Below are 53,711 nucleotides of genomic sequence, written 5' to 3'. Positions count from 1 at the left end.
GGCACCCGGTCCGTCCAGGTCACAGCCACGTCATCGCCTCCTCAGCGTCTTGTCAGTGATCCGCCGACGAGGGCGAACGGGGCAGGGGGCTCAATCACCCCGAAGGTCGCGTGTCCGTGCCGGGCGAGCGTGACCGCCACCAGCGGCGGGATCGGTGCCCCGCTCTTCGGCCGCGACCACGCCCACGCCTCGGCCAGCGGCCGGGTCTGCACGCCGTCCACGGCCGTATCCAGAGGAGCCTGGCCGATGTGTCGGAACTCGCCGTTGGCGATGTCGTCCGCGAGCGCCCCGCACGCCTGCGCGTACTCGCGCGAGCCCACGAAGTGCAGCCGCCACTTCCCGGCCACTGGCTCCTTCTCCGACGTGAAGCCTTTCTCCAGCAACTTCTTCTCCAGCGACCCAGCTGGGCCCGCCGGGTCGATGACGAGCGCGACCGGGGTCGGCTCGATCGACTGGAACAGCTCGACGAGCCTTCCGATGACCCAGCCGGTCCCGGCCCGGTGCTCGATCACCTCGCCGTGCACCAGGCCGTCCGCCCGGCGTCCGCTGATCGCGATGCTCGCCAGCGACCGGTCCGGCGTGATGTCCACCGCCAGCGCCACCGACCCGGTACGCCTCGACTCCTCATCCAGGCACGCCGTCCAGTCGGCAGGCTTGATCGGGTTCTCGACAAGGAGCGGGTCATCCCACCAACCCATCCGCTCCCGGGCGTACTCGGCCGGCGGCAGCGCGCGCCGCTCGCCGCGCACGTAGGTCACCGTGATGCGACGCCCGATCGCCGGGTTGGCCGCTCGCACCAGCTGCATGTTGTCGCAGCCGCAGCCCTCGACGTCCAAGGCGTGCGTGCAGTCGGCGCCGTCCTTGCAGGCCTCCTTCGGTGGTGGCGCGCACCACTCGAAGTACGCCAGCTGCTCCTCACCGCCGGGCCGCCCGCGGTCCCGGATGCCGCGCAGGACAGATGATTCGACCTTCCCCGCCGACGAGGCGTACACCACCTGTGGGTCCGGGCGGGCCGCCAGCGTCGGGAACAGACTGCCCATGTGCGCGGGTTGGAGCGCGAACCCCTCGTCCAGGATCACCTTGTCGCCGGACAGGCCACGGCCGCCCGAGTTCGTCCTGGCTTTGAAAATCAGCCGTCTGTCCCCGAACAGCTCGATCGCCTCGTCACCGTTGCCGCGGTGTACGTCCTTGACCCGCCGGGCGAACGCCGGGGTGCCCATGATCAGCTCTTCCATGTCCCGGAACGCCTCCTGCGCCGTCCGGAACTCGTGCGCGCTCCAGACGACCAGCCGCTGATCCGTCAGGAACAGCCAGCCGATCGCGGCCTGCTTGAGCACGCCCGTCTTCAGGTTCTGCCGGCCCACGACGATGGCGTTCTCCAGCGCCACCGCCTTGTCGTCCTCGTTCACCGCGAACAGGGCGTCCAGGATGAGCTGCTGCTCAGGATCCGGCGCGAAGCCCGCCAGGTCGCACAGCTCGGCGACCTGCGGCCCGTAGGTGTCCACGTGCGGCGGCACCCACGAGTAGGTGGGCTCAACCAGCCCCGCGGCCACGCCGTTTCTGCTCACGCTGCCGCCTCACCTGGTCGATCGGATCGGCCTCCTGCTCGGCGCCCGCCAGCGCGACCGCCATGGAAGACCGCAGCTCCTTCGCCAGGGCCGCGAATCCGGACCCGGTGTCCGTCGGCCCTGCTTCGTCGATGCGCCGGGCCAGCGCGAGCACCACGCCGCCGGCCAGCGTGTCCGCGCGGCCGAACGACTCCAGCTCGGCGCGCGCCGAAGCCTCCAGCGGGCCGGGCTCCCGCTCACCGCTGGGCGGCCGGGGCGCGAGGCCGAACGCCACCACCGTGCTCGTGCCCTTGCGCGTGCCGCTACCGGCACCGCGCTGTGCCTGTACGCGGCACCCGTTCGAGCAGTACTTCGCGGTGCTCCGCTTCGCCTCGAATTGCTCTCCGCAGGCCTCACATTTCTTTCTCAATTCGACCCCCGGGAATACTTGACGTGGGCCCTGACCTGCGCAAACATTGACGCAGGCGAGCAGGAGCCCACCGGAAACCGGGATTCAGGCCAGCCGCCGAAATCGAAACCCACCGCCCTCCGAATCGGTTTTCCCGATTCGGAGGGCGGTTTGGCGTGTGCCGCTACGTCATTTTTCGGGGAGAGAAATCCTGATTGGGGGCGGGGTCAGGGTGCGACCATGATCACGTCAGGACCCCGCCCCCCTACCCAGGCCCTCGCCACGCTCGTCACCACGCCTCGGACGTCTTCAGGGTGCGTGACCTGCGACGTTGCGCGTTGCCGCGTCGCGCGCCCTCGGATCGGTTGCACGATGCGTGGGCCATGCCGCGGTAGCCGGTGCGGTCGGCGGTGTGGTCGAGGTCGAGCTTCTGGCCGGGCAGCATCACCAGCTGGCAGTGGACGCAGGGCTGTCCGTAGGCCTCGGCGAGCAGGGCTTTGCGGAGCTGCTGGTGCTCGTAGCCGTAGCCATCTGCGGTCGTGTTGCCTGTTCGTGCCATCGGTTCACCACCAACTGCGTGCTCGTGTCCTGTGTGGCTGTGGTGTGGGTGGATGTCGGGTCGGTGCTATGCCGGCGGCTCGGGTCCCAGGTTGGTGAGGAGCAGGTACCACGGGTAGGTGGGGCTGGCGTAGATGGTCTCGTTGCCTGCGCCCTGGTAGGCCAAGGCGATGGTGGCCTTCCCTGTCTCGTCGACTTCTCCGGCGCCGACGGTGATCTGCATCGTGCCGGGTACGCCGGGGAAGCTGGCGGCCTGGGGGTAGTAGGACGGGTGGCCTTCGCTGAGCGGGCTGGCTGAGTCGGTGCCGAAGTAGCGGCTGATCGAGCCAGCAGCGGTGAGGATCACGAGGTCGAGGAACGAGCCGCTGCCGTTCCGCATGAAGCTGGGGGCCGCTTGGATGCGGTCGCCGACGGCTGCTGTGATCGACCCGGCCAGTGTGGTGCTGCCGGAGGTGACGACCGTCCAGGAGCCGGAGGCCGCCAACGGTACGTCGCCGGGCGTGAGTCGCACGTCGTTGGTGCGGATCAGGGTGCCGGATGTTCCTGCCGGGCCCTGCGGTCCGACGTCGCCCTGGTCGCCCTTCGGTCCTTGCGGGCCTGTGTCGCCCTTGGCTCCTGCTGCGCCTGGCACGCCGTCGGCACCGGCCGGTCCCTGGGCGCCGGTTGCACCTGTGTCGCCCTTGGGTCCGGCTGGCCCGGCTGGTCCCTGAACGATGAGGTAGTTGCCGTTGTCGGCGGTGACCGGGGTGAGTTCGGCAATCTTCTGGGTGGGCGTGGCCTTGAGGAGCCGGACCGGGAAGGACACGGTGTCGGCGTCGTAGAAGCTGAGGGTCAGCTGGTAGGTGCCGCCGGAGGGGTTGATGCCGTCGGCGTCGTTGGCGACCACGGTGACGGTGACGTGGCCGGTGTTGTCGAAGTCGGCGCGGACCGGGCCTTGGACGGTCGTGCCGCTGTCGGCGTGGACGAGTTGGCCGGCGGTCGGCACGAGGCGGACGTGGCCGACCATCGGGGTTCCGTCGGGGTGGGTGTAGGTGCCGGTCAGGGTGACGGTGGCCATGCCGTCGGGCAGGGGCATCAGCACCTCCTACTGCGGCGGGTGGCGGTCAGAGGCGGCTGATGCCGTACACCATGGCGAGTCGGCTGTACTGGGCGCGCTCGCGGGTGGCGGCCGGTAGGTCGAGGGGTACGGGGCCGCAGGAGCCCTTGAGGCAGGTGCTGTGTCCTTCGGACACGATGTGGACGTGCTTGCCTTCGCGGGCGAGTTGGTGGGCGGCTTCGGTGGCGCTGCGGGGCGCCGTGATCGTGGTCGGCATGGCGCCTCCGGCTGATCTGTGTGGGAGGCGACGGCGCGGCCGGAGTGACTTCCCCGCGCACCCGCTTGCCGCGCCGTCGCCGGGCACGACGAAGCCCCGGCCGTGAGCGGTAGGCCGGGGCTTCGTGTGCGTTGTGGTGCCCGTGTGCGGGCATGGTTGTACAGGCGGATCGTCACACAGGGTCTGACCTGGGGTCAAGCAGCTTGGCGATCTGCGCGTTTCGCGGCGAGGGCGGCGACGTCGGCCGCGGCGTATTCGGGGTAGCGGTCGCTGCCGCCGACGCGGGTGAGCTGGCCGCGGTAGACGAGATTGCGGAGGGCTCCGGCGCTGATGCCGAGGGCCTGGCGGGTCTGTGCGGCGGTGAGGTGGCCGGGGCGGGCGTAGAGCTGCTGCATGACCCCATGGTGCCCGCTACGGGCGCCACTCAGCGCGGTAGCCGGGACGGTCGGCGTAGGACAGGGCGAGCAGCCGTAGCGTCCACTTCGTTGTGACCATCGGGGCAGGTACTTGACGGCCGTCCTCGTTACGAACCCACGGCTCGCCGTCGATCTCGCTCACCGGGCCCATCCACCGCAGGGCACACGAACCGCTGAACGTGTGGTCGCGGCGGCAGGCAGGCGAGCAGTCGGCGTTGGACGCATCCAGCAGCTGCCGCTTCGCGCCGACCTCACGCAGCACCCGTGCCGGATCGTGGCGGGCGACGTGCTGGCCCACGCTGTCGGCGTCTGCGTTCTCAGGGGTCACTGCCACAACGACGTCGTCCAGGTAGTCGACGACGGTGTACCGCTCGTAACTCGCCTGGGGCGGCCGGGCGGTCCAGACGTCCGACCACTCGTCCCAGCAAGCGGCTTGAGCGATCCGCTCGTCCTCGTCGAGCTGATCGCCGAGCCACTGCACCAGTTCGCCCATGGCGTCATCCTCTCGCGGTGGTGTCACCAGACCCGGCCGCTCCTGCACGGTGATCTTCTCTCCGTTCCAGACGAGGGTGTCACCGAGCCGGGCGACGACCGGCGGCTCGTCGCTGCGTTGGGCCATGACGCCGATGCTGCCGTTTGAGACGGTGCACCGGTAGCCGTGGCGTTCACACCAGCGGCCGGGGGCGTCCAAGGGCAGCATGCCGACGAGGTTGAGCCGATTCGGGTCGGTGGCTGCTCGGTTGCCGACCATGCGGCGGAAGAGGGCGGCAGACTGCTGGTGCTCCAAGATCTCGACCCCTCGGCGAAACGGCCGGGCAAGCGGATCGGCCTGCTGCTCATGCCAGGCGGCCAGCTGATCGAGGCGAGCAAAGGTGGGCTCACGTCTCATGGGCTCATCCCTTCGCCGGGCGTGGCCGTAGTGCGCGCTGCCAGTGGTCCACGAGTTCCTGCGCGGTCCACGATGCGGCGCGCAGGGCCGCGATGCCGAGCTTGAAGCGTTCGCTGTCCGACAGGGCGGGTGTCGGCTTCGCGTGGCGGTCGACCTGGTGCCGGGCGCGGTCGGCGCGCGGGTAGGGGCGGTGGCTCATGCAGTCATCCTCTCGCAGGGAGGGAGGCGCGGGCAGGGATCCACAGGCGCCTGTTTCCCGTTCCCCGCGCGTCCCGGATGGTGCCTCCCTTGCCTCCCTGAATGGGCGTTTCCGCAGGTCATGTACAGGGAGGCGGTTAGGGGAGGCGGGTGGGGAGAACTCCCTCAGTCGTCGCCGCCTCCCTGGTCGGTTTCGCGGTCGGCGAGGGCGTCCATGATGCGCTGACGGCTGACGTGCATCACGCCGCCCGTCTTGTACTCGCCGTGGCCGCAGTCGTCGAGGACGGCCTTGAGGTCGCGGAAGGACCAGCCGTCGTACTCGGCGGGGTTGAGGTCGGCGAGGCGGTGGAGGACGTCCTGGGTGCGCATGCGCGGTGCCTGTCCGAGGGCGGTAAGGATGTCGGCGAGGTGGTCGACGGGCTGGAACGCGGGCGCCTCGGGGGCGGCCGTGCCGTCGTACAGAGCCATGGCCCGTTCGACGACCGGGGTGACCTCGTCGATGTTCTTCTCGGGGTCGCGGGCGATGTAGTGGGCGCGGATGACCTCGAACGCCTTGTTGGTGAAACCGACGGTGACGGCGGTGCCGACGTCCTCGCCGGGGATGAGGGTGGTGGCGGTGATGCCGGCCTTGTGGCGGCCGGAGCCGAGCAGGCCGTCGTTGGCGACGTGGTCTCCGACCGCGAACGCCACCCGGTGGCTGGTGTTGCGGGTGACGTCGCGCGGGAGGCTGTCGGCGGTCGGGGAGACGGTGACCCAGACGAGGGTGATGGCGACCTTGCGGGCCTTCTTCATCACCTTGATGGCCAGTTCAGCGGCCTCTTTGCCGTACTCCTTGTGCATGAACAGCTCGTGGCACTCGTCGAAGACGACGACCTTCGGGCGCATCCGCGGGTCGCGGAGGGCGAGTTCGCGGGTGACCTTGGTGGCGTCGCCGCCGAGGTCCTCGAGGAGCTTGCCGCGTTCGGTGACTTCGTCGCGCAGGTTGCGCAGGGCGACCAGGGCGGCCTTGATGTCCTCGTCGTCGTCGCCCTTGACCAGGACGCGCAGGCGGGGCTTGAGCGGGTCGAAGTCGACGTTGTAGGCCATGCAGTAGACCTCGGCGATGACCAGGGGGTCGAGGATTGCGCCGAGGAGCAGGGCGACGACGATGGACGTCTTGCCGCTGCCCATGATGCCGCCGACCATCCAGTTCGCGGCCATGAGCTTGCCGATGATGCTGTCGCCGCGCTGGGAGACGGCGACGGGGACGCCCTTGAAGTAGTCGACGGTTCCTTCGGTGAGGAGCGGCCACGGGGGTACGGCGCCGGACAGGGAGCCCTGGTCGGCTACCCATAGGTCGAGGACGCCGGGCTGCTTGGGGGGTTCGGTGGGCCAGACCTCGACGGGCTTGCGCAGCAGGTTGTGGGCGAGGATGTTCTTCTTCTGGTTGATCATTTCGACGGTGACGCCCATGGGGAGCTGGAGCTGGGTGTGCCAGCCGTTTCCGGACCGGGTGGTGGGCTGTACCCATCGGGGTTGCCAGCCGTCCTTGATGGCCTTGTTCAGGGGGGCGATGCCGAGGTTGCCGAGGGCCTTGAGGATGGCGTTCTCGTCGGGGACGACGTCGCGCTGCTCGGGGTCTCCGGGCAGGGCCCAGGTGGGGGCGGTGTGCCGGTGGCGGCCGACGGCCCACACGCCGGTGAGGGCGATCCACGGGAGGGCGGTGAGGAGCGGGTTCCAGATGACGCCGGCGATGAACGCGACCCAGGCCACGAAGGCGATGGTGGCGCGGATCGGGGTGAGGACGTCGTGCGCGTCGTGGTTGGCCCAGGCGAGCATGATGCCGAGCATGAGCAGGACACCGGCCCCGCCTGCGGTGCCTGCGGCGATGGCCTTGGGTGCGTTGATGGCGAGCTGGAGGAGTTCCATGCGGCGCCGGTGGCGGGACTGGCGGTAGATGTAGGCGCGCTGTTCCCAGTCCCGGGCGATGTCCTGCTGTCCGGCGGCTTCGGCGGCGCGCATCATCCGTTCGTGGCGGGCGGTGGTGCGGGCGTCCCAGGCGCGGCGGGTGAGGATGCGGGTGCCGCCGATCAGGTAGGCGCCGTGGCGGACGACGAACCGGTAGCCGTCGTTCTCGCGGATCTCGACGACGGCGCGGCGCAGGTGGTCGATGCGCAGGCGGCGCCGGGGCCGGGCTGTGGCAGGACGCTCGGGGACGGCTGCGGGGGCGGGGGCGTCCTGCGCGTCCTGGGGTGTGTCCTGGGTGTCCTCGGGGGCGAACTTGAGCAGGGAGACCGCCGGCGCGGTGTGCCCGTTGACCCGCTCGGGGGCGGTGTCCGTCATGATGTTCTCTCCGGTTCGTGGCGTGCTGCGTTGCGGATCTGGGGCCCGGGGACGGCGGCTGCTGTGGAGGCTGGACGCCGTCCCCGGGGGCTCTACTTGTTCTTGGCGTCGCGTTCGCGGGCCTTGCGGTAGATGGCTTCGACCTCACGGTCCAGGCCGGGCTGATGGGTGATGCCGGCGGCGGCGCGCCGGATGCCCTTGAGTTCGAGGCGCACGATGGCGGCCCTCTCGCGCAGGGTCAGCTTCGGCTCGGCCATGGTCACTTCCCCTTGCGGGCGGCGCGGGCCTCGGCGATTTGCTGCCGCAGGGGCTTCTTCTCCTCAACGGTGACGTCGACCTGGCCGCGGTCGACGCCGGCCTTCAGGGAGACGGCCAGCTGCGCCTCACGCTCGACTCGGTCGGGGGTGTGGTCGTTGGCGCCGGTCACGGTGCCGTCGGCGACCGTCCTGCCGTCGATGCGGGCGGACCAGGCGTAGTTGCGGCCCATGTCAGGTGTCCTCTCGGGTTGCGGTGTAGGTGCTGCTGATGTCGCCGGTCTCGTCGGTGACGGTCTCGCCGGGGCTGACCGTGAACGTCTCGACCTGGATGCCGTCCTGCTGTGCGAGCTGGTCGGCGGGTGTGGTCATCTCGCCGTCGGCGTCGAAGCCGAAGATCAGGCCGCCCATCAGCGGTCCTGCTCCTTCAGTTCGTTGACCTTGTCGAGGTTCGCGTCGACCGCCTCGGCGTGACGGGCGGCCACGTCGTACCGGCCGGCCTGCTGCGCGGCCCTCTGTAGCGCCCGGCACTCGGCGGCGCCCTGCTCGTAGTTCTGGATCTGTTCCTGCTTGCTCTTCACCGCGTGGTCCTTCCTGGTGGCGGGCTCGGCTGGTCCGGCCCCACCGCCCGACAGACCTCCTCAGAGGAGGTCTGTGGGACGGACGGGCAGGTCAGCGGCCCTTCTGGAAGTCCTGCCAGATCGAGCGGAGGACCAGGGCGAGGATCGCCACAGCGACGGCGCCGATGGCGACGGCGACCGCGAACAGGGAGGCGACCAGGCCGCCGGCGATCCCGAGGCCGCCGATGGTGAGCCACTTCCGGCTGTCGAACTCGGTCTTGGCGGCCGGAGCCGGGGCGGGTGCCTGCTGCTGGGTGGCCTGCTGGGTGGCGAGGACGGCCGCGACGATCCGGGCGATGTCGGTGTCCGCCTCGGCGGCGCGGACGGCGGCCTCAGCCTTCTTCAGGGCGTCGTCGGTCATCGCGCCCACCTCCGCACCCGGGGCAGGAGCGTGCGGACCGCCACGGTGGCGGCGAGCACGGGCGGGGCGGCCTTGGCCGCGGCCGCCGCAAGAACGGCTGCGGCGAGGGTGATGACGGACGGGAAGGCGAGGAGCAGGACCCCGAGGAGGGCGCCGAAGAGGAGCGCGCGCATCAGGCGTACCCGCCTTCCATGTCGGTGTTGCGGGGCGTTGCGGGCGGCTCGGTCTCGGTCTTCTTCGCGGCCCGTGACAGGGCGGTGCGGATGTGGTTCTCGGGGACGATCAGCCGCCGGTGCTGCTCGAGGTGTCCGGCGATGTCGCGGGGCGAGGCGTCGTCGCCGAGGGCTGTTGCGGCCTCCTCGATCGCGCCCTGAAGGTTGAGCGCGGCCAGCTCTTTGACCTGGGGTGCAACAGCCGCATCAGGGCGGTCGACGGTGTACTCGGCGGGCTGCTGGCCGAGGACCAGGGCGACCGCGACCGGGTCGACGTTCACGCCGTAGGTGCTGAGGATCGCGGCCAGTTCGACCGCGTCCGCATCAGGTCGCGCGTCGGCCGCAACCCGGATCGCCTCGGTAGGGTCCATGCCCGCGAACCGGGCCCGTAGGACGTCGGTGGCGAACACGGTCTTGGAGACGGCCCGGTCCGGTGTTGCGGCTTCCAGGGTGGGTGTGGCAGCGCCGTACATGGTGGCGAGGGCCGCGTCGGCTCCGTCGCGGACGCGGACGCGCTGCACGTCAACCAGGCCGGCGCCGAGTTCGGTGTCGCCGACGCCCACGTACTTCGCGAGACGCCAGTAGCGGCGGACCGCGGACTTCTTCCGCCATCCGCCCGGGTGGCCGTCGGCCACGGCCCGCTGGTAGGCGAGCTGCCGGGCGACGTCCGCGTTGCGGCGGATCGTCTCGGCGTCGATGCCGGTGCGGTAGACGACGATCGAGCGGGCGATCAGGCCGAGTCCTTCGGCGGCGCCGGACATGGCGAGCGGGGTGACCGCGTACACGGCGGCCTCGCGGATGTCGGAGGCGATGGCGATGCCGATGAGGCTGGCGGTGAGGGGGGCGAGCCACATGCCGCCGCGGACCACGGCCGGGGAGGGCATGTTCAGCATGGTCCTGCCCAGCATGATCAGGGCGAGGATCAGGGTGAGACCCTCGCCGGCCGCGACGACACCGGCCGCGGTGGCCTGCCGGTGGAACGCGGCACCGGCGTTCGTGTAGGTGCCCCAGGCGCCGAAGGCGCCGACGACGACCATGGCGACGGCGGCCGCGCCGAGGACGACGGCCTGACCGCGGGTGAGTTCGCGGGTGCTCACTGGTCCCCCTCGCGGAACGTGGCGTAGTCGCCGGGCGGGTAGGCGAAGGTGGACAGGGCGCCCTCGGCGGCCACGGCGGCGGCGCCGAGGACGGCGATACCGGCGGCGGCCGCGGTGGAGTGGTCGGCGGCCACGTGCGCGGACACGGCGCAAAGCTGGGTGGCGCGTCGGGCGAGGGCGGGCGAGCCGTCGCTGTCGGTCACCTGGTCGGCGACGTAGTCCCGGAGCCGGTCACGGAAGCTCACTGGCCCTCACCCCGCTGGATCCAGGCGTAGGGGCGGGTGATGGCGGCTGCCTTGAAGACGCGGATCGCGGCGCCGGCCGGAGCGTCGGGGAGGCCGTACACGCGGCCGCCGTCGAGGGAGGCGAGGAGCCGGGCGGCGTGGTGTTCGCAGCCGTCGGCGCCCGCGTTGTGGCGGTCGAGGACGGTGACGACGGCGGGCCCGGTGCACAGGGTGGGGTCGTCGGGGTGAGCGGCGGGGCAGCGGGGCGCGGCCGGTACGGCGGCGGCCGGCGTGGCGGTGGGTTCGGCGCCGAGGGCGCGGAGCAGGAGGCGGAGGGCCTCGCGGACGGACGGCAGCTGGTCGCTGTCGAGGAGCTGCTGGCCGACGCGGATGGCGACCTCGAGGTCGGTCGGCTCGGCGGCCGGGACCGCGGATGCGACGGCGAAGGCAGCGTAGGAGGGGTTGGTGCGGGCGGCTGCGCGCTCGGCCTGGCCGATGAGGTAGTCCTCGTGGGCGAGGCGGTGCAGTTCAGCGACGCGTTCGGAACTTGCGGCCCGGGAAGGGCGCGCGAAATGATCGGCCATGCCGACTCCTGGCGTAATCAGGATGTTCGGTAGAGGGTCGGGCGGCGCGCGCGCCCTCGGGTGTTCCAGCACCCGGGGAGCTGTCGTCCGGCCCTCGCGGTCTATTCGGTTGTGTACTTCTTGATCGCGTTTGCGACGGCGGTCCAGCTGAGGTGCTGGTCCTTCGCCACGGCGTACACGCTGCCGAGTTCTTCGGCCCCTTCGTTCAGGGCGATCGCTCGTCGTCTGCGGGCTTCGTCCGCTTGGGTTTCGAGCTGTTCCAGCAGCTCATCCTCCGCACGGACGCGGTCCCGCCATGGGGGCGTTTCCACCTCTCCGAGGTTATCACACCCCCTGTTATATACAAGGGGGTCTGCGATAGTCATACGGGCTCCGGCTGGTAGTGCAGCAGCAGGAGCAGGTCCTGCTGCCCCTCGTACACGGTGTGGCAGACCCCGCACACCAGCCGGGATTCCCCGGCGAGGTGGGTGATGGTCGCCCCGCACACGGTGCCCGCCTCGTCGGTGATGCTGATGCACTGGCCTATGACCTTGCGGCGGGGCAGCGGGTCGCCGACGATGTGGCGGGCCTGCTGCTCCAGGGTCCACACCTCGCGGGCGAGGTCGCCGGCCGCCGGGTAGGCGTCGCTGATCCAGTCGAGCTGTGCGGCCAGCCACCGGCAGTCGTCGGCGAGGCTGCCGGGCGGCGGGGCGCCGCGGTGGGGCCAGCGGACGCGGCGCACGTCCTCGCGCCAGCTGCGCATCATCTCGGCGGCGCGCACCCAGTTGATGTTGTCGAGGACGTCTTCGTTGATGGGTGAGCGGGGGCCGGCGCTGCCCCGGGTGGGGATGATGTCGCCCCAGTTGGAGCGGCGGGGTACGAGGCATTCGCCGACCTCGGCGTACAGGGCGGGCAGTTCCTTCAGCCCGGCGGCGAGCTGGTCCCGGTGGCGGGTGCACAGGTGGCCGCGGGTCGTGTTGCCGCAGAGCGCGCAGGTCACTGGGTCACGCCTCCGGGGTGGGCTCGGTGCCATCCAGGGCGCGGATGGTGTCGCACGGCCAATCAGTGTCGTAGCCGACGCGCTGGCCGTGCGCGCAGTAGACGCACGTGGTGCCGTTGTTGGCCTTCCGGTGCAGCGCGCGCACCCGCTCAATGGCGGCCTCGGCGGTGCACGGCGCGGCCGTGTGCCCGACCTTGCCGAGCGCGCGGTGCAGGGCGCCAACGGTGACGGCGTAGTGATGCGGGTTGCCCTCAGGGTCGTTCGGGTCGGCGAGGCCCATGGGCGTGGCGTGTGCGTCGATGTCGAGGATGGCTGCCTTGAGGCGGTCCCGCTCGACGTACAGGGCGTCCAGCTGCTCGTCGGTGATGGTGCTGGCGGTAGGGCGGTCGTTCATGCTGCCAGGTCCCTCCGGATGTCTTGCTCGTTGGCGGGGGTGCCGTAGCCGGCCGGGAAGACGAGGGCGCGGCAGCAGGGGACGCAGCGGCGCCGGCCGAGGCGGCTGAAGAGGCCGGGCATCCACCAGCGGCGATGCAGTCCGCACACGGCCCGGGCCGGGATGTGGCGGCACTCGTCGATGGCGGTGCGCATCTCCTGGGCGGTCAACTCGTGCCCGCGGATGGCGTGTAGCCGGCGTTCCTTGCCGCTCACCAGCCACCAGCAGTGGCCGTTCTCGGGGATGGGGTGTGCGGTCATCAGGCGCCGCGGCTGTCGAGGTCGGCGATCCAAGCAGCGCAGACGGCGGCGACCTGGATCAGCTCGGCGCGCAGTGTGGCCGGGTCCTGCTCGGCAATGGCCTCGAAGACCTCTTCCAACAGGACGTGGCCCCACGTTCCCTCGCCGTCGGCAAACGCGTCCTGGCAGCGCTGGCGCCAGAAGTCGGCGTGCATGTTGCTGCCGTCGTAGCCGGTGCCGTCGGGGTGGTGCTGGTCGCCCCACTTGGCGAGCTGCGCTTGCCGCTCGGTGTCGACGTCCTCGGCGAACTGGCGGACGCCGGGGGTGGTGAAGAGGGTCGGGTAGCTCATCAGAGGAGTGCTCCTGTCGGTACGTCGGTGATGCGGCGGCTGGCCGGCTGCTCGTCGTCGTCCTGGTCGTCCCAGATGTCGAAGGCGAGCTGGGCGGTGACGCGGGCGGGGATGGCCTGGGGGTGGGGTCCGGCGGTGTGGGTGCCGACGATGCGGGGGCGGGGCGCCAGGAGGTCCGTGAGGCGCCGACGGCAGACCGGACCGAGGCGGAGCCGCTTGGACTCGTCGTCGCGCAGGAGACGCCCGCACGCCATGCACTTCGGGCCGCTCTCGGCCGCACCGTCCCCGGGGGTCACGCTGCTGCCTGGTCGGTCGGCGGGTGTTCCGGGCGGGGACGGCAGGGGATGCCGAGCCCGTCGGCCAGGTCTTCCCAGTGCCGGTCCTGTTCCTGCTTCGTCCACTGGCTGTGGATGGCGGGGGCGGGCCGGGTGGGGATTTCCTCCAGCAGGAGGCGTTCGAGGGCGTTCACGTCAGGGTCACCTCTGCTTCCTGGATGCGGCGCGGGTGGGCGGCGGCGCGGGCGATGCCGTTGTCGTGGCACGGAATGCCGGGCTGGACCTGGCATTCGGGGCAGCAGGCGGTGGTGACGGCCCACTTGCTGATGCGGCTGGCGTGGGGCTTGGTGAGGACGCGGCCGTTGACGGCGACCCGGCAGGACTGGTGTGCGCGGGCGTGGCACGGCTCGTGGGGACAGGGGATCGAGCGGGCGGGGTGCGCGCGGGCGCGGAAGGCGTGGCGGATGCTGGCGGGCATCGGGGCGCCCTGGTGGTGTCCCATCGGTCATCCCTGTGCCTTTCGTGGGTCGGTGAGGCAGGCGGCGTTGCGGTCGAAGAGACCGGCCTGGACGCCGAGTGGTCGGTTGGACCAGAGCACTTCGGTGCGGTCCTTGGCGGTCTTGGCGTTGCCGGTCATGGATGCCTGCTCGTACCGGTGCCAGCCCTCGTACAGCTCGTCGTAGAGCGGCGAGTGGTAGCCGGACAGGATGACTGCGGCGTGGCAGTCCGTGAGTGCGGCCGCGAGGGCGCGGTGTTCGTCGTCGGTCTTCATCTCGTGCTGGTACTGGCGTCCCCAGCCACGTGTGGATCCGAGGTAGGGCGGGTCGACGTAGAGCAGGACGCTGGGGTGGCTGCCGTATTTGGCGATGAGGTCGAGGGCGGGCAGGCATTCGAGGGACACGGCGTGCAGGCGTTCCGCAGCTGCGGCCATGCGGTCGACGTAGGCCTCGAGGTAGCCGGGCATCGATGTGGCGCTTCCGGCGGGGTGGACGTGGTGGCGCCATCCGGTGCGCCGGAGCATGCCGGAGCGTCCCTGGGTGAGGCGCACCCAGACGCGGCGGGCCACTTCGATTTCGTCTTCGCTGTCGAGCGGGCCGTAGGCGGCGACCTGTTCGGCGCGGCTGTGGGGCGTGAGCGCGCAGACGCGTATCAGGGCCTCGGGCTGGTTGCGGAGGACGCGCCAGAAGGTCATGAGGTGGCCGTCGAGGTCGTTGACGGTCTCCATCTGTGAGGGCCGCTTGGCCAGCAGGACGGACAGTCCGCCGGCGAAGGGCTCGACGTAGTGCTCGTGGTCGGGCAGCAGCGACACGATCCACGGAGCGACCGTCTGCTTGGACCCGAAGTACGGGACGGGCGGTTTCATGCGCTGCGCCTTCCGTGGTGGGCGATGGTGGTCGGCGGGGTGGGCTGGACGGCACGCCAGGCGTCGAGGACGCGCTTGGGGATCTGGCCGACGCGGGGGCAGTCGACGCCGTTGGCATCGGCCCAGGCGCGGACGGTGCGGGTGTCGTAGTCGCGGGTGACAGGGGCCCGCTTCTTCTTCGCGGGGGCAGGGGCCAGTTCGGCTTCGCGCGCTCGGAGTTCGGCGAGGCGCTTCTCCAGCTGCTGGGCCTCGGTGGTGATGGCGGTCAGTTCTTGGTCGGCGGCGTACCGGTTGCGGAGGCCGGCCAGGGCGGCGCGGGCTCGGGCGGCCTGGTCCTGGATGTCGGGGTCGAGGTGGGCGTCGCCCCAGGCGAGGAGCTTCCCGACGGGCAGCTGGTCAGGGTTGGCGGCCTGGGCGGCGTGCATGGTCGTGTTCATCGGTTCGTTGATCCCTTCGGCGGGGAGGTGGAGGCGGCCCTGGCGGGCGGCTTCGGGGCCGCCTTGGGCGTCGATCTCGTTGAGGAGAGCGCGGAGGGCGGCGATGGTCATGCGCTGTGCCGTTCGTGGTCGGCGTAGTAGGCGGCGCAGCCTTCGCAGAGGCCAGTGGCGCCGTAGGGCAGTGGGATGCCGCACTCGGGGTCGGCGCAGCGGGCGAGCGGCTCGCGGGCGAGGACGGCGGCGAGGGCCGCGTCGCGCGGCTTGGCCGCGTCACCTGCCTGACCCGTCGATGACTCGTCTTTCACGGCCTCGCGTGCGCGCTTCGGTGGCTGAGGTGAAAGGCCAGCCAGAGTGTGGTCGGGGAGTGGGTCCCTACCGGAGGTAGGGCTGTACTGGTAGACCCCCGCCGCGGACGCTGTCCGGAACGCGTCCACGGACGCTGTCCGGGGGCGTCCACGGACGCTGTCCGGATCCGGTCTGGGAGGTTCGGAACCCCCGCTGCGGACGCTGTCCGGAACGCGTCCACGGACGCTGTCCGGGGTGGTGTCCCCAGGGTTTTCCACAGCGTCCGTGGACGCTGTCCGGGTGACCTCGGCGATGCGTTCCGCCTTGGCCTTGGCGTGCGCCTTGCGCTGGCGGGTGTCCGTCATGTGATGGATGTGGCTGTCCCAGTCCAGGCCCTTGGACCCGAGCGGGAGCAGCAGCTGGTACATGGCCGACGCGTTCGGCCGGCGCTTGCGGGTGAGCACACCGACGCCCATGAGGACCTTCACGGCCCGGGTGACGGTCTCCTGCGAGCATCCGGCGAGCGTGGCCAGGGTGTCCCGGCCGGGGAAGGCGTTGGAGCCGTCGGCGTCCGCGTAGGTAGCGATCCACATCCCGACGGTGGCGACGCGCGCCACCTCGGGGATGCGCCGGCCGACGCGCAGGACCTCGGCCCGGAGGGCGTTGGTCCACGCGTTGCGGACGGACTGCACGCGGTCGTCGCTCACAGGGGTCTCTCAGTTCTCTCAAGCGCGGGTGAGGGCGCGGCGCTCGCGGGCTGCGTTGCGCAGCTGGCGGCGGTACAGGGCGGCTTCGCAGGGCGGGCAGAGCGGGATGTTGTGCCGCTCGTGGAGTTCGGCGCCGCGGGTGGTTCCGCAGTGGCCGGTCCACTCGGGACGCGCGGCCGGGTCGTCGATGGTGTCGTCGTCCCACACTCCGTGCGGCGCCCACCCGGCCCTCGTCGCCTTCTCCCGGGCCTGGCGGGCGTGGACGTGGGACACGCCGTGCAGGCCGGGACTGGCGAGCTGGTAACGGGTGTAGAAGGCGGCCACCGCGCGGGCGGTGCTGACGGTCACCGTGGCCGCGGTCGGTGTCAGCGCCAGCGCCAGCGCGCCCGGGGTCTCGCCGGTCTCGCGGGCGATACGGGCCAGCGGCCAGCCCGCCACAGCGAGCGCCTGCAGGCGGCGCCGGGTGCCGACGGCCGACACCATCAGCTCGTCGTCCTGGCGGCTCGTCATGACTGCTCCCCCTTGCGCTGGCCGCGCACGGCGGCGTCCAGCCGGGCGAGCGCGGCTTCCACCTCCGGATCGTGGGTGGCGAGGCAGTCGAGGTGCGCGTCGACTTCGTCCCTGCTGTAGCGGGGAAGGTCCGCCTCGGCGGCACGGCGCCGGCGCCGCCGGTCACGGACGGCGCACACGGCGGCCGTCACGGCGATGAGGACGCCGACCGCCGTGACGGTGACCAGCAAGGCGAGAGAGATGAGGGACGCGTTGGTGATGTACGGGCCGGGGCCCATGTCGGGGCTGAACTCTCCGGTGCCGTTCATGCCGCCGCCCCGTTCCGGTACGCGGCGGTGCCCTGCCAGGCCCGGCACAGCGACCGGTGCACGGTCGCCCGACGGGACTGCTGGACCCCGGCCGCCTCGATGACCCCGGCCCGGGACGCCCGCAGGAACGCGGGCCCCCACCGGTTCGGGGAGTCGGGCTCGTCGACCAGGCCCTCGGCGATCAGGTCGGCGGCCTGGAACACGTCGCCCCGGCGGGCCATCTCCTCGATGGCGGCCGCGCACGCGTCGGCCCACTCGACCGTGGTGTTCGCGGCGGCGGCCGCCATCCCGTCAGCCTTCGCCGCCTCACCGGCAGCGATGCTGACGGTGCCGGGCGCGGGCTCGGAGAACTGGAGCTGCTGACCGTTCACAGCCCACCGCCCGTCACCGCGTCGAAGACGGACATCGCCCACCGCGCGTCGCCGAGGGCGGTGTGGGCCACTCCGTCGCCGGGCGGCTCGACACCGACCGCCCGCGACAGGCTCCTCGAGGAGAAGGGCAGAGACGGAAGGTCACGAGAGAACGCGAAGTCGCCGCCGTATGCGCCGCTCTCCCGCTGCCCGTACCGGTAGCCCGCCGCCAGCGTGGCGATGTCGACGGTCCGGTAGTGCCACGGCCGAGGCGTCGCGAAGTACCTGCCCAGCAGGTTCGTCAGCATCTCGGCGTCGAAAGACGGGTTGGAGCCGATCATCACGGCGCCGTCTAGCAGCTGGTGCAACTGGCGGGCGGCGGCCTCCCGGTCGTCCCACACCCAGTCGGGAGCGCCGGTCCGCTCGTGGTAGCGGTTGATCCGCAGGGCGTCGGCCTCAGCGTTCGTGAGATCCGGCTCGATCCGGAAGACGTGCTCGGTGTCCTTGCCGTCGACGCGGAGGACGACCGCGACCTCCCACGCATCGTGGAAGAACGGGTCCAGGCCGGTGGATTCGACATCGGTGGCCGCGAGGATCAGCGGTCTCTTCGTGGTGCTCATGGTGTTCGCTCTCTCGGTGTGGGCGGCCAGGGCCCGCCCCGCAGGGGGGGACGTGGTGGGCGGGCCCTGACCTGGGCCGCGGAACCCGAGTCAGGGGGAGGCTCGACGCGGCCGGCTTCGGGTGGTCAGAGGTCAGCTGCGTACAGCGGCCCGTACTGGTCGATGAGCCGGTCCAGCGGGTGCGGGTCGTCCTCGATGCCCTCGATGACCATCAGCGGCATGCCGTCCGGCATCTCGTTCCCGGAGTACGTCCACGGGTCGCCGTGTCGGTCTTCCCACGTCTTGTCGAGGTCGTAGGTGAAGCCATGAACCACAGCGGTGGGAACGGTGGCCGCAGTCCACGCGGCCGCGATCTCCTCGCGCTTCGCTCCGTCCCGGTACGCGCTGGTGGGCATCTGCAGGCCCACGAACCGGTCGTCGCCCAGCAGGAGCATGGGCTTGTCGCCGGCCTCCTGCCAGACGATGAGCTTCTCGCCAGCGTGCTGCCATCGGGCGAGGAAGCGTGTTGTGAAGCCGGTGAGCGGGATCTGCCCAGGTTGGGCGGTGAGCACGGAGTACAGGACCTTCCGCCAGTCCGGGAAGGTCTTGTAGTCGTCGGGCTCGTACTCGACCGTCAGCTGTTTCCGGCCGACGGTGGAGAGCTTGAGGGTGCACATGCCCTCGGCGGCGACGGGGGGCAGGGTGAGGGTGACGTCGTCCGCGCACTCGGCAGCCGCGTCGACCAGCGCGGTGAAGGCTGCCACCAGGCGGCCGGGGATGTGGCCGACGCAGCTGCGCTCGGCCACGATCGGGCACCGGGCGACGGCGATGGTGTAGCGGTCGCTGGCGACCGCGTACAGCCAGCCATCGCGGGATTCGAGCCGGATGGACGAGATGACCGGAACCCAGTTCTCGGGGTCGTCCATGTGCGGGGTGACCTGCTCGAACATTCGGCGCAGGTCCTTGGCGTTGATCGTGATGGACACGAAGTTCTCCTGGATTGGAGGCCGGCCGGGCGGGAGTGGTCACCGCCGGGTCGGACAGCAGATGGGGTTCAGGCGGTGCGCGCGGCGAACGCTTCGCGCAGGGTGCGGACCTCTATGCCCGCGGGCTCGGTCGGCTTGTCGTCCTCGTCGACCGGACGCCGCCACCGCGGCACGCTGATCGCGTGCTCGTTGTCGACGCGGGCCTTCAACGCGAGGAACTCCTGCTCGACCTCGGCGGCGTGCTCCTCGGCGCGCTCCCGGAGCTGGCGTTCCACGGAGACGTCGACGGCGTCCGCCTCGAGCTGGGCGATGCGCTCGCCCTGCTCGATGACGGTCGTGTCGAGACCCCGTATCACGGCCTCCAGCCGGAGGACCTCGGCGCGGGCAGCGTCACGGTCGTGACGGCAGTGCTGGCGGGAGTACCGGTGCAGGCCGGTACCGGCGAGGGAGAGTCTCACCACTCACCGTCCTCGTCGCACTGGCAGTACTCGCGGGTCTGCATGCACTCGTCGCACCGCCAGCAGTCGCAGCCGCAGACGTGGCCCTCGCCGCAGTGGCAGTTGCACATGCCCTCGCCGCACGGCTCGTCGTCGTGGTCGTCGGCCTCGGCCTCCAACGCGCGCTCCTCGTCGGCGGCGTCCAGGCGCAGTTCGGCGTCCCGCTCGTCCTCGGCGAGCTCGGCGGCACTCATCACGTCATGGATGGTCAGGTCGTCGTAGTCGCTCACGGCCGCTCCCTGGTGGCGGTGTTGAAGTCGTCGGGGATGTCGATGAGGCCGGCCTCGATGGAGGCGATCAGTTCCGGGTCCGTGATCCAGGCGGGGACCGGGTGGACGCTCAGACCGAGGCCGTGCAGCAGGCCGGGCAGGAGCACCGGCTCGGCGGTCTCCGGCATCGGCGGCAGGTCCTCGAGGAAGCCCGGCTCGGGCGCGATGGCGGTCACTCGTCGGCGTCCGGGTCGTAGGCGGACGCGATCTCCAGAGCGGTGACCTCGTACCCGGTCTCGTACTCCGCGCCGTCGACCGTCACGGTCATCTCCAAGACGCCGTCCTCTTCATCCTCGATCCAGTCGAAGGCGAGGTCCACGGCCGAGGACCAGGTCCGGCGCTCTTCCGCCTCGCAGTGCTCGCGGGCGGCGTCGGCTGTGAGGTAGAGGCCCATGACGATCGAGTCGTGCTGCGCCCGGTAGACCTTCGGGAACGTCTCGCCCGTCTGCATGGGTGTGCCGGTGGTGGCCTGCTGGAGCAGGAACAGCGCGCCGAGCGCTGCCGTACCGGGGTCCTGGAGGTCGTGGCAGAAGGCGGCGAGCGCGGCCCGGCCCTCGACAGCGGCGGCCTCCAGCGCGGCGATCCGATCACGCTGCGCCCGCAGTGCCTTGGCCGCGTCGTCCAGCGCCTCGTTCGTCGTGTGCCGCTCTGCCTCCAACTCGGCGACGCGGTTGACCAGCCACTCCACAGCCGGTGTGAGCGTTTCGCCCAGCGGCATCGGAACCTTGCGGGCACCGCCGTTCGGAGAGAGCACTCCACGCATGTTCAGCGCGTCATTCCGCAACGCCACCAGCTCGGCGTGGCGCAGGTCCTGCTTCGCCGCCTCCCACTCGGCTTCCGTCACCACGTCGACGTGGGTGAGGGCGATGCAGGAGCTGTGCCCGTCGACCCAGACGACATCCGTGTGACCGCTGAGCAAGGACGCCTTGGAGCGGGTGCGGGTCACGAGGCGCGTGGCCTTCGCGTCGTCCTCCGGGCGGGCGCCCGGGAAGGCGAACACGGGGACGCCGACCTCGTACAGGGCGTTGAACTCGGCGGCGTTCACTCGGCTTCACCGCCGTCGCGCTCCGCCTTCAGGCGGGCGATCTCCTCGCGGGCGGCGGCGAGTTCGTCCTCGGCGTTCCGCCGCTTCTCGGCGGCCTCGGCGATGCCGTCCCGCCACTGCTGAACGCCGGCCAGGACGCGGTCCGCGAGGGCCATCTGCTCGGCGAGCGGGGTGTTCGACGGGAACATCAGCGTCAGCGAGGTGCCGCCGCCCATGCCCGCGGGGTCGATGTACAGGCAGGCGTTCAGCGTCGGCGTCGAAGAGCGAACCTCGGTCTTGCGCGTCCAGAAGCTGGTGATGTGGGTGGCCGCAGTAGTGCGCTCGGCGGCCTTTTCGGTAACGTCAGTGGTCACGGTGACCTCTGCTTTCTGGTTGGTAGGGGCGCCGGTCGGGGCTCGCCGGGCCGGGAAGTCGGGCGGGCCTTCGGCGCATTCAGTGGCGGGTCAGTCGGCCGTAGCAGGCGTCGGTACGGCTTCGGCGTCGGCGGCCTCGGTGAGGCCGAGGAAGGCCAGCAGATCGGCCTTGCGGAAGCGGTAGGTGCGCCCGAACTTCACGGCCTCGACGGGGAATTCACCGCTATTGATCAGCTCGTATCCGAGCGTCTCGCCGACGGCCACCGCCGCGAACGCGGTCTTGCTGTTGACCATGGCCGGAAGCGCACGGACCTCTTCCGGGGTGAGAGCCGTGGTGGTGCTCATACGGCGGCCTGCGCGGGAATGAAGGTGCGTCCGCTGCGCTCCAGCGGGACCCACAGAACCAGCAGGTCGACGCCGAGCGCGGTGGCGATGGCCCTGGCCTTCGGCTCGGGGACAGCGCGCTGGGTGCCGGCCATCAGGGCGCCGATGGTGCCGTGGGCGACACCGGCCAGCGTTGCCAGCTCCCGGCTGGTGACGGCCTGCCCGGTGCCGGTGCGCTCCATCAGAGTCTTCAGTCGGTCGGGGCTGTCGACCGCGTACATGGTGGGTGGTGGTGTGTTCTGCTCGTTGCTCACGTTCACCTCGTGCTACAGATCATTCAACGAGTTGAATGGCGTGGCTGTGAGCATTCCATGAGTTGAACGTCTTGTCTAGCACGTTGAACGGATCGGGGGCGCGCGGCGGTAATCGGCCAATGACCCTGTGCGACCTGGCGAAGGTTGCCGATGTGATGAACAATCCATTCGGTGTGTTGAATGAGTGCACCGTCTGACCTGCCCGTACATCTACGAGATGTAGAGAGACCCTGAACGGCCCTTGAATCTCACAGAGCACAGGAGTGGCAGGATGAGCGCCATGGCGGCTACGGATGGAAACCCCGGTGAGACGGTGAGCGGTCCTGAACGCACACAGCTGTCGGACCTGATCCGTGGCCGCCGGGCCGAACTGCGCGAGAGCCTTGACGTGTTCGCGGCCAAGGCCGTCGATCCCGACACCGGCACGAGGGTTACGCGTGGCTGGATCTACCGCCTCGAGACGGGGCAGAAAGTCACGCCGCCAGTCTATGAGGAACTCGTCGCCCTGGCGGCGGCCGCGCGGTTGTCCGTTGAGCGCCTCCAGGATGCGGCCGGCGCTCAGTTCCATGGCGTGGAGCCGCTCCGCTCAGGAACAGGCGAAGCAGTCGCTTACGTGCGCAAACTCGACCAGCTGCCCGCCGACCAGCGGGAGCGCCTGCTGCGCCTGATCGACTCGATGGTTGCACCGCAAACGGATGATGACCAATGAGTCAGGCGTTCCCCTGTGCGTCACTCTCAGTGATGATTGTCAGCTGACTGTGGAGATTTGGGGCTCGTGGTGCGATCATTCTCGGACATCCTTCGAAATGAAAGGATGCTGGTCTAAGCCGCAAATCGAACGCGTGAGCGGGAGATGGGGGAGGCTGCATGACGGCGCCACCGACACAAAGAGTTTGGTACTTCTTCAGCGAAGACCTCCCAGACGGAGTCCTGATCGTGCCCATCAAGACCGCCGAGGGACTGGCGTTCGGGGTCCGGCCAGGGGCGATGACCGAAGAGATGCTCGCCGCTCTGAACCAGAACGTTGAGTTTGTTATCGGCACAGGTCTGGCGCACGACGCCCTGAAGGGCCACCTGATGGAAAGGAGCGACGGCACCAGTTGACGGGCGACTGCCCGCAGCTGGCGTGAGAGCAGCTGCCGGACACAGCACGGAGGGATAAGGCGACCTCTCCCGCCTGAAGCCCCTTTCCGAGCCGATGACCGGCCATGCAGCAGCACGGACCAGGAGGGGCAGCTCATGCCTACATCGCGCCGCGCCGGCGGCATCAGCAAGCGGTGCGAGTGCCGCGGACCAGACGGCAAGCGACTAGGCGCGCAGTGCCCCGACCTGTCGAAGCGGTCGCACGGCAAGTACCGCCTCAGCCAGGAACTTCCCGAGGACGCCGACGGCGGCCGCCGCCGCTTCCAGCGCACCGGCTACGCCAAGGTCAGTGACGCGCAGTCCGACCTCGACCGCATCCGCGCGATCCTCGACCTTCCCGGCGACGACGAGGACGGGCAGCGCCGTGTCGGCGGCCTCCTCGCCGACCTGCAGAAGACCCGCGGGTCGATCCCTGACCCGACTGAGGTGTCCCGGAAGCTGGGCGTCGGTGTACCGCTCGACGGCAAGATGCTCGTCGGCGACTGGCTCGACCACGTCATGGCCACCAAGGCGACCCGCGCGACCACGAACCACGGGTACAACAGCCACATCCGCGTCCACCTGAAGCCTGCCCTCGGGCACTTGCGCCTGGACCGGCTGGGCGTCGGCCACGTCCAGGACATGTTCAACGCCATCGACGACCGCAACGACGTCATCCGGGCAGAGAATGCGGCCCGCCGCGAGCAGGCCGCCCGCTGCAAGCGGGGAAAGCCGGGGGCGCCGAAAGCCGCTGAGCGCGCCGCCCTTGCCGTCGCGCGGGAGAAGCTGGCCGAGATGCCGCCGTTCCGGCGGATCACCGGACCGGCCACGAAGCAGGCCATCAGGAGAACGCTCCGAATGGCCCTCAACCGGGCCATCGCCGAGCAGCTCATCACCTTCAACGCTGCCGAGCATGTCGAGCTGGCGCCGGCCGCCCGGCCCAAGGGGCTGCTGTGGACCGAGGAGCGGGTCGCGCGCTGGCGGGAGACCGGGGCGAAGCCGGGGCCGGTGATGGTGTGGACCCCCGCGCAGCTCGGCGCCTTCCTCGACGAGGCTGAGACGGACCGGCTGTACGCCCTCTTCCACCTGATCGCCCATCACGGCCTGCGGCGCGGTGAGGGCGTCGGCCAGGGCTGGTCCGACTTCTCGCCGGAGCGGAAGGAGATCCGGGTCGCGAAGGAGATCGTCGTCGACGGCTGGACGCCGGTCGAGACGGAGCCGAAGACCGAAGGATCTGCGGGCACCGTGAAGGTGGACACCGGCACCGTGCGCGTCCTGCTCCAGCACCGCGAGCGCCAGCAGCGGGAGCGTGCGGAATGGAACGCCCGGGCCGCCGAGGAGCGGGCGCAGGGCAAGCAGACCGCGGACTGGGCGGACACCGGGAAGATGTTCACCGCCGAGGACGGCACGTGGCTGCACCCGGACTTCGTGAGCAAGGCGTTCCGCCGGATCTCGGATGCGGCCGGCCTGCCGCCCATCAACCTGCGCGACCTCCGCCATGGCGCGGCCGCGCTCGTGAAGGCCGGCGGCGGCGACCTGCACGACGCGAAGGTGAAGCTGCGGCACTCGACCATCACCCTGACCAGCGATACGTACATGGAGCTGTTCCAGGAGTACGAAGACGACCTCGCTGAGAAGGCGGCGGCCGCCGTGCCCAGAGCCCGCAGGGGAGACGCCGAAGCCCCGGTGGAGTAGCGTTGTCGGTGGACGTGTGAGGCCTCGTTACCGCAGGTGGCGGGGCCTTTCTGCTCAGCCGGTGCTCAACCGAGAGCCGCGCAACGGGCCGGTACAGCACGGTACGAGACGCGGTGAAGGGTTACCCGAGAGGGGCCGAGAAGCGGCGCTGACCTGGGCGTGACGACGCTGGGCGACAGCGGGCGGTACGAGCCGGTACGACGCGCGATGACCGCTCATCAGACTTTTAATCCATTGGTTGTGGGTTCGAGTCCCACACGGCCTACGGGATGTGGGCGGGGGGATATGGCCCCCGACCTGCTGGGCGGCGCCCGGTTCGGCTTCGGCCGGGCCGGGCGCCGCTTCGTTCCCCGGCCCCCTCGGGCGCGGCCGGACAGCCCGATTTAGTTGCAAACGATACTGTATCGAATGAAGTAGTCTGGGTTGATGGCCGCCGACGTTCCGCACCCCACCGCCGCTTCGCGTGCGACTGACCGCCCCGGGGATGCCTCGCCCTTCGCGCTCGGCTTGTTGTTGCGCCGGGCGCACTGGCGCGCCGCTGCGGTGATGGGGGAGGCGCTCCGTCCGCTCGGCGTGGAGTTGCGGCACTTCGCCGTGCTGATCGAGCTGGTCAATCATGGGCCCACGGTGCAGCGGGACTTGGCGGCGGCGACGGGGTCGGACAAGGCGGGAATCATGCGGGTCGTCGACGACCTGGAGCGCAAGGGCCTGGCCGTACGCAAGGCCGTTCCGGGTGACCGGCGAGTACGAGCAGTGGAGATCACCCCGCAGGGACTCGAACTGTTCGACGCGGCCCATGTGGCTGCGGCGCCGCTGGCTGAGCGGCTGGTCGCCGAACTGGGGTCAGGCGGCACAGAGCAGTTGACGGCCCTGCTCACGCTGCTCGCCCATCCCGCAGACGGGGAAGCGTAAGCCCGCCCGCCCACCGGTTGTTCGTCGCGACGGCACGCTTGGCCCTGCGCGGTCTGCGCAGTGAACCTCCGGCTTTGAGAGCAGTGGCCGTCGTCGGGACGCGCCCGCCGCCCTCGGCGCCGGCCCCGAGGATGCCGTGACCTCCGATGAAGCCGAGGTCCAGGCCGAGAGTTCCCTCGAGGACGGCCTCCAGACAGTTCTGTACGAACTCGTAGCCCTCGCGCGGGGTGCCCGGTGCGTAGGAGCCGCCGCGGCTGGCCGCGACGATGACAGGGGTGCCCTGGACGGAGGGGGTCTCGCCCGCGGTACGACCGAGCAGGAGCACGCTGTCCAGCCACGCCTTGAGGGGCGGCGGGATCGAGAAGTTGTCCATGGGGGCGTCGATCAGGACGGCGTCCGCCGCCTCCAGTTCCTCGATGAGTCCCACCCGTGCGGCGAACGCGGCGGACTGCTCCGGGGTGCGCTCGGCGGGTGTGGCGTAACCGGCGGACCACGCGGCGGCGGTGATGTGCGGGACACGGTCGGCGGCCAGGGCGCGGTAGATCACCGTGCCCTCCGGGTGCTGTTCCTCCCAGGTCTTCCGGAAGGCGGCCGTGACCGACCAGGACGCGGACGCTTCGTCCGGGAACACGGACGAGTCGATGTGCAGCAACGTGGCCATGGAGTTTTCCAGGGGGCCGGAGGCGAGGAGCCGGGGCTGGGGGATTCGTGGCCTCAATCGTTTCACACGATACGGTATCGAATGATACTGTTGTGCGTGTGAAGGAGGGGGTCCCGATGAGAGACGAAGGCGGGAGACCATGGACGTCTACGAGGCGGCCACGAGCCGACGAGCGGTACGTCGATTCACCGACCGGCCTGTCCCGAGGGAGGCGCTGGAGCGCGTGCTGTCCGCCGCGGCCTACGCGCCGTCCGGATCGAACATCCAGCCCTGGCACACCTACGTGCTGACCGGTGCACCGCTGGCCGAACTCAAGAAACGCGCCGGCGAGCGCCTGGCCGCGGGTGATCACTGGGACGTGCCGGAGTACGAGATGTACCCACCCGAACTGCACTCTCCGTACCGCGAGCGGCGATCCGCGTTCGGTGAGCAGCGCTACGGTGCACTCGGCATCGCGCGTGAGGATCTGGAGTCGCGTCAGAGGGCCGCTGCCGCGAACTGGGACTGCTTCGGCGCGCCCGCCGCCCTGTTCTGCTACATCGACAGAGGCATGGGTTCGCCCCAATGGGCCGACATCGGCATGTATCTGCAGACCGTCATGCTGCTGCTCCGTGCCGAAGGGCTGCACAGCTGCCCGCAGATGGCCTGGGCGAAGTACCACAGGACTGTCGCGGAAGTCCTGTCACCCCCCGAAGGGCTCATCCTCTTCTGCGGCGTGTCGATCGGGTTCGAAGACGTCACGGCTGGTGAAGCCCGGACAGGCAGGGCGCCGCTCGACGAGACGGTCACGTTCGTCGACGGTCTCTGACGCCGCCTCCCTGGGGATCAACGGCCGTTTCATGCCGCCCCACATAGCCGCGCATATGCAATATTGCGCATGATTCAGACGAAAGGTGTGTCATGAAGATCGCAGTAATCGGCGGTACCGGACTGATCGGGTCGCAGGTCGTCAAGGACCTGAACGCCGCCGGACACGAGGCGGTACCGCACTCGAAGTCGACCGGGGTCGACATCATCAGCGGCGAGGGTTTGGACGAGGCGGTGGCGGGAGCCGACGTCGTCGTCAACCTGACGAACTCCCCGACCTTCGACGAAGCCTCCCTGGCCTTCTTCCAGACCTCGATGGACAACCTCCTGGCCGCGGCCCACAACGGTGGCGTCGGCCACTTCGTCATCCTCTCGATCGTCGGCGTGGACCAGGTGCCGGAGCTGGACTACTACCGCGCCAAGGCTCTTCAGGAGAAGGTCCTCGCAGCCGGGCCGATCCCCTACTCGATCGTCCGGGCCACGCAGTTCATGGAGTTCATGGAACCGGCGATGTCCTGGACCGCCGACGCCGACACCGTCCGGCTGCCCGCCACGCCCCTCCAGCCCATCGCCGCCAAGGACGTGGCCGCCGCGGTGGCGGAGGTCGCGGCCGGCGCCCCGCTCAACGGCATCCGCAACATCGCCGGCCCCGAGATCTTCGCCCTGGACGAGCTGGGCCGGATCACCCTGTCCCACAAAGGCGACAACCGCACCGTCGTCACCGACCCCACCGCCGGCATGTTCGCCGTCGTCAAGGGCGACGCCCTCACCGACAAGAGCGCCCATCTCGCCCCCACTCGATACGCCAACTGGCTCTCCTGACACCCCGCTGACACCCCGCCGCATCCTGTGCGGTCCCCGATCCTCGGTCGGACGGAGAGCGGGGGACTCGCCTGCACCGCCACGGACACCGGCCCTTGACCGTCTGGGCGGCACCCGGTTCGACTTCGGCCCCGGGCGGCGGCCGGTAAGGGCTTGCTATGGGAGTGATCGGCCCTGACGGCCGTGTTCCGGGCTTCGCCCGAGTTCACCGTCTTCAGCGGCCGCAACGGGATCGGTCGTACGGACCCCGAACAGGTGCCGTACCCCGTTGCGTTGGCGCCGGCGCATCCGGCCGGGTGCGGCTCAGCCCGCGGTGAGCTCCGTCAGTTCCGCCAGGGGCAGGGTGTGCTGGGTGTGCAGGACCTTGGCGCGCAGGTAGCGGACGTTGTGGGCGGTGCTGAAGACCCCGGTCGGGACGCGGTCGCGGACGGTGACGCCGAGGGTGCGCAACTGCTCGGCCTTGTCGGGGTTGTTGGAGAGCAGGTCCAGCTCCCCGTGGCCGAGGGCCTGGAGCATCTGGGCGGCGGCGGTGTAGTCGCGGGCGTCCTCGGGCAGACCGAGGGCGGCGTTCGCCTCGTAGGTGTCGAGGCCCTGGTCCTGGAGGGCGTACGCGTCGAGCTTGTTGTAGAGGCCGATGCCGCGCCCCTCCTGGCGCAGGTAGAGCAGGACGCCGCCGCGCTCGGCGATGCGTTCGACGGCCTCGCGCAGCTGGGGTCCGCAGTCGCAGCGGGCCGAGCCGAAGACGTCGCCGGTGAGGCACTCGGAATGCAGGCGGACCAGCGGGAGGGTGCCCGGTGCGGGCTCGCCCAGGACGACGGCGACGTGCTCCTGACCGTCGGTCAGGCCGTGGAAGGTGACGAGTTCGGCGTTGACGCTGTAGCCGTCGGTGAAGCGCAGCGGGACCCGGACACGGGCGCGCTGGGTGGCGGCGGGGAAGTCGGTCATCGGGGTCTCCAGTGTCCGGGTGCAGGACGGCTGTCCCGTGCGGGACGCGTGCTCCTGCTTCAGATTTGAAGCAGATCCACGGCTGGAACCATACCCCATGCTTTAAATTTGAAGCAACAAGTTTTCGGGCGGCCCGCGAAATCGAGGTTCACGAACCGGAACACGGCGACGACGAGCGCCGCCGCCACGGCACCTCGTCGGAGGTCGGCCGTGGCTTCTCGGCACCCTCCAGTGCCCGCGCGATCACGGAGCTGATCTCCTCCAGCTGCGTGACCTGCTCCTCGGAGAGGTGGTCGAACACCGCCGCGCGCACCGTTTCCACGTGCCCGGGCGCCGTGCGCTCCAGGGCCGCCATGCCCTTGTCCGTCAGGATCGCGAAACTGCTCCGCTTGTCCCACTGGCAGTCCTCGCGCCGGATCAGCCCGTCCTTCTCCAGCCGGGTCACGGCGTAGGTCAGCCGGCTGCGGGTGATCTTGGACCTGGCGGCGAGATCGGTCATCCGCAGCTTGCGCTCCGGTTCCTCGGAGAGGTTGGCCAGAATGCCGTAGTAGAGGTGCGGCATGCCGGCGTCCTGCTGGAGCTGGCGGTCGATCGCGTCCTCCAGGAGGTTGGTCGCCGCCATGAACGCGCGCCAGGCGCGCTGCTCCTTCGACGTGAGCCAGCGAGTCGTCATGGGACCAGTGTAGGTTTGTTTCAAACTTTAACCAAGCGCCCGGTTCACACCCCGCCGACCGCCGGGAGTGGTCCCGCCCGCCGCCGAGAGTGAGCGCGTCCGATGCCGTACCCCCACGTCCTGCTGTCCGCCGCCGTCTCCCTGGACGGCTACCTCGACGACACCGGCCCCGAACGGCTGCTGCTCTCCTCGCCGGCCGACTTCGACCGGGTCGACGAGGTGCGGGCCGGCTCCGACGCCATCCTGATCGGCGCCGGCACGATCCGCGCGGACAACCCGCGGCTCCTGGTGTACTCCGAGGCCCGCCGCGCCGCCCGGATCGCCGCCGGCCGGCCCGAGTACCCCCTCAAGGTCACCGTCACCGCGACCGGCGACCTCGACCCGGACGCGAAGTTCTGGCACACGGGCGGCGACAAGCTCGTCTGCACGACCGACTCGGGCGCGGAGCGGGCGGCCGCCCTGGGCATCGCCGCCGACATCGTCCCGCTGGGCCCCGTGCTCGACTGGCCCGCGCTGCTGACCCACCTCCACGACGTCCGCGGTGTGGACCGCCTGATGGTGGAGGGCGGCGGCACCGTCCACACCCAGCTGCTCCAGCAGGGCCTGGCCGACGAGCTCCAGCTGGTCCTCGCCCCGGTCTTCGTGGGCGAGCCGAAGGCGCCCCGCCTGTTCGGCCCCGGCGGCTACCAGGCCGGGCGGCTGCGCCTGCTGGAGACCCGCCGTATCGAGGACGTCGTCCTGATGCGCTACGAGCCCACCGCCCCCGGCGTGGGCGGCTCGGTGTCCGCCGCCGACCGCCACTGGCTGCGGCTCGCGTGCGAGCTGGCGGCCCAGTGCCCGCCCTCGCAGACGGCGTTCAGCGTCGGCGCGGTGGTGGTCGCCGCCGACGGCACGGAGCTGGCCCGCGGCCACTCCCGGGAGGCGGGCGACCCGGTGGCCCACGCGGAGGAGGCGGCCCTCGCCAAGATCCCCCCGGCCGACCCCCGGCTGGTCACGGCCACCGTCTACACCAGCCTGGAGCCCTGCACCCACCGCGCCTCCCGTCCCCACCCCTGCGCGGAGCTGATTCTCGGCGCGGGGGTGCGCCGGGTGGTCACGGCCTGGCGTGAACCGGACACGTTCGTGCGGGCGGCGGACGGGACGGGGATGCTGCGGGAGCAGGGGGTGTCGGTGGTGGTCCTGGCCGAGTACGAGGCCATGGCCAAGGCGCCGAACGCGCACCTGGGAACACCCCTCGCCTAGGGCCTGCGCGCGGGGTGCTCGTAACCCGTGTGACTCGCACTCCTCGGATGACGTATGCTGGTGTCACCGACGCGGGGTGGAGCAGCTCGGTAGCTCGCTGGGCTCATAACCCAGAGGTCGCAGGTTCAAATCCTGTCCCCGCTACTGAACCTCAGGGCCGGAATCCAGATCACGGATTCCGGCCCTGAGGCGTGTCCGGGCGCGAGTTTCTTGAAAGCGTGGTCAACTCGACCGTTTTTGGCCGGTCGTGGCAGGTAAGTCCATCCTGCGGAAGCTTAATGATCAAGGCGAATGGCTTGGAATCTTACCGCCGGGTCTATTAACGTTCGATAACGCAGCGCGGTCGTCCCAGCCGTCACCCGAGATGGCTCCGTGCGCACGCGCCGAATCCCGTCAAGGGAACCGGGGAACCACCACCTTGGGGTGAATCGCACGGCTGCCGCCGAGTACGAATCGGCCGGTATACGCGCGTAGGAGACCTTCCCGCTCCGAACCCGTCAGCTAACCCGGTAGGCGGCGGAAGGAAAGGAGTGCGCCCGCGTGGCGTCCAACCGGCCTGCTCCGACAGCCCCGTTCGTGCCCAGCCAGCGGCAGCCCGACACCTTCGGTTACGGCACCTACCGCACCGACGAGGGCCCCTGGGAGGAGTGGAACCCCACCGAGGAGTCCCTCGCCCCCGAGCGCGGCCGGCACCGGATCGCCAAGCAGCGCGGCGGCGGACTCGCCCGCAGCTCCACGGTCCTCGGCGTCGGCGTCATCGCCGCCGTCGGCGCGGGCGGCATGGCCAGCGCCAACACCGGCCACCCGCCGGTCTCCATCTCCCTGCCGGACCTGCCCTCCGTCGCCTCCCTGCTGGGCGACGGGGGCGGCCACCACGCCACGCAGACGGCGCTGAGCAGCGTCACCACGACGACCGCCACGGACGGGGACTCCTCCTCCGACGCCGGCGAGGCGCTGCGCAGCCGCATCATCGCCCAGGCCGAGCGGCAGCAGAACCAGCTGGACACCAAGGCGAGCGCCAAGGCCGTGGCCGCCGCCGACACGGCGGTCGCCGCCGCGGAGGCCAAGGCGGAACAGGCCGCGGCCGCCAAGGCCGGCGCCGCCAAGGAGAAGGCGGTTGCCGCCGCCAAGCAGAAGGCCGAGCAGGCCCGGATCGCGGCGCTGGCCAAGCAGTACACGCTGCCCGTCGTGTCGTACACGATCACCGGCACCTTCGGCCAGGCCGGCTCCATGTGGTCCTCCGGGTACCACACCGGCCTCGACTTCGCCGCCCCTACCGGCACGCTGATCAAGGCGGTCCACGGCGGCACGATCACCGAGGCGGGCTGGGCCGGCTCCTACGGCTACCGCACGATCCTCACCCTGGACGACGGCACCGAACTCTGGTTCTGCCACCAGTCGTCGATCGGCGTCAAGGTCGGCCAGAAGGTCGCCACCGGCGACGTCATCGGCCGCGTGGGCGCCACCGGCAACGTCACCGGCCCGCACCTCCACCTCGAGGTCCACCCCGGTGGCCAGCCCACCGGTATCGACCCGATGACCTGGCTGCGCGGCAAGGGCCTCAACCCCTGACGCACCCCACCGGCCCCGGCGGGCCTTCCGCTTTTACGAGAACTTCGTATTGCGTGGGATGGCCCGCCTGCCGCGCCGCGTTGGAATGAAGCATGACTGCTTCTTCCGCATCCCCGGTCCTCCGTAAGCTCGGCGCCTCCGACCTGGAGGTCTTCCCGCTCGCCCTCGGCGGCAACGTCTTCGGCTGGACCGCCGACGAGGTCACCTCCTTCGCCGTCCTCGACGCGTACACGGCCGCGGGCGGCAACTTCGTCGACACCGCCGACTCCTACAGCGCCTGGATCGAGGGCAACCAGGGCGGCGAGTCCGAGACGATCATCGGCAAGTGGCTCAAGGCACGCGGCAACCGCGACGACGTGGTCGTCGCGACGAAGGTCAGCCAGCACCCCGAGTACGAGGGTCTGTCGGCCGCCAACATCAAGGCCGCCGCCGACGCGTCCCTGCGCCGCCTCGACACCGACCACATCGACCTCTACTACACCCACTTCGACAGGCCCGAGGTGCCGGTCGAGGAGATCATCGGGGCGCTGGACGAACTGGTGCGGGCCGGCAAGGTCCGGCACATCGCCGCGTCCAACATCAGCGCCGAGCGGCTCCAGGAGTCCCTGGACTTCTCCGACCGCGAGGGCCTGGCCCGGTACGTCGCCCTCCAGCCGCACTACAACCTGGTCTCCCGCGACACCTACGAGGGCCCCCTCCAGGACCTGGCCTCCCGCACCGGCCTCGCCGCGGTCCCGTACTTCGCCCTCGCGTCCGGTTTCCTCACCGGCAAGTACCGCCCCGGCACGACGGTCGACAGCGCCCGGGCGGGCCGCGCCGCCCAGTACCTGGAGTCCGAGCGCGGCCAGCGGGTCCTGGTGGCCCTGGACGAGATCGCCGAGGCCCACGCGGCGCCCGTCCCGACGGTCGCCCTCGCCTGGCTGGCGGCCCAGCCCACCGTCACGGCCCCCATCGCCTCGGCCCGCACGGTGGAACAGCTCCCGGCTCTCCTGGCGGTGGCGGACCTGACCCTGACGGAGGAGGAACTGCAGAAGCTGACGCGGGCTTCGGCCTGACGGCGACGGCGACGGCGACGGAGGGGGCCGGGGCGGCGGAGGCGGGGCGGTGACCCGGCTGCTCTCCGCCCCCCGGCAGCTCCCCACCTCCCGGGCGCCTACGACCGGTACGGGTTGTAGATCGTGGACGACACCGTCGTGCCGTACCACGCGGGGGCCCCGGGGAGCGGTGTGACCGGGTAGGCGTAGCCGGTGGCCGCCGTGCGGGACGCGTACTCCAGCGCGGGGCGCGCGAGTTCCCGGCGGCTCCACAGTTCGGCCAGGAGTTCCCGTTCCCGTACGACGAAATCGGCCCCCGCCCGCCCCCGCTGCCCCCGGCGCCGCAGCAGCGCGAGTGTCGTCGCGTACTGCTCGTACTCGGCGACCGCCCGCCCGGCGGGCTTCCCGAAGTGGTACGCGGCGTACTCCCGGGCCATCTGCCGGGCCCGCATCGACCCGAGGACGAACGGCTCGGCCGCCCCCAGCCACCCCGCGTACACGTACGCCGGCAGCTCCTCACGCACCGTCCGCAGCTCCCGCTGCCGCGTCCACACCGCCAGCCAGGTCAGCAGCCCGAACAGCGGCACCATGAACATGCCGTACACGGCGAAGAACCCGAACTGCCCGAAGGTCGAGGACCCGTTCCAGAGCGCGTGCATGCTCATCGCGAGCAGCAGCCCGGACACCGGCACCAGCACGCGCCGCGCCCGCTGTCGTTCCCCGGAGAGCGCGGCGATGCCGAAGCCGATCCCGGTGAGGACGGTGAACAGGGGATGCGCGAAGGGCGACATGACGATGCGCACGAAGAAGGTGGCGGCGGTGACGGAGGCGATCCCGCGGTCACCGGTCAGCTGGTCGGTCCCGAAGGCCGTACCGAGGTAGAGGATGTTCTCGGTGAACGCGAACCCCGTGGCGGTGACCCCGGCTATCACCACCCCGTCGACGACCCCGGTGAAGTCCCGTCTGCGGAAGAGGAAGACCAGCAGCACGGCCGCGGCCTTCGCGGACTCCTCGACGATCGGCGCTATCACGGTCGCCCCGAGCGTGTCCGCGCCGCTCGGATCCGCGGTCGCCGTCGCTATCCAACGGGTCGCGAAGCTGTTGGCGACGATGGCTATCAGCGCGGCCGCGCAGGCACCCCAGGCGAAGGCGAACAGCACGTTCCGCCAGGGGCCCGGCTGCACGCGGTCGAGCCACCGGAAGGCGCCCACCAGCAGCGGCACGGGCAGCACGGCGAGCCCGAGCCCGACGAGGAACCCCTCGTTCCCCGTCTGTTCCCGCACCAGCGCGAGGATGACGAGCCCGGAGACGGCCAGCAGCGTGCCCAGCGCCCCGTACCGCACCCAACGCCGCTGCCACCAGCGAGGATGCCGCAGCCCTTCGTCGGCGGGAAGCGGCGGGTACGGCGGGTACGGCGGGTACTGCGGCGGATAGGCGGCCACGGCATCGACCCTAACGAGGTGACTCCAGTCGGTGCTGCTCGCTCGGCCGCACCCGATGCTGTACGCGACGGAAGAGCAGATCGTTCACCACATGTCCCTTGTCCAGCCCCTGACCCTCGAAACGGGTCAGCGGCCGGTACGGCGGACGTGGCGCGAAACCGCCGTCGGACTGCGTGTTCTCGAAGTCGGGGTGCGCTTCGAGCACGTCGAGCATCTGCTCGGCGTACGGCTCCCAGTCCGTCGCGCAGTGCACGGTCGCCCCCGGCTTCAGCCGGGTCGCGGCGAGGTCGAGGAACTCGGGCTGGATCAGCCGCCGCTTGTGGTGCCGCTTCTTCGGCCAGGGGTCGGGGAAGTAGACGCGCAGTCCGTCGAGCGAGTCGGGCCGGAGCATCTCCCGGAGCAGGATGATCGCGTCGCCGTTGCCGACCCGGACGTTGGACAGCCCCTGCTGGTCGGCGAGGTTGAGCAGGTTGCCCTGCCCTGGCGTGTGCACGTCCACGGCGAGGATGTTGACGCCCTGGTCCTCGGCGGCCATCTGCGCGGTGGCCTCGCCCATCCCGAACCCGATCTCCAGCACCACCGGGTTGCCGTTGCCGAACAGCTCGTCGAGGTCGATGACCTGCTGCCCGTCGATGTCCAGCCCCCACTTGGGCCACAGCCGCTGCAGCGCGTCGGCCTGCCCGGAGGTCACCCTGCTGCGGCGCGGCTGGAAGCTGCGGATCCGCCGCTCGAAGTGCGACCCGGCGGGATCGGCCCTGGGTCCGTCCGGGAACCGCGGCTCCCCCTTGGCCCGGGTGTGCCGGACGGACACCCCAGGGGTGTGGTGGGAGCCGGCGCCGGGGACGGTTCCGGCGGGCTGGGGGGCTTCGGGGGCATTGAGCGAGTCAGACACAGTGCATCCGATTTTACGGCCCGTACCCGCCGTGGCCGGGCCCCGTGCGGGAGTCACACCGAACCCAGCATCTCCAGCGCCCGCCGTGCCACCTCCCGCCCGATCGGCAGTGAGGCCGTCGCCGCGGGCGAGGGCGCGTTCAGCACGTGCACCGCGCGCGGCCCCTCCTTGATCAGGAAGTCGTCGACGAGCGTCCCGTCCCGCAGCACGGCCTGCGCCCGCACCCCGGCCGCCGCCGGCACCAGGTCCCCTTCGTCCACGGCGGGCAGCAGCCGACGTACGGCCTTGGTGAACGCCTTCTTCGACACCGACCGGCGCAGTTCCCCGCCGCCGTACCGCCAGTGCCGGCGCGCCAGCGTCCACGACCCCGGCCAGCCCAGTGTCCCGGCGACCTCCCGGGGCCGGACGACGCCCCAGCCGTACCCCTCGCGGGCCAGTGCCGGCACCGCGTTGGGCCCGATGTGGACACCGCCGTCGATCCCGCGCGTGAGGTGCACCCCGAGGAACGGGAACGCCGGATCCGGCACCGGGTACACCAGCCCCCGCACCAGCTCCGGACGCGCCAGCTCGTAGTACTCGCCGCGGAACGGCACGATCCGCATGCCCGGCTCGTCGCCGGTCAGCCGCGCGAGCTCGTCGCAGTACAGGCCGGCGCAGTTGACCAGCACGCGCGCGCGTACGACGTCGCCGCGCGAGGTGAGCACGGCCACGCCCCGCTCCGGCCGCCGGTCCACCCGGACGACCCGGGCGCCGTACCGGATGTCGGCCCCCGAAGCCGCGCCGAGCTGCCGCGCGACGCCCACGAAGTCGCACACCCCGGTGGTCCCCACGTGTATGGCGGCCAGCCCCCGCACCTCGGGCTCGTACTCGCCGATCTGGGCGGCCCCCAGTTCGCGCACCGGTATCCCGTTCTCCCGGCCGCGCTGGACGAGCGCGTGCAGCCGGGGCAGCTCGGCCCGCTCGGTGGCGACGATCAGCTTGCCGGTGACGGCGTGGGCGATGCCGTACTCCGCGCAGAACTTGACCATCTCGGCGGCGCCCTCGACCGCGTACCGGGCCTTCAGTGACCCGGGCCGGTAGTAGATCCCGCTGTGGATGACCCCGCTGTTCCGCCCGGTCTGGTGCCGGGCGGCCCCGGCCTCCTTCTCCAGCACGGTGACCCGGGTCCCGGGCGCGGCCCGGGTGATCGCGTACGCGGTGGACAGCCCGACGATCCCCCCACCGACGACGAGCACGTCACAGTCGTAAGCAATCCCGGCGCGCACCTGCACCACCTCCCACGTCGATAGTGCACTGCGCCACTGACATCACTTTCAAACGCCGGTGCGCGCAGCGCGCCCCTTCAGGGGCGCTGGGGGCACCCCCGGCCGGAGGCTGGGGGAGGAACTGCGCGATCAGCCCCCACGCACCCGCACCCGCCTGATCACCTGAACCCGGCAGGCGACTGGGCGAGACCCTCACGCCGGGGCCATCAACAACGGCCGCGCCCGCTCGCGCAGCTCCACCACCCGCGGCTCGTCCCCGTACGGTTCCAGCCGGTGCAGCAGATCCTTCACGTACTCGGTGGTCCGCGCCGACGAGATCCGCCCCGCCACCTCCACGGCCCGCACCCCCTGCTCACACGCGGCGTCGAGGTTCCCGGACTCCAGTTCGGCCACGGCGGACACGACGAGCCGCAGCCCGTGCGACCGCACGAACTCCTCCGTCGGCTTCGACAGCGCCTGCTCCGTGAACCTGCGCACCTGGCGCGGCGCCTTCAGGTCCCGGTAGCACTCGGCGGCGTCGGCCGCGAACCGGTCGTAGCCGTAGAAACCGAGCCAGGAGGGATCGTTGTCCCCCTCGCGCGCCCGTTCCAGCCACCCTTCCGCGGCCTTCAGCGCGGCCCCCGCGGCCGGGGCGTCGCCCGCGCGCGCGTGGGCCCGCGCCTCGACCAGCCGGAAGAAGCTCATGGTCCGCGCGGTCGCCAGCCCCCGGTTGCGTTCGACGGCGGCCTGCGCGAGATCGACGCCCTCGTCGCCGAACCCGCGGTACGTCGCCTGCAACGACATCGATGCCAGCACGTACCCGCCGAGCGGCACGTCCGCGGCCGCGCGGGCGAGCCGCAGGGCCTGGATGTAGTACCGCTGCGCGGCCTCCTGCTGACCGGTGTCGAACGCCATCCACCCGGCCAGCCGCGTCAGTTCGGCACTCGCCCCGAACAACGCCCGCCCGACTTCGTCGGAGTACGCGCCGAGCAGCAGCGGTGCCGCCTCCACCCGCAGACACTCCGGCACCATCGAGGAACGCCAGTCACCGCCGCCGTACTTGGAGTCCCAGCGCCTGGCGTCCTCGGCGGCCTCCCGCAACTTCTGCACATCGCTGTGGCCGACTTTGAGCGGTGCGCCCGCACCCTCGGCGCCGGTCGCCTCGCGCGCGACCGAACTGTCGGCGGGGGTTATCAGCCAGCGCGAGGCGGGCGTTGCGTATGCGCTCACTGCGAACGAACCGGCGAGCGACTGCCAGATGCCACCGGTACCGGCGCGGCGGCCGGCCAGGTCGAGACGGTACAGGTCCGTCGCGGACCGCACCGCCTGTCCGACGTCCCTGGGGAAGGCGAGGCCCACTTCGGGTGCGGGATCCGCGTCCGCCAGGCCGATCTCGTGGAGCGGCACCGGGCGGCCGAGCTTCTGGCCGATCGCGGCGGCGATGAGGTGCGGCGCGGCGCCCTGCGGCACCATGCCCTTCGACACCCAGCGCGCCACCGACGTCTTGTCGTAGCGAAGAGTCAACCCGCGTTGCGCGCCAAGGTCGTTGACGCGTCGTGCGAGTCCTGCGTTGCTGATTCCCGCGAGGGCGAGAACGGTGCCGAGTTTTTCGTTCGGCCCGCGTTGCTCCCTGGACATGCGCCACCCCTCGACACAGACGGCTGCCGCGCTGGCATAACCACGCGGCATTCGTAAACCCAGCGTAGTTCGCCGCATCCCAAGCGTTAAGGGGCATTGTTCCGGATGGCGGGATTGTGGCCCGTACGCGAGTGCGGCCCATATACGCACCGTGCACGGCCTGTCGCGCCGTGCCCCCGCCGTGTGGCCGTGCGCCCGGCCGTGCGCTCTTCTCCGGCCATGGGGGGAGCGGTTCCATGGTTTCTGCGTGGGTCGGCCCGCTGTACTGGATCCAGCGGGCTGGGGGACACCGCCACCTTCATCCCCGCGGGTGGCGGACCGGTCCGGGAGGCGATGCCCGCCTCCCGGACTGTGCGTGTCCCGACACGCGCGCGTGCGATGCGCAAAGCATGTACGGAGCGTGCGCAAGCCCACGCGGCCTTCGCCGATTTGGCCGAAAATAGACCCCGCCCTTCCTGAGTGATCAACGCTCCTACCATGGGAATTGAGGGCGCGAAGGGCGTTCTGGGGGAGCGTACGGGGGGCGCATTCACGTCGCAGTTCCCTTGCTCCCCCCGGCGGTTCGCCTCGTCCGCGGCATCCGCGCGCACCTTCTCCTGCGACAACTCCGCGAAGCCCGCCGGGGATCAAAGGCAGCCCCGCCGTCCCTACGAAGCGCGTCGTTCATGGCAGCATGGGGACCCGGTTCGTACCGTGCATGGTTGTCCACAGCCTGTGGAGGCGTCGATGCGGTGGTTGGTGGGATGGAGCAGCACCGCCTCCGGTGCCGCCACGATCGGCTCCGCCGGCGCCCTGGGATACGACGGCGAGACCGTCCACCCCGTCGGCTCCATGCTGCTGTGGGGCGACCCGGACCCGCTCTGGGCGGTCGGCGACTGGCGCCCCGACGAGGTTCGGGTGATCAGGGCCGACGCGCAGAACCGCATCGCCGTCCTCGGCACCTGCGGCGCCACCGACGAGGAGCTGCGTCTCGGCCTCTTCACGGCGCGCGGGGGCGCACTCCGGCACCTGACCGCCTGGCCCGGCAGCTACACGGCCGTCGTCCAGGTCGGCCGCCGGATCACCGTCTGCGGCGACCTCGCGGGCGCCCGCCCGGTCTTCCACAGCTCCTGGGCCGGTGGTACGGCCTACGCCACGGCCGCGCTGCCGCTCGCCGACCTCATCGAGGCCAACCTCGACTACGGCCACCTCGCCGCGCTGCTCGCCGCCCCCGACGTACCGGCCGCGCTGCACGACTCCACGCCCTACGAGGGCGTACGGCGCATTCCGCCGGGGCACGCGCTGATCCTGCGCGCCGGGGCGCGCGAGGTCGCCGGGTACGAGCAGGTCGCCTCGCTGGCCGTCGCGGCACCCTCCGCCGATCCCGACAGCGCGGTGGACGCGGTACGGGACGCGCTCGTAGAAGCCGTACGCGCGCGGCTGTCGGCGCCCCGGCACGTCCCGGACATCGACCCCGGTCCGGTCCCCGGAATGGGCCCCGCCGAGCGGCGGGCGGCCCGCGGGATGCCGGTGCCGGGCATCGGCGCGGACCTGTCCGGCGGACCGGCGTCGGGGACCCTCGCGCTGCTCGCCGCCGGGCTGCCCGGCATGCCGGGCACCGTGCTCGGCCACGGCACGGGCGCCGGCGAACGCCTCCTCGCCGTCACCTTCAACGACCTCGCCGTCGCCGGCCGCGAGTCGGAGGTCGAACGGGCCGGAACCCTGGCGGCCAACCCGCGTCTGCGCCACGTGGTGGTGACCGGCGGCGAGGAGATCCTCCCGTACGCCGACCTGGAGGGCCCCCTCACCGACGAGCCCGGGCCGTCCCTGGTCTCCGCGGCCCGGCACCGCGCCCGGCTCGCCGCGGGCAGCGCCGACCACTTCACCGGCTACGGCGCCCGCCAGGTCCTGGACGCGCACCCCGCCCGCCTCGCCGACCTCCTGATGGACCGCAAGCGGCGCCACCTGGTCCGCCCGGTGGCCGCGCTGGCCAAGGCCGACGGCTCGGTGATGGTCCCCGCGCGCGTGTACGGCGCGGCGCGCAAACTCGCGCGTACGCCGTACCGGGCGGGCGTCGAGTCCCTGGCCGAGCGCCTGCTCAGACGCCGCTTCGATGACCCCGGGGGCGCCGTCGGGGCGTCCCTGGCGGCGCTCACCTGGGCCAGACCCGGCCCCGCGGCGCGCTGGCTGACGGGTGAGGCCCTGGCAGAAGTATCGGTTCTGCTCCAGGGCTCGGCGAACCGCTCCGGCGTCGGCCCCGGGCAACGCCCCGGAGACTACCGCGCGCGTGCGGTGCTGGCCCGTCACGCGGCCGACATCCGGGTGCTGGAACAGGCCGCCGAGATCCGCTCCCAGCGGCTGCACGCGCCCTTCCTCGACAACCAGGTGGTCCGCGCCTGCCGCGCCCTGCCCGAAGCCCTGCGCGTCCGGCCGGGCGCCCGCGCGGCCATCCTCCGCACGGTTCTGGAGGGCGCCGGCGTCACCGACCTGCCGCCGGGCTGGGGCGCCCCCTCGCACGCGTCCTCCGCGGCGGCCACCCGAACCGGGCTGCGCGTGGCGGTCGACGAGCTGATCGACCTCTTCTCCACACCGTTGCTGGCGCAGGCGGGGCTGGTGGAGGCGCGGGTGGTCCGCAAGGCGCTGCGCGCGGCGGCGGCGGGCGAGCCGCTGCCGCTGGACGGGCTGGCCGACCTGGTCTCCCTGGAGCTGTGGCTGCGCCGGCTCCTCTCCCGCCGGGGCACCTGCTGGACCGGCACCCCGGCACGCGCGCGTGCGGTGCCCGCGGGGATCCGGCCGATGCGGGGGGCGCTGGCCTCGGGGGCGTGACCCTGCGGGGCGGGGCGGGGCGTCGGGACGCGGTGGGGTCGGCCGTTGTCCGACTGCGGGCGGGTGGAGGCCGGTCGCGCCCGCGCGGTGGCAGCCGCACATCGGATACAGCCCCGCGCTCCTTACCGGGCTGCTCAGCCGCGGGCAGCCGTGCCTCCCCCCGGTGCCTTGAGGACCTGGGAGGTTCCCCCCGGGGCGGCATGGGCGGGCACGACGGCACTCCGGTGCGCCGGTGAGCGTCCCCACCCCCGGGCGGCCTCTCGACACCCCGCATTCGAAACTCCGTGCCCCGGCTGCCCACCCCGGTGACAATGACCCGGTGCGGTACCGAATCCTGGGCGTGGCCCGAGCCAGCGACGACCAGGGGGTGCCCATACCCGTCGGCGGCCCCCGTCTCCGGGCCCTGCTCACCGCCCTCGCCCTGCATCCCGGCCGCAGCCTCACCCCGGAAACCCTCATCGGGGAGATCTGGGCGGCTGACGAGACCCCGCCCCAGGACGCCCCCGCCGCCCTCCAGGCCCTCGTCGGACGCCTGCGCAGGGCGCTGGGCAGGGACAGCGTCGTCTCCACCCCCGGTGGCTACCGGCTGGCCGCCACCGAGGACGACATCGACCTGCACGTCTTCGAGCGGCGGGTACGCGAGGGCACGCAAGCCCTGGCGACAGGCGACCCCGCGACGGCCCACCGCGTCCTCACCGAGGCCCTCGCCCTCTGGTACGGGCCCGCCCTCGCCGACCTCCCGGACCGCGCGACGGCGGCCGCCCGGCCCGAGGCGCTCCGCCTGGACGCCACCAGGGCCCGCGCCGACGCCGCCCTCGCCCTCGGCCGTGCCCTCGACGTCGTACCGGAGCTGACCGAGCTGACCACGGCCCACCCGTACGACGAACCGCTGCACGCACTCCTCGTCCGTGCGCTGCGCGACACCGGCCGCCCGGCCGACGCCCTCGCCGCCTACGAGACCGCCCGCCGCACCCTCGCCGACGGCCTCGGTACCGACCCCGGACAGGAACTGCGGGCCCTGCACGCGTCGTTGCTGACGCAGGAGCCCACCCTGCTCCCCGCACCCCCGCCACGCACCGGCAACCTCCGTCCACGCCTCACCTCTTTCGTGGGCCGGGAACCCGAACTGGAAGCCATTCGTTCCGAATTGCACAGGTCCCGCCTCGTCACCCTCACCGGACCGGGCGGCTCCGGAAAGACCCGTCTCGCCGAGGAGGCCGCCGTCCGGCTCCCGGAGGCCTGGCTGGTCGAGCTCGCCCCGCTCGACCGGCCGGAGGCGGTGCCGGGCGCGGTGGTCAGCGCGCTCGGTCTGCGCGAGACCGTGCTCATGACCAACGAACTGGCGACCCCGGGGACCGACCCCACAGCCCTGCTCGTCGAGTACTGCGCCCGGCGCAGCCAGCTCCTGATCCTTGACAACTGCGAACACGTCATCGAAGCGGCGGCCGCCCTCGCCGAGACCCTGCTCACCCGCTGCCCGGGGCTCACGATCCTCGCCACCAGCCGGGAACCCCTGGGCGTCCCGGGTGAGTCGGTGCGCCCGGTCGAGCCCCTCGCCCCCGAGCAGGCGCACCGCCTCTTCGAGGAGCGCGCCGCCACCGTCCGCCCCGGCACCGGCGCCGAGCCGGGATACGCGGCGGCGGTCGGCGAGATCTGCCGGCGCCTGGACGGACTGCCGCTCGCCATCGAGCTCGCGGCGGCCAGGCTGCGGCTGCTGACGCCGCGGCAGATCGCGGACCGCCTCGACGACCGCTTCCGGCTGCTCACCTCCGGCAGCCGCACCGTCCTGCCCCGCCAGCAGACGCTGCGCGCGGTCGTCGACTGGTCCTGGGACCTGCTCGACGAGCGGGAGCGGACGGTCCTGTGCGAGGCGTCCGTCTTCTCCGGCGGCTGGGACCTCGCGGCGGCGGAGGCCGTGTGCACCGGACCCGCGGCGGACCTGATCGGGGCTCTCGTCGACAAGTCCCTGATCGTCGCCACCCCGGACGTCCCGCAGGTGCCCGACGGCACCGTCGGCGGCAGCGGCACCGGAGGCATGCGCTACCGCATGCTGGAGACCATCCACGAGTACGCCGTCGAACGGGCCGCGGAACGGCCCGGACTGCGCGCCGCGGCGGAGCGGCGGCACCGGGCGTGGGTGCGCGCGCTGGTGGCGGAGGCGGAGCCGAAACTCCGCTCCGCGGAGCAACTCCCGTGGATCCGTCGTCTGGAGACCGACCTGGACAACATCCGCGCCGCCCTCGCCCGCGCGGTGCGCGCCGGCGACGAGGCGGAGGCGGGCGCGATCGTCTTGGCCGTCTGCTGGTTCTGGTGGCTGCGCAACTACCGCCAGGAGGCGATGGCCTCCGTGCGGGCGGTGCTGTGCCTCGGCGTCGCCCGGGACGCCCTGCCGAAGGACGCGGGACCGGACGAGCTGCGGGCGTTCGCCGACTCGGCCGACCCGATCGGCGCCCTGCTGGCCACCCCCGAGGGCGCCGAGGCCGGACATCCGCTGTGCGGGCTGCGCATGGACCTGCGGCTGTTCCACCTCTTCCTGATGTCCGAGTCCGACTCCGCGGACTTCCTGACGGACGAGCGCCTCCGGCCGTACCTCGCCCGGGTACGGGCCGCCTACGAGCCCGGCGGCCCCCCGGCCGCGCGGCTGCCCGGCCTCATCTGGCCGCTGACGGCCTGGTTCCTGGGCGGCCCGGTGGACGTCGGCCCCGACATGGCCGCCGTCGTCGCCAACTGCCGGGTCCACGGCGGGGACTGGGAGGTCGGGGTCACGCTGATGTACCGCGTCCATGTCCGGGTCGACTCACCGGGCAATCTGCGGGGCATCGACGAGGAACTGGCCGAGTTGCGGACCCTCAGCCGGCGGGCCGGGGACCGCTGGATGCGGGCGCAGGTGTGCAGCGCGGCGGGCGAGGCCGACATGGCGCGCGGCCGGTTCGGCCAGGCGGCGGTCGAGTACGAGGAGGCGCTGCGGCTCGCCCACGAGGTGGGCGCGTACGCCGAGACGCCGTTCCTGCTGGCGCGGCTCGCCGAGATCGCCTTCCGGGCCGGCGACCCGGCGGGTGCCCACACCGCCCTGGACCGGGCGGCCGAGGCCGCCGAACGGTACGGGGTGGCCGAGACGAAGGCGTACGTGGCGTTGCTGCGGACACAGCTCGCTCACCACGACGGGGACCTGCCCACGGCGCTCGAGCACTACGCGGTCGCCCGCACGGCCACCGCTCAGGGCACCCCGCCCCCGCAGTTCACAGCGGCGTTCCGAGGGGTGGAGGCCCTGCTCGTGGCGAGGGAGGACGGTCCGGCCCGGGGGCTGCCGATCGTGGCCGACGCGCTGCGCGAGGCGACGGCACAGCGGTGCGCCGAGGTCATCACGGCCGCCCTCGCGGACATCGCCGCCGATCTGCTGGCCCGGCTCGGCGATCTGGCCCGCGCGGTACGGCTGTTCGCGGCGGCCGACCACTGGCGCGACGGGTGCCCCCGGCCGGAACCGGAGCGCGGCCGCGCCGAGGAGGTCGACGCGGCCGCCCGCACGGCGCTGACCCCACGGCGCTGCGCGGCCGAGCGCTCGCGCGGTGCGTCCCTCACCGTGGAGGGCGTCCTGCACGAGCTGGACAGGATCCCGACGGGCGCTAGCGGCAGCTGAACTCGGACTCGGCCCAGTCGGCGAGCGTGAGCGGGTCGAAGGCGCCGTTCCGTGGCTCGACCACCAGGCGCACGGTGCGGCGCCCCGTGAGGTTCACGTGGACGGGGACGGCTGCCTGGCCGCCCTCGACCGTGCCGGACCGCCACAGCCGCTCCCCGTCCCCGTAGACGGCGAAGGCGACCTTGCCGAGGCCGAGGGCCAGGTCGTCGACGCCGGCCATCGCGTCGAAGGCGGTGCACTGCCGGTTCAGGTCGATGGTGACGGAGGAGGAGCCGTGCACGGTGACGCCGTGCGCGTACTCCCTGCCGGCGACCGTCACGCCGTAGCGCTGCCACACCCAGCTGCTCTCGCCGAGCCGCATCTCGGGCCGGGTGCCGTCGCCGGTGACGTCGAAGCGCAACTCGCTCCACTGGTAGACGACCGGGGCGGGCGGCGGCGTGGGCGCCCGGGTGGGGGTGGGAGTCGGTCGCGGGCTGGGTGTGGGAGCCGGAGTGGGGGTCGGGGTGGGGGTCGGTTTCGGCTTCGGGCTCGGGCGCGGACCCGGTGTGGGAGCCGAGGTCGGTGTGGGAGCCGGGGTCGGGGTGGGGGTCGGCTCGGGGGCGAGGACCACGGGCTCGGGTGCGGGCTTCTGCCGGGGCGGGGCGGGGGCCGGGGAGGCGGGCCGGACGACCGGCACGGACGGGGTGGGGCGGGCGATCTCCTTCACCGGGTGGCCGTCGTTCGTCAGGGCGAGGGCGACCGCGGCGACCGCCGCGGCGACCACGCCGGCGGCGACACCGGCCTTCACCGGCGCCCCCAGGCCCTCCGAGGCCGCGGCCCCGCCGCCCGCTCCGCCGCCGGACGAGCCGCTCGCCGCGGCGGCCGCACCCGCGGCCCCGGCTCCGGCGCCACCGGCGACGATCCCGAGCGCCTTGGCGTACCCGGCGGCCCCGAACCAGCCGATGACCGCGACCGGTACGACGGCCGGGATGCCGGAGGCGACCTCCTCGATCTGGACGGCGGCCAGCCGGCACCGGGCGCACTCCTCCAGGTGCTTGCGCAGCCCCCGCTCCGCGCGGATGCGCAGCTTTCCGCGGGCGTAGCCGCCGAGTTGGTCGGCGTAGCGGGCGCACTCCTCGTCGTCGGTGAGGGCGGCGCTGACATGGGCCTGGAGGTAGGCCTGCTTCAGGCCTTCGCGGGCCCGGCTGGCGAGCACCCGGGTGCCGTTGGCGTCGAGTCCGAAGAGGGTGGCCACCTCGCTCGGTGACTCGTCCTCGACCTCGGTGTGCCACAGCACGGCCTGCCAGCGCTCGGGCAGCGAACGGAAGGCCCGCATGGCCATCGACTGCTCGGCCTCGTGCATCGCGCGGACGTCGGCGCCTGGGTCGAGCGCGTCGCCGTCGGACACCGCGGAACCGTGCGAGGCCTGCGCCGCGAACACCGCGAAGTCGTCGACGAGCTGCTCACGCCGGGCCGACCTGGTCCACTGGGCCGCGACCCGCCGTACGGAGGTGAGCAGATAGGCGCGCACGGCGTGTCCGGGCCCGTGCCCGCCGCGCACCGCCTGCAGCATCCGCGCGAACACCTCGGCGGTCAGGTCCTCGGCGGTGTGGCCGTCCCGGCAGCAGCCGCGCGCGTACCGCCGTACCGCGTCGGCGTGCCGCCGGTACAGCTCCGCGTACGCCGCGTCGTCGCCGGCCCGCATCCGCTCGATCAGCAGGCCGTCGGCGGGCGGCAGCTCCCGGAGCGGGGGCAGCGCACTCCCCCCACGCTGTGCCGGAACGTTCCCCTCCGGCGATGGCCCGGGGGGCGGCGCGGCGGACCTGCCGCCCTGGCTGGGCACCTGGGGCACGGCCGTCTCGCCCCCGACGGACGCGTCGTCCCACCCGTCAACGCTCATCGCGGACGCCCCCGATACCAGCCCGAACCGACCGATTCACCGGGTCAGACTCCCACACGGGCGTTCGTCCCGGCCGCTGAGGAACGGACGCACCACTCGTCCGAGCGCACTTGCCGACGCGACGCACCGACGATCCCCCCTGAGGGGAGACCGACGACGACCGCGCCGTGAAGGGATGCGGGGCGGCGACCGATGCGACGTGGGGCGGTGACCGATGGGTGGCCACCGCCGCGCGGGCGCACCGTCAGGACCGCGACCGCAATCCCTCCAGCAGGATGTCCAGCAACCGGGCCGAGGCCGCCGCCTGCTGGGCTGCGTCCGGCAGGGACGGCGCCGCCGTGGCGATCACCAGCAGCACGTCGGAGACGGACACGTCCGGCCGCAACTCACCGGCCGCCCGCGCCCGGTCCACCAGCCGTCCCACCACGTCGAGCAGCGCCGCGGCGCCCGCGTCGTCGGCCACCGGCTCCTCCGCCACCAGCCGCAGGTCCGCGGCCCCCGGCTGGGTCCGCTGCTGCGGCACCCGGGTCTCCTCGGCGCCGGCGCCCGCGCTCAGGCCGCCGACCTCCTCCGGCACCCCGACCCGCAGCACCTGCGGTGGCAGCAGCCGCCCCGCGCCCGATGCCACCGACGTGCGCAGGAAGCGCGCCAGCGCCGACCACGGCTCGTCCTCCTGTCCGAGGGCGGCCCGCGCCTGGTCGGTCAGCCGGGAGGTCTCCTCCTCGGCTATGCGTCGGACCAGCACGTCCTTGCTCGGGAAGCGCCGGTACACCGTGCCGACCCCGACCCGTGCCCGCCGCGCCACGTCCTCCATCGGCGCGCCGTAGCCCAGTTCGCCGAAGACCTCGCGCGCGGCCCGCAGCACGTGTTCCAGGTTGCGCTGTGCGTCGACCCGCAGCGGCGTCGTACGCGGCCCGTCACCGCGTGCGTTGCCCGCCGCCGCGCTCACCGTGCCGCCGCCGGACGCGAGGGCGGAAGCCGATGACCAATGTGTGTCCTGAACATGCATCTGTGTTCCCCCGGTTAATGACGTCTCCCCCCGGAGACTCTCCCCGCACTGATAGCCGGAGCGAGCGGAACCGACGCTGGGCGGACCGCCCGTCGTGGGCCGTTCGGCCACTTTCCCCACACCCCGTCGACACACGAACATAGTTGAGAGGCTGTCAATTCAGAAGGGGGATGTTCCGCACGGAGCGCCCCCCGATCGGAGTACGCGTCGCCTACGTCCCGATTCGGTGTCTTCGCGCCCCCTCGCCCGCCCCCACTGACCTGGCCCCTTTCGTCCGGTGCGGAAAGCGCACCCGACGCCCCGCACAGCCGCCCGCCGGTCACACAAATTGCCGGGGCTGTGGACAAACAAGAGTCACGGGTGCGTCATGGGATGGTGAAGGAACGTGCGCGCATTCTCGTTGTCGGCGGCGGCTACGTCGGGATGTACACGGCCCTGCGGCTGCAACGGAAACTGAAGCGGGAGCTCAGCCGGGGCGAGGTCGACATCACTGTCGTCGCTCCCGACCCCTACATGACGTATCAGCCGTTTCTCCCCGAGGCGGCCGCGGGTTCGATTTCCCCTCGTCATGTCGTCGTACCCCTGCGGCGCGTCCTGGACCGGTGCCATGTCGTCATCGGCGAGGTGACGTCCGTCGAACACGCCGCGCGGACCGCCGCCGTCACCACGCTCGCCACCGCGGAGGAGCGAAAAGGCGCCACTTTTCTGCAGTACGACGAACTGGTGCTCGCCCCCGGCTCCGTCGCGCGCACGCTGCCCATCCCCGGCCTCGCCGAGCACGGCATCGGCTTCAAGACCGTCGAGGAGGCCATCGGCCTGCGCAACCACGTCATCGAGCAGATGGACATCGCCTCGTCCACCCGCGACCCCGCGGTCCGCGACGCCGCCCTCACCTTCGTCTTCGTCGGCGGCGGCTACGCGGGCGTGGAGGCACTCGGCGAACTGGAGGACATGGCCCGCTACACCGCGCGGTACTACCACAACATCCAGCCCGAGGACATGAAATGGATCCTGGTCGAGGCCACCGACCGGATCCTCCCCGAGGTCGGCCACGAACTCGGCCGCTACACCGTCACCGAACTGCGCCGCCGCAACATCCAGGTCCTGCTCGACACCCGCCTGGAATCCTGCGCCGACCGCGTCGCCGTCCTCAGCGACGGCCAGCGCCTCCCGACCCGCACACTCGTCTGGACGGCCGGCGTCAAACCGAACCCCCTGCTCGCCGCCACCGATCTGCCCCGCACCCCGCGCGGGCGGCTGAAATGCACCGCCGAGCTGACGATCGACGGTGTCGACCACGCATGGGCCGCGGGCGACGCCGCCGCCGTCCCCGACGTCACCGCCGCCGAACCCGGCGCCGAGACCGCCCCCAACGCCCAGCACGCGGTCCGCCAGGCCAGGGTCCTCGGCGACAACATCGCGCACGCCCTGCGCGGTGAACCCCTCGACACCTACGAGCACGCCTACGTCGGCTCCGTCGCCTCCCTCGGCCTGCACAAGGGCGTCGCCCAGGTCTACGGGCGCAAGCTGAAGGGCTACCCTGCCTGGTTCATGCACCGCGTCTACCACCTGAGCAGGGTGCCCACCATGAACCGCAAGGCCCGCGTGCTCGCCGAATGGACCCTCTCCGGACTCTTCAAACGGGAGATCGTCTCGCTCGGATCACTCGAACATCCCCGAGCGGAGTTCGAACTCGCGGCCGGTGGAAAGCCTCCTCACAGCCCCTCCGACGACTCGAACGGGTCGTCCTGACGGGAACGAGGAACTCCACGGGCCGCCCCGGCGTCTGACGGATGTCGCCGCCGACGGCCACCCTGCCAGACTGCCCCGCGACCGAGCACAAGGCTCCTCCCCAGAACTGCACCGGGGGACCTCCCCCGGACTCCCCGGCCGCTCCCGTCAGCCGGCCGGAGACGACGACACGAGGCAAGGATTCGTGAACTTCACGCGCTGGAGCGCCCGGCTCCCCGGAACGCAGCGCCGCGCCGCAGCGCGGACCGAGCACGCGGTCCCCCCGGACCGACGAGGAGAAGGCTCCGTGCCGGCTGCCCGCGCCGAACAACTGACCGACGACCCGCCCGGTGTGCCCGCCGTCGACGAACTGCCCGCCCGCGACGTCCTCGACCACGTCCCGGCCCTGGTCGCCCTCGTCCACGGCCCCGACCACCACATCGCCTACGTCAACGACGCCTACACGGCGGCCTTCGGCGCGAGACCCCCGGGCGCCCCGGCCCGCGAGGCCCTCCCCGAACTCGCCGAAATCGGTCTCCTCCCGCTCCTCGACCAGGTGCTGCGCAGCGGCAAGCCCCGCACCCTCAAGTCCCGCAAGGCCCTCGACGGCCGCACCTACACGTTCACCTGCACCCCCGTCGCCGAGAACGACGACCGCGACGGCGGAGTCCTGCTCTTCGCCACCGACGTCACCGACCACGCGGAGGCGGCGGAGCGACTGCGCGCCAGCGAACGCAGCCAGCGCGAGACGGCCGTGACCCTCCAGCGCAGCCTGCTCCCCCAGGAACTGGAACAGCCGGACGACCTGCGCATCGCGGCCACCTACCAGCCCGGCGGCACCGAAGCCGCGGTCGGCGGCGACTGGTACGACGTCATCACCCTCGGCGGCGGCCGTACGGCCCTCGTCATCGGCGACGTCATGGGCCGCGGCGTCCGCGCGGCGGCCGTGATGGGCCAGCTCCGTACGGCCGTCCGGGCCTACGCCCGCCTGGACCTGCCCCCGCACGAGGTGCTCCAGCTCCTCGACGGCCTCGCCACCGAGATCGACCCCAACCAGATCGCGACCTGCGTCTACGCCGTCCACGACCCGAACGAGGGCAGGCTGGTGTACGCCTCCGCCGGCCACCTCCCGATCCTCGTCCGCGACGAGAACGGGTCCGTGCTGCGCACCGACGAGCCGACCGGCCCGCCGCTGGGCACCGGTGGCTGGGTGCACACGTCGGGCTCGGTGCCGCTGGGCCCCGGTTCCACCGCCGTCCTCTACACGGACGGCCTGGTGGAACGCCGCAACGAGGACCTGGACGAGGGGATCGCGGCGCTGGAACGCGCGCTGGCGGGGGCCACCGGCGCCCCGGGGGTCGTCTGCGACCGCCTGGTCCGCTCCGCCGGCGTCACGGCCGGCCACGACGACGACGTCGCCGTCCTGGTCCTCCAGCACCCGGCCCGCACCGGCCCGGACGGCGAGTTGTTCCGCAACGCCGCGCTGGACCTCCTCGGCGGGATCGAGGCGGCGCCCCGTGCGCGGGCGTTCGCCTCGGGCGTGCTGACCAGCTGGCGCTTCCCGGCCGACCTTCACGACCTGGGCGTCCTCGCCACCAGCGAACTGGTCGCCAACTCCCTCCAGCACGGCACCCCGCCCATGCGGCTGCGGCTCCGCCGCACCGACCGCCGACTGATCATCGAGGTGACGGACGGCGACGACCACCTGCCGCGGCGCCGCCGCGCGGAACCGGGGGACGAGTCGGGGCGGGGGATCGCGATCGTCGCGACGATCGCGACCGGCTGGGGGTCTCGGCGGACGCCCGGAGGCGGGAAGGCGGTGTGGTGCGAGTTCGTACTGCCGAAGGGGTAGCGCCGTAGGGGTGCGGCCCTTACGCGGACACGGACTCCGAAGCTGCGCCGCCCCGTGCCACGACCCTGCTCCTCGCGGCGAGCCAAGGGTGATCCTGGGCCGTCGTCAGCCTCTTGCCGAGCCGTATCGCCAGCACACTGATCCCCAGGGAGAACAGCAGGAACGTCGCGATGTACGGCGTCGGCAGCGAGGCCCCCAGCGGGCCTCCCACTGCCGGGCCGACCGCCAGGGCGAGCTGCTTCACCAGGGCGAACGCCGAGTTGTACTGGCCGGCCATCCCGGTCGGCGCGAGGTCGGCCACCAGCGGCGCCACCGTCGGCGACAGCATGGCCTCACCCAGCCCGAACAGCGCGTACGTCGACACGAAGGCGGCCGTCGCCATCTCCTGACTGCCGTGCCCCAGCCCCGCGTACCCGGCCACGACCCACGCCACGGCCCAGATCAGCCCGACCCCGGCGATCACCCGCGACCGCCGCCGACGCTCGACGAACTTGAGCACGGCGAACTGGGCGACGACGATCATCAAGGTGTTCGCGGCCAGCGCGGTCCCCAGTGCCGACGTCGATATCCCGGCGGCCTCGACGCCGTACGCGCTCAGTCCGGACTCGAACTGTCCGTAGCACGCGAAGAACAGCACGAAGCCCAGCACGGACAGCTGCACCATGGCCCGGTTCTCCAGCAGCTGCCGCCAGCCGCCCTTGGCGGAGACGGCCGGAGCGTCCGCGATCCGCGGCGCGTGGGGCGTGCGCACCGTCGACATCACCACGGCCAGCAACAGGAACATCGCCGCCTCGATCGCGAACAGCAGCGTGAACGACGAGACGCGGGTCGTGTCGACGAGGTGCCCGCCGATGAGACCACCGACGCCCAGCCCCAGGTTCTGGAGGAAGAACTGGGTCGCGAAGGCACGCGACCTCGTCTCCGCCGCCGAGCAGTCCACGATCATCGTCGCCAGGGCGGGCTGCATGACCGCCTGTCCCGCCCCGAGCAGCGCGGCGGCACCCAGCACGGCCGGCGCGTTCCCCGCCAGACCCAGGCTCAGCGCTCCGACAGCGGCCGTGACCAGGGTGGCGAGCAGGACCGGAAGGGGACCGCGCCGCACGATCGCCCGACCGGCGAGCGGCAGCACGACCAGCGCGGCCACGGCGAAGACGGCCAGCACCAGCCCCGCCGTCATGGCACCGAGTCCCCGCACCTGCGCCACATAGACGTACAGGTAGGGGACGGTGAAGCCGAGCCCGAACGCGCTGAGTGCGTTGCCCACGTGGATCCGGCGCATCGCTGCGCCCATCGCCCTGGTCACGTTCACCTCTCTCAAGTAGTTGAGTCGACGGACTGATGAAGTCTGAAGACTTAGAAGCTAAAGTTCGAAGCTAAAGACTACATCCCGAAGGACTTCGATGCCAAGCCTGGCCGTGCGATACTGCGGCCATGGCCGAGACCCCCGGCGCCGCCGAGCCGACACTCGACGAACAGATCGCCGCCTACCAGCGCGAGTTCCAGGACCTCGACCCACAGGTCGAGCAGGTCGTCTCGGCGCTCTCCCGGCTCAACCGCCGGATGAACGTGGCCTATGGCCGCCAGACCGCCGCCCTCGGCATCAGCAACGCGGAGTGGGAGGTCCTCAAGGCCCTCGTCCTCTCCGGTGCCCCCTACCGCATGGGCCCCAGCGACCTGGCCAAGCGCCTCGGCCTGACCCCGGCCGCGATGACGCACCGAATCGATCGCATGGTCACCGAGGGCCTCGTCACCCGGGAGCGGGACGAGAACAACCGCGTTCGGGTGATCGTCGAGCTGACTCCCGAGGGTCGCGAGAAGTGGCTGGAGGCGATGCGCCTCGCCACCGTCTTCGAGGAGGACCTGCTCCAGGACCTCTCCACGGCGGAGCGCGCGGTGCTCGGCGAGGTCCTGATCAGGCTGCTGCGCCGCGTGGAGCACGCCCAGCCCGACGCCGGCGGCCGACTCACGGACCTCGACTAAAAGATCTTGACAGAGGGTGCTTGACACGCCCCTGGCCGATCCGTAGAGTTCTTCGGGTTGCCGCAGAGCCGGAACGGTTCTTCGACAGCACCTCAGCCGCCCCGAGCGGCACCACAAACCACAGCACGATCTCCTGACGGGGTTGTTTTCGGCGTGCCCGAATTCAATTCGAAAATGGGTCGGCGGCCCGATTGGGAATCGCCGAGCGGATCCGCTAAGGTTTGAGACGTCGGAACGGCCCAACAGCCCGGATGACAAACCCCGCTGACTGGGAATCAGGGCCGAAAGGATCTGATAGAGTCGGAACCGCCGGAAAGGGAAACGCGAGAGCGGGAACCTGGAAAGCACCGAGGAAATCGGATCGGAAAAAGATCTGATAGAGTCGGAAACGCAAGACCGAAGGGAAGCCCGGAGGAAAGCCCGAGAGGGTGAGTACAAAGGAAGCGACCGTTCCTTGAGAACTCAACAGCGTGCCAAAAGTCAACGCCAG

Annotated in this window: 67 protein-coding genes, 1 tRNA gene and 1 riboswitch (1 of these 69 running past the window's edge); of the genes, 15 read left to right on the top strand and 53 right to left on the bottom strand. The window is 71.7% G+C overall.

What is annotated here, in order from left to right:
* The 42 genes from AB0958_RS09845 to AB0958_RS09640 all read right to left on the bottom strand — a co-directional run.
* Positions 1 to 29 carry the start of a hypothetical protein gene (locus tag AB0958_RS09845; RefSeq protein ID WP_366889841.1) on the bottom strand. The gene continues 202 nt to the left of window position 1, outside the view, so the window shows 29 of its 231 coding nt (coding positions 1-29); it begins with the start codon at positions 27 to 29; its stop codon lies off the left edge, out of view.
* A 12-nt stretch (positions 30 to 41) separates the two neighbouring features.
* The gene (locus AB0958_RS09840) at positions 42 to 1,568 is read right to left on the bottom strand and encodes a hypothetical protein (protein WP_366889840.1); all 1,527 of its coding nucleotides are present in this window, start codon (positions 1,566 to 1,568) and stop codon (positions 42 to 44) included.
* Positions 1,534 to 1,842, bottom strand: coding sequence for a hypothetical protein (locus tag AB0958_RS09835; protein WP_360568160.1), 309 nt, complete (start codon positions 1,840 to 1,842; stop codon positions 1,534 to 1,536). Before AB0958_RS09835 ends, AB0958_RS09840 begins: the two co-directional genes overlap by 35 nt.
* Positions 1,843 to 2,245: 403 nt before the next feature.
* Positions 2,246 to 2,515, bottom strand: coding sequence for an endonuclease domain-containing protein (locus tag AB0958_RS09830; RefSeq protein WP_366889839.1), 270 nt, complete (start codon positions 2,513 to 2,515; stop codon positions 2,246 to 2,248).
* Between the two features lie 66 nt (positions 2,516 to 2,581).
* Positions 2,582 to 3,589 carry a hypothetical protein gene (locus AB0958_RS09825; RefSeq protein ID WP_366889838.1) on the bottom strand — a complete coding sequence of 336 codons (1,008 nt, stop codon included), beginning with the start codon at positions 3,587 to 3,589 and terminating at the stop codon, positions 2,582 to 2,584.
* Between the two features lie 28 nt (positions 3,590 to 3,617).
* Entirely contained in the window at positions 3,618 to 3,827 is a 210-nt protein-coding gene (locus tag AB0958_RS09820; RefSeq protein WP_366889837.1) for a hypothetical protein, read from the bottom strand.
* A 194-nt stretch (positions 3,828 to 4,021) separates the two neighbouring features.
* Positions 4,022 to 4,222: a hypothetical protein gene (locus AB0958_RS09815; RefSeq protein ID WP_366889836.1), complete on the bottom strand. Its 201-nt coding sequence runs from the start codon at positions 4,220 to 4,222 to the stop codon at positions 4,022 to 4,024.
* A 16-nt stretch (positions 4,223 to 4,238) separates the two neighbouring features.
* The gene (locus AB0958_RS09810) at positions 4,239 to 5,132 is read right to left on the bottom strand and encodes a DUF6221 family protein (RefSeq protein WP_366889835.1); all 894 of its coding nucleotides are present in this window, start codon (positions 5,130 to 5,132) and stop codon (positions 4,239 to 4,241) included.
* 4 nt (positions 5,133 to 5,136) lie between these two features.
* Positions 5,137 to 5,331: a hypothetical protein gene (locus AB0958_RS09805; RefSeq protein WP_366889834.1), complete on the bottom strand. Its 195-nt coding sequence runs from the start codon at positions 5,329 to 5,331 to the stop codon at positions 5,137 to 5,139.
* A 164-nt stretch (positions 5,332 to 5,495) separates the two neighbouring features.
* The gene (locus tag AB0958_RS09800) at positions 5,496 to 7,652 is read right to left on the bottom strand and encodes an FtsK/SpoIIIE domain-containing protein (protein ID WP_366889833.1); all 2,157 of its coding nucleotides are present in this window, start codon (positions 7,650 to 7,652) and stop codon (positions 5,496 to 5,498) included.
* Between the two features lie 92 nt (positions 7,653 to 7,744).
* Complete coding sequence (locus tag AB0958_RS09795; protein WP_366889832.1) at positions 7,745 to 7,909, bottom strand: hypothetical protein; 165 nt, start codon at positions 7,907 to 7,909, stop codon at positions 7,745 to 7,747.
* Positions 7,910 to 7,911: 2 nt separating this feature from the next.
* The gene (locus AB0958_RS09790; protein ID WP_366889831.1) at positions 7,912 to 8,139 is read right to left on the bottom strand and encodes a hypothetical protein; all 228 of its coding nucleotides are present in this window, start codon (positions 8,137 to 8,139) and stop codon (positions 7,912 to 7,914) included.
* 1 nt (position 8,140) lies between these two features.
* Positions 8,141 to 8,317 (bottom strand): hypothetical protein, encoded by a 177-nt coding sequence (locus tag AB0958_RS09785; protein WP_366889830.1) that lies wholly within the window; start codon positions 8,315 to 8,317, stop codon positions 8,141 to 8,143.
* The gene (locus AB0958_RS09780; RefSeq protein WP_366889829.1) at positions 8,317 to 8,487 is read right to left on the bottom strand and encodes a hypothetical protein; all 171 of its coding nucleotides are present in this window, start codon (positions 8,485 to 8,487) and stop codon (positions 8,317 to 8,319) included. The genes AB0958_RS09785 and AB0958_RS09780 overlap by 1 nt, the downstream gene beginning before the upstream one ends.
* A 91-nt stretch (positions 8,488 to 8,578) precedes the next feature.
* Positions 8,579 to 8,887 (bottom strand): hypothetical protein, encoded by a 309-nt coding sequence (locus tag AB0958_RS09775; protein WP_366889828.1) that lies wholly within the window; start codon positions 8,885 to 8,887, stop codon positions 8,579 to 8,581.
* Positions 8,884 to 9,060 (bottom strand): hypothetical protein, encoded by a 177-nt coding sequence (locus AB0958_RS09770; protein ID WP_366889827.1) that lies wholly within the window; start codon positions 9,058 to 9,060, stop codon positions 8,884 to 8,886. Before AB0958_RS09770 ends, AB0958_RS09775 begins: the two co-directional genes overlap by 4 nt.
* Positions 9,060 to 10,196, bottom strand: a complete 1,137-nt coding sequence (locus AB0958_RS09765; RefSeq protein WP_366889826.1) for a conjugal transfer protein — start codon at positions 10,194 to 10,196, stop codon at positions 9,060 to 9,062. Before AB0958_RS09765 ends, AB0958_RS09770 begins: the two co-directional genes overlap by 1 nt.
* Positions 10,193 to 10,441 carry a hypothetical protein gene (locus tag AB0958_RS09760; RefSeq protein WP_366889825.1) on the bottom strand — a complete coding sequence of 83 codons (249 nt, stop codon included), beginning with the start codon at positions 10,439 to 10,441 and terminating at the stop codon, positions 10,193 to 10,195. The genes AB0958_RS09765 and AB0958_RS09760 overlap by 4 nt, the downstream gene beginning before the upstream one ends.
* The gene (locus tag AB0958_RS09755) at positions 10,438 to 11,004 is read right to left on the bottom strand and encodes a hypothetical protein (protein ID WP_366889824.1); all 567 of its coding nucleotides are present in this window, start codon (positions 11,002 to 11,004) and stop codon (positions 10,438 to 10,440) included. The genes AB0958_RS09760 and AB0958_RS09755 overlap by 4 nt, the downstream gene beginning before the upstream one ends.
* A gap of 101 nt (positions 11,005 to 11,105) precedes the next feature.
* On the bottom strand, positions 11,106 to 11,315 hold the full coding sequence (locus AB0958_RS09750; RefSeq protein WP_366889823.1) for a hypothetical protein: 210 nt from the start codon (positions 11,313 to 11,315) through the stop codon (positions 11,106 to 11,108).
* Positions 11,316 to 11,365: 50 nt separating this feature from the next.
* Positions 11,366 to 11,983, bottom strand: a complete 618-nt coding sequence (locus AB0958_RS09745; protein WP_366889822.1) for a hypothetical protein — start codon at positions 11,981 to 11,983, stop codon at positions 11,366 to 11,368.
* Between the two features lie 4 nt (positions 11,984 to 11,987).
* The gene (locus AB0958_RS09740; RefSeq protein ID WP_366889821.1) at positions 11,988 to 12,377 is read right to left on the bottom strand and encodes a hypothetical protein; all 390 of its coding nucleotides are present in this window, start codon (positions 12,375 to 12,377) and stop codon (positions 11,988 to 11,990) included.
* Positions 12,374 to 12,676, bottom strand: a complete 303-nt coding sequence (locus AB0958_RS09735; protein WP_366889820.1) for a hypothetical protein — start codon at positions 12,674 to 12,676, stop codon at positions 12,374 to 12,376. The genes AB0958_RS09740 and AB0958_RS09735 overlap by 4 nt, the downstream gene beginning before the upstream one ends.
* Positions 12,676 to 13,005, bottom strand: coding sequence for a hypothetical protein (locus AB0958_RS09730; protein WP_359358786.1), 330 nt, complete (start codon positions 13,003 to 13,005; stop codon positions 12,676 to 12,678). The genes AB0958_RS09735 and AB0958_RS09730 overlap by 1 nt, the downstream gene beginning before the upstream one ends.
* Positions 13,005 to 13,301, bottom strand: coding sequence for a DUF6011 domain-containing protein (locus AB0958_RS09725; RefSeq protein ID WP_366889819.1), 297 nt, complete (start codon positions 13,299 to 13,301; stop codon positions 13,005 to 13,007). The genes AB0958_RS09730 and AB0958_RS09725 overlap by 1 nt, the downstream gene beginning before the upstream one ends.
* Complete coding sequence (locus tag AB0958_RS09720) at positions 13,298 to 13,474, bottom strand: hypothetical protein (RefSeq protein ID WP_366889818.1); 177 nt, start codon at positions 13,472 to 13,474, stop codon at positions 13,298 to 13,300. The genes AB0958_RS09725 and AB0958_RS09720 overlap by 4 nt, the downstream gene beginning before the upstream one ends.
* Positions 13,471 to 13,782, bottom strand: a complete 312-nt coding sequence (locus AB0958_RS09715; RefSeq protein WP_366889817.1) for a hypothetical protein — start codon at positions 13,780 to 13,782, stop codon at positions 13,471 to 13,473. The genes AB0958_RS09720 and AB0958_RS09715 overlap by 4 nt, the downstream gene beginning before the upstream one ends.
* A gap of 3 nt (positions 13,783 to 13,785) precedes the next feature.
* A complete protein-coding gene (locus AB0958_RS09710) occupies positions 13,786 to 14,643 on the bottom strand; it encodes a DNA adenine methylase (RefSeq protein WP_366889815.1) in 858 nt (285 codons plus the stop codon).
* The gene (locus AB0958_RS09705; RefSeq protein WP_366889814.1) at positions 14,640 to 15,191 is read right to left on the bottom strand and encodes a histone-like nucleoid-structuring protein Lsr2; all 552 of its coding nucleotides are present in this window, start codon (positions 15,189 to 15,191) and stop codon (positions 14,640 to 14,642) included. The genes AB0958_RS09710 and AB0958_RS09705 overlap by 4 nt, the downstream gene beginning before the upstream one ends.
* Positions 15,188 to 16,072: a helix-turn-helix domain-containing protein gene (locus tag AB0958_RS09700; protein WP_366889813.1), complete on the bottom strand. Its 885-nt coding sequence runs from the start codon at positions 16,070 to 16,072 to the stop codon at positions 15,188 to 15,190. Before AB0958_RS09700 ends, AB0958_RS09705 begins: the two co-directional genes overlap by 4 nt.
* A gap of 18 nt (positions 16,073 to 16,090) precedes the next feature.
* A complete protein-coding gene (locus AB0958_RS09695; protein ID WP_366889812.1) occupies positions 16,091 to 16,582 on the bottom strand; it encodes a hypothetical protein in 492 nt (163 codons plus the stop codon).
* A complete protein-coding gene (locus AB0958_RS09690) occupies positions 16,579 to 16,890 on the bottom strand; it encodes a hypothetical protein (RefSeq protein WP_366889811.1) in 312 nt (103 codons plus the stop codon). The genes AB0958_RS09695 and AB0958_RS09690 overlap by 4 nt, the downstream gene beginning before the upstream one ends.
* On the bottom strand, positions 16,887 to 17,261 hold the full coding sequence (locus tag AB0958_RS09685) for a hypothetical protein (RefSeq protein ID WP_366889810.1): 375 nt from the start codon (positions 17,259 to 17,261) through the stop codon (positions 16,887 to 16,889). The genes AB0958_RS09690 and AB0958_RS09685 overlap by 4 nt, the downstream gene beginning before the upstream one ends.
* The gene (locus tag AB0958_RS09680; RefSeq protein ID WP_366889809.1) at positions 17,258 to 17,860 is read right to left on the bottom strand and encodes an exonuclease domain-containing protein; all 603 of its coding nucleotides are present in this window, start codon (positions 17,858 to 17,860) and stop codon (positions 17,258 to 17,260) included. The genes AB0958_RS09685 and AB0958_RS09680 overlap by 4 nt, the downstream gene beginning before the upstream one ends.
* A gap of 125 nt (positions 17,861 to 17,985) precedes the next feature.
* Entirely contained in the window at positions 17,986 to 18,825 is an 840-nt protein-coding gene (locus tag AB0958_RS09675; protein ID WP_366889808.1) for a phiSA1p31-related protein, read from the bottom strand.
* 68 nt (positions 18,826 to 18,893) lie between these two features.
* Positions 18,894 to 19,286, bottom strand: coding sequence for a hypothetical protein (locus AB0958_RS09670; protein WP_366889807.1), 393 nt, complete (start codon positions 19,284 to 19,286; stop codon positions 18,894 to 18,896).
* On the bottom strand, positions 19,280 to 19,552 hold the full coding sequence (locus AB0958_RS09665) for a hypothetical protein (protein WP_366889806.1): 273 nt from the start codon (positions 19,550 to 19,552) through the stop codon (positions 19,280 to 19,282). The genes AB0958_RS09670 and AB0958_RS09665 overlap by 7 nt, the downstream gene beginning before the upstream one ends.
* Positions 19,549 to 19,767 (bottom strand): hypothetical protein, encoded by a 219-nt coding sequence (locus AB0958_RS09660; RefSeq protein ID WP_366889805.1) that lies wholly within the window; start codon positions 19,765 to 19,767, stop codon positions 19,549 to 19,551. Before AB0958_RS09660 ends, AB0958_RS09665 begins: the two co-directional genes overlap by 4 nt.
* On the bottom strand, positions 19,764 to 20,636 hold the full coding sequence (locus tag AB0958_RS09655) for a hypothetical protein (protein WP_366889804.1): 873 nt from the start codon (positions 20,634 to 20,636) through the stop codon (positions 19,764 to 19,766). The genes AB0958_RS09660 and AB0958_RS09655 overlap by 4 nt, the downstream gene beginning before the upstream one ends.
* Positions 20,633 to 20,989 carry a hypothetical protein gene (locus AB0958_RS09650; protein ID WP_366889803.1) on the bottom strand — a complete coding sequence of 119 codons (357 nt, stop codon included), beginning with the start codon at positions 20,987 to 20,989 and terminating at the stop codon, positions 20,633 to 20,635. Before AB0958_RS09650 ends, AB0958_RS09655 begins: the two co-directional genes overlap by 4 nt.
* Positions 20,990 to 21,079: 90 nt before the next feature.
* Positions 21,080 to 21,334 (bottom strand): helix-turn-helix domain-containing protein, encoded by a 255-nt coding sequence (locus tag AB0958_RS09645; RefSeq protein WP_359358833.1) that lies wholly within the window; start codon positions 21,332 to 21,334, stop codon positions 21,080 to 21,082.
* Entirely contained in the window at positions 21,331 to 21,627 is a 297-nt protein-coding gene (locus AB0958_RS09640; RefSeq protein WP_366889802.1) for a helix-turn-helix transcriptional regulator, read from the bottom strand. Before AB0958_RS09640 ends, AB0958_RS09645 begins: the two co-directional genes overlap by 4 nt.
* A gap of 271 nt (positions 21,628 to 21,898) precedes the next feature.
* On the opposite strand from AB0958_RS09640, the gene AB0958_RS09635 reads away from it, so the two are divergent.
* From AB0958_RS09635 to AB0958_RS09620, 4 genes are all read left to right on the top strand, one after another.
* Entirely contained in the window at positions 21,899 to 22,336 is a 438-nt protein-coding gene (locus AB0958_RS09635; RefSeq protein WP_366889801.1) for a hypothetical protein, read from the top strand.
* Positions 22,337 to 22,563: 227 nt separating this feature from the next.
* On the top strand, positions 22,564 to 22,731 hold the full coding sequence (locus tag AB0958_RS09630) for a hypothetical protein (RefSeq protein ID WP_366889800.1): 168 nt from the start codon (positions 22,564 to 22,566) through the stop codon (positions 22,729 to 22,731).
* A gap of 135 nt (positions 22,732 to 22,866) precedes the next feature.
* Entirely contained in the window at positions 22,867 to 24,444 is a 1,578-nt protein-coding gene (locus tag AB0958_RS09625; protein WP_366889799.1) for a site-specific integrase, read from the top strand.
* A gap of 426 nt (positions 24,445 to 24,870) precedes the next feature.
* Positions 24,871 to 25,356, top strand: coding sequence for a MarR family transcriptional regulator (locus tag AB0958_RS09620; RefSeq protein WP_366889798.1), 486 nt, complete (start codon positions 24,871 to 24,873; stop codon positions 25,354 to 25,356).
* On the opposite strand, the gene AB0958_RS09615 is transcribed toward AB0958_RS09620, so the two are convergent.
* Entirely contained in the window at positions 25,319 to 26,017 is a 699-nt protein-coding gene (locus tag AB0958_RS09615; protein WP_366889797.1) for an NAD(P)H-dependent oxidoreductase, read from the bottom strand. The genes AB0958_RS09620 and AB0958_RS09615 overlap by 38 nt on opposite strands.
* A 139-nt stretch (positions 26,018 to 26,156) precedes the next feature.
* On the opposite strand from AB0958_RS09615, the gene AB0958_RS09610 reads away from it, so the two are divergent.
* Both AB0958_RS09610 and AB0958_RS09605 read left to right on the top strand, forming a co-directional pair.
* Positions 26,157 to 26,825, top strand: a complete 669-nt coding sequence (locus AB0958_RS09610) for a nitroreductase (protein ID WP_366889796.1) — start codon at positions 26,157 to 26,159, stop codon at positions 26,823 to 26,825.
* 92 nt (positions 26,826 to 26,917) lie between these two features.
* On the top strand, positions 26,918 to 27,646 hold the full coding sequence (locus tag AB0958_RS09605) for an NAD(P)H-binding protein (RefSeq protein ID WP_366889795.1): 729 nt from the start codon (positions 26,918 to 26,920) through the stop codon (positions 27,644 to 27,646).
* Positions 27,647 to 27,949: 303 nt separating this feature from the next.
* Here AB0958_RS09605 and ribA read toward each other — a convergent pair whose 3' ends face one another.
* Together ribA and AB0958_RS09595 are read right to left on the bottom strand one after the other, a co-directional pair.
* Positions 27,950 to 28,591, bottom strand: a complete 642-nt coding sequence (ribA, locus tag AB0958_RS09600; RefSeq protein WP_366889794.1) for a GTP cyclohydrolase II — start codon at positions 28,589 to 28,591, stop codon at positions 27,950 to 27,952.
* Between the two features lie 148 nt (positions 28,592 to 28,739).
* Complete coding sequence (locus AB0958_RS09595; protein WP_366889793.1) at positions 28,740 to 29,264, bottom strand: MarR family transcriptional regulator; 525 nt, start codon at positions 29,262 to 29,264, stop codon at positions 28,740 to 28,742.
* A 102-nt stretch (positions 29,265 to 29,366) separates the two neighbouring features.
* Between AB0958_RS09595 and AB0958_RS09590 the strand changes: the two genes are divergently transcribed.
* From AB0958_RS09590 to AB0958_RS09575, 4 genes are all read left to right on the top strand, one after another.
* Positions 29,367 to 30,506, top strand: coding sequence for a dihydrofolate reductase family protein (locus tag AB0958_RS09590; protein ID WP_366889792.1), 1,140 nt, complete (start codon positions 29,367 to 29,369; stop codon positions 30,504 to 30,506).
* Between the two features lie 70 nt (positions 30,507 to 30,576).
* A tRNA-Met gene (locus AB0958_RS09585) sits at positions 30,577 to 30,650 on the top strand.
* Between the two features lie 227 nt (positions 30,651 to 30,877).
* A riboswitch (cyclic di-AMP (ydaO/yuaA leader) is annotated at positions 30,878 to 31,039 on the top strand.
* Positions 31,040 to 31,046: 7 nt separating this feature from the next.
* A complete protein-coding gene (locus AB0958_RS09580; protein WP_366889791.1) occupies positions 31,047 to 32,078 on the top strand; it encodes a M23 family metallopeptidase in 1,032 nt (343 codons plus the stop codon).
* 92 nt (positions 32,079 to 32,170) lie between these two features.
* Complete coding sequence (locus tag AB0958_RS09575) at positions 32,171 to 33,133, top strand: aldo/keto reductase (protein ID WP_366889790.1); 963 nt, start codon at positions 32,171 to 32,173, stop codon at positions 33,131 to 33,133.
* Positions 33,134 to 33,231: 98 nt separating this feature from the next.
* On the opposite strand, the gene AB0958_RS09570 is transcribed toward AB0958_RS09575, so the two are convergent.
* The 4 genes from AB0958_RS09570 to AB0958_RS09555 form a co-directional block, all read right to left on the bottom strand.
* On the bottom strand, positions 33,232 to 34,488 hold the full coding sequence (locus tag AB0958_RS09570) for a PrsW family intramembrane metalloprotease (protein WP_366889916.1): 1,257 nt from the start codon (positions 34,486 to 34,488) through the stop codon (positions 33,232 to 33,234).
* A gap of 76 nt (positions 34,489 to 34,564) precedes the next feature.
* Positions 34,565 to 35,446, bottom strand: a complete 882-nt coding sequence (gene trmB / locus AB0958_RS09565; protein WP_366889789.1) for a tRNA (guanosine(46)-N7)-methyltransferase TrmB — start codon at positions 35,444 to 35,446, stop codon at positions 34,565 to 34,567.
* A 53-nt stretch (positions 35,447 to 35,499) separates the two neighbouring features.
* A complete protein-coding gene (gene lhgO, locus AB0958_RS09560) occupies positions 35,500 to 36,720 on the bottom strand; it encodes an L-2-hydroxyglutarate oxidase (protein WP_366889788.1) in 1,221 nt (406 codons plus the stop codon).
* Between the two features lie 183 nt (positions 36,721 to 36,903).
* The gene (locus AB0958_RS09555; RefSeq protein ID WP_366889787.1) at positions 36,904 to 38,328 is read right to left on the bottom strand and encodes an MFS transporter; all 1,425 of its coding nucleotides are present in this window, start codon (positions 38,326 to 38,328) and stop codon (positions 36,904 to 36,906) included.
* 726 nt (positions 38,329 to 39,054) lie between these two features.
* Here AB0958_RS09555 and AB0958_RS09550 point away from each other — a divergent pair.
* Both AB0958_RS09550 and AB0958_RS09545 read left to right on the top strand, forming a co-directional pair.
* Complete coding sequence (locus AB0958_RS09550; protein ID WP_366889786.1) at positions 39,055 to 41,133, top strand: asparagine synthase-related protein; 2,079 nt, start codon at positions 39,055 to 39,057, stop codon at positions 41,131 to 41,133.
* A gap of 319 nt (positions 41,134 to 41,452) precedes the next feature.
* On the top strand, positions 41,453 to 44,770 hold the full coding sequence (locus AB0958_RS09545) for a BTAD domain-containing putative transcriptional regulator (RefSeq protein WP_366889785.1): 3,318 nt from the start codon (positions 41,453 to 41,455) through the stop codon (positions 44,768 to 44,770).
* Here AB0958_RS09545 and AB0958_RS09540 read toward each other — a convergent pair.
* Entirely contained in the window at positions 44,757 to 46,649 is a 1,893-nt protein-coding gene (locus AB0958_RS09540; RefSeq protein WP_366889784.1) for a sigma-70 family RNA polymerase sigma factor, read from the bottom strand. The genes AB0958_RS09545 and AB0958_RS09540 overlap by 14 nt on opposite strands.
* A gap of 244 nt (positions 46,650 to 46,893) precedes the next feature.
* Positions 46,894 to 47,658: a helix-turn-helix domain-containing protein gene (locus AB0958_RS09535; RefSeq protein ID WP_366889783.1), complete on the bottom strand. Its 765-nt coding sequence runs from the start codon at positions 47,656 to 47,658 to the stop codon at positions 46,894 to 46,896.
* Positions 47,659 to 48,030: 372 nt separating this feature from the next.
* Between AB0958_RS09535 and AB0958_RS09530 the strand changes: the two genes are divergently transcribed.
* Together AB0958_RS09530 and AB0958_RS09525 are read left to right on the top strand one after the other, a co-directional pair.
* Positions 48,031 to 49,410: an NAD(P)/FAD-dependent oxidoreductase gene (locus AB0958_RS09530; RefSeq protein ID WP_366889782.1), complete on the top strand. Its 1,380-nt coding sequence runs from the start codon at positions 48,031 to 48,033 to the stop codon at positions 49,408 to 49,410.
* A gap of 184 nt (positions 49,411 to 49,594) precedes the next feature.
* Entirely contained in the window at positions 49,595 to 51,241 is a 1,647-nt protein-coding gene (locus AB0958_RS09525; protein ID WP_366889781.1) for a SpoIIE family protein phosphatase, read from the top strand.
* Positions 51,242 to 51,260: 19 nt separating this feature from the next.
* On the opposite strand, the gene AB0958_RS09520 is transcribed toward AB0958_RS09525, so the two are convergent.
* On the bottom strand, positions 51,261 to 52,532 hold the full coding sequence (locus AB0958_RS09520; protein WP_366889915.1) for an MFS transporter: 1,272 nt from the start codon (positions 52,530 to 52,532) through the stop codon (positions 51,261 to 51,263).
* 140 nt (positions 52,533 to 52,672) lie between these two features.
* Between AB0958_RS09520 and AB0958_RS09515 the strand changes: the two genes are divergently transcribed.
* The gene (locus AB0958_RS09515; RefSeq protein WP_366889780.1) at positions 52,673 to 53,221 is read left to right on the top strand and encodes a MarR family transcriptional regulator; all 549 of its coding nucleotides are present in this window, start codon (positions 52,673 to 52,675) and stop codon (positions 53,219 to 53,221) included.
* 214 nt (positions 53,222 to 53,435) lie between these two features.
* On the opposite strand, the gene AB0958_RS09510 is transcribed toward AB0958_RS09515, so the two are convergent.
* On the bottom strand, positions 53,436 to 53,711 hold a 276-nt coding region (locus AB0958_RS09510), incomplete at its 5' end, for a hypothetical protein (RefSeq protein ID WP_366889779.1).

This window comes from Streptomyces sp. NPDC006655 (genome assembly GCF_040703965.1).
Lineage (GTDB): Bacteria > Actinomycetota > Actinomycetes > Streptomycetales > Streptomycetaceae > Streptomyces.
Note: the sequence above shows the minus strand (reverse complement) of the source record. Positions and strands in the feature narration are given on the sequence as shown.

Bases quoted from the DNA above. Each gene is read 5' to 3' on its own strand.
- AB0958_RS09830 (WP_366889839.1), bottom strand. From the start codon at position 2,515: ATGGCACGAACAGGCAACACGACCGCAGATGGCTACGGCTACGAGCAC.
- AB0958_RS09825 (WP_366889838.1), bottom strand. From the start codon at position 3,589: ATGCCCCTGCCCGACGGCATGGCCACCGTCACCCTGACCGGCACCTAC.
- AB0958_RS09820 (WP_366889837.1), bottom strand. From the start codon at position 3,827: ATGCCGACCACGATCACGGCGCCCCGCAGCGCCACCGAAGCCGCCCAC.
- AB0958_RS09815 (WP_366889836.1), bottom strand. From the start codon at position 4,222: ATGCAGCAGCTCTACGCCCGCCCCGGCCACCTCACCGCCGCACAGACC.
- AB0958_RS09810 (WP_366889835.1), bottom strand. From the start codon at position 5,132: ATGAGACGTGAGCCCACCTTTGCTCGCCTCGATCAGCTGGCCGCCTGG.
- AB0958_RS09805 (WP_366889834.1), bottom strand. From the start codon at position 5,331: ATGAGCCACCGCCCCTACCCGCGCGCCGACCGCGCCCGGCACCAGGTC.
- AB0958_RS09800 (WP_366889833.1), bottom strand. From the start codon at position 7,652: ATGACGGACACCGCCCCCGAGCGGGTCAACGGGCACACCGCGCCGGCG.
- AB0958_RS09795 (WP_366889832.1), bottom strand. From the start codon at position 7,909: ATGGCCGAGCCGAAGCTGACCCTGCGCGAGAGGGCCGCCATCGTGCGC.
- AB0958_RS09790 (WP_366889831.1), bottom strand. From the start codon at position 8,139: ATGGGCCGCAACTACGCCTGGTCCGCCCGCATCGACGGCAGGACGGTC.
- AB0958_RS09785 (WP_366889830.1), bottom strand. From the start codon at position 8,317: ATGGGCGGCCTGATCTTCGGCTTCGACGCCGACGGCGAGATGACCACA.
- AB0958_RS09775 (WP_366889828.1), bottom strand. From the start codon at position 8,887: ATGACCGACGACGCCCTGAAGAAGGCTGAGGCCGCCGTCCGCGCCGCC.
- AB0958_RS09770 (WP_366889827.1), bottom strand. From the start codon at position 9,060: ATGCGCGCGCTCCTCTTCGGCGCCCTCCTCGGGGTCCTGCTCCTCGCC.
- AB0958_RS09755 (WP_366889824.1), bottom strand. From the start codon at position 11,004: ATGGCCGATCATTTCGCGCGCCCTTCCCGGGCCGCAAGTTCCGAACGC.
- AB0958_RS09740 (WP_366889821.1), bottom strand. From the start codon at position 12,377: ATGAACGACCGCCCTACCGCCAGCACCATCACCGACGAGCAGCTGGAC.
- AB0958_RS09735 (WP_366889820.1), bottom strand. From the start codon at position 12,676: ATGACCGCACACCCCATCCCCGAGAACGGCCACTGCTGGTGGCTGGTG.
- AB0958_RS09730 (WP_359358786.1), bottom strand. From the start codon at position 13,005: ATGAGCTACCCGACCCTCTTCACCACCCCCGGCGTCCGCCAGTTCGCC.
- AB0958_RS09715 (WP_366889817.1), bottom strand. From the start codon at position 13,782: ATGGGACACCACCAGGGCGCCCCGATGCCCGCCAGCATCCGCCACGCC.
- AB0958_RS09710 (WP_366889815.1), bottom strand. From the start codon at position 14,643: ATGAAACCGCCCGTCCCGTACTTCGGGTCCAAGCAGACGGTCGCTCCG.
- AB0958_RS09705 (WP_366889814.1), bottom strand. From the start codon at position 15,191: ATGACCATCGCCGCCCTCCGCGCTCTCCTCAACGAGATCGACGCCCAA.
- AB0958_RS09695 (WP_366889812.1), bottom strand. From the start codon at position 16,582: ATGACGAGCCGCCAGGACGACGAGCTGATGGTGTCGGCCGTCGGCACC.
- AB0958_RS09690 (WP_366889811.1), bottom strand. From the start codon at position 16,890: ATGAACGGCACCGGAGAGTTCAGCCCCGACATGGGCCCCGGCCCGTAC.
- AB0958_RS09680 (WP_366889809.1), bottom strand. From the start codon at position 17,860: ATGAGCACCACGAAGAGACCGCTGATCCTCGCGGCCACCGATGTCGAA.
- AB0958_RS09645 (WP_359358833.1), bottom strand. From the start codon at position 21,334: ATGAGCACCACCACGGCTCTCACCCCGGAAGAGGTCCGTGCGCTTCCG.
- AB0958_RS09635 (WP_366889801.1), top strand. From the start codon at position 21,899: ATGAGCGCCATGGCGGCTACGGATGGAAACCCCGGTGAGACGGTGAGC.
- AB0958_RS09625 (WP_366889799.1), top strand. From the start codon at position 22,867: ATGCCTACATCGCGCCGCGCCGGCGGCATCAGCAAGCGGTGCGAGTGC.
- AB0958_RS09620 (WP_366889798.1), top strand. From the start codon at position 24,871: ATGGCCGCCGACGTTCCGCACCCCACCGCCGCTTCGCGTGCGACTGAC.
- AB0958_RS09615 (WP_366889797.1), bottom strand. From the start codon at position 26,017: ATGGCCACGTTGCTGCACATCGACTCGTCCGTGTTCCCGGACGAAGCG.
- AB0958_RS09610 (WP_366889796.1), top strand. From the start codon at position 26,157: ATGGACGTCTACGAGGCGGCCACGAGCCGACGAGCGGTACGTCGATTC.
- AB0958_RS09605 (WP_366889795.1), top strand. From the start codon at position 26,918: ATGAAGATCGCAGTAATCGGCGGTACCGGACTGATCGGGTCGCAGGTC.
- ribA (WP_366889794.1), bottom strand. From the start codon at position 28,591: ATGACCGACTTCCCCGCCGCCACCCAGCGCGCCCGTGTCCGGGTCCCG.
- AB0958_RS09595 (WP_366889793.1), bottom strand. From the start codon at position 29,264: ATGACGACTCGCTGGCTCACGTCGAAGGAGCAGCGCGCCTGGCGCGCG.
- AB0958_RS09590 (WP_366889792.1), top strand. From the start codon at position 29,367: ATGCCGTACCCCCACGTCCTGCTGTCCGCCGCCGTCTCCCTGGACGGC.
- AB0958_RS09575 (WP_366889790.1), top strand. From the start codon at position 32,171: ATGACTGCTTCTTCCGCATCCCCGGTCCTCCGTAAGCTCGGCGCCTCC.
- AB0958_RS09555 (WP_366889787.1), bottom strand. From the start codon at position 38,328: ATGTCCAGGGAGCAACGCGGGCCGAACGAAAAACTCGGCACCGTTCTC.
- AB0958_RS09550 (WP_366889786.1), top strand. From the start codon at position 39,055: ATGCGGTGGTTGGTGGGATGGAGCAGCACCGCCTCCGGTGCCGCCACG.
- AB0958_RS09540 (WP_366889784.1), bottom strand. From the start codon at position 46,649: ATGAGCGTTGACGGGTGGGACGACGCGTCCGTCGGGGGCGAGACGGCC.
- AB0958_RS09535 (WP_366889783.1), bottom strand. From the start codon at position 47,658: ATGCATGTTCAGGACACACATTGGTCATCGGCTTCCGCCCTCGCGTCC.
- AB0958_RS09530 (WP_366889782.1), top strand. From the start codon at position 48,031: ATGGTGAAGGAACGTGCGCGCATTCTCGTTGTCGGCGGCGGCTACGTC.
- AB0958_RS09520 (WP_366889915.1), bottom strand. From the start codon at position 52,532: ATGGGCGCAGCGATGCGCCGGATCCACGTGGGCAACGCACTCAGCGCG.
- AB0958_RS09515 (WP_366889780.1), top strand. From the start codon at position 52,673: ATGGCCGAGACCCCCGGCGCCGCCGAGCCGACACTCGACGAACAGATC.